This is a genomic window from Binatus soli (SeqCode) (assembly GCF_050015535.1).
In the GTDB taxonomy this organism is placed as follows: Bacteria; Desulfobacterota; Binatia; order Binatales; family Binataceae; genus Binatus; species Binatus soli.
Map to the genome: position 1 here is coordinate 57,672 of NZ_JBEKBF010000011.1, position 57,671 is coordinate 115,342.

The 57,671-nt window shown below is 61.9% G+C and carries 52 protein-coding genes (2 of these 52 cut by a window edge); 26 read left to right on the forward strand and 26 right to left on the reverse strand.

Going from position 1 to position 57,671, the window contains the following annotated elements; genetic code table 11:
• The 3 genes from ABR989_RS10020 to ABR989_RS10030 form a co-directional block, all read left to right on the forward strand.
• Positions 1–308: the end of a class I SAM-dependent methyltransferase gene (locus tag ABR989_RS10020; protein WP_428128042.1), read on the forward strand. Its footprint begins 433 nt before the window's first position; 308 of the gene's 741 nt are visible here — the last part of the coding sequence; its start codon lies off the left edge, out of view; the stop codon is at positions 306–308.
• A gap of 112 nt (positions 309–420) precedes the next feature.
• Positions 421–1,611: an acyl-CoA dehydrogenase family protein gene (locus tag ABR989_RS10025; RefSeq protein WP_428128044.1), complete on the forward strand. Its 1,191-nt coding sequence runs from the start codon at positions 421–423 to the stop codon at positions 1,609–1,611.
• Between the two features lie 48 nt (positions 1,612–1,659).
• A complete protein-coding gene (locus ABR989_RS10030; RefSeq protein ID WP_428128046.1) occupies positions 1,660–2,754 on the forward strand; it encodes a phosphotransferase family protein in 1,095 nt (364 codons plus the stop codon).
• Between the two features lie 194 nt (positions 2,755–2,948).
• On the opposite strand, the gene ABR989_RS10035 is transcribed toward ABR989_RS10030, so the two are convergent.
• Positions 2,949–3,281: an XRE family transcriptional regulator gene (locus ABR989_RS10035; protein ID WP_428128048.1), complete on the reverse strand. Its 333-nt coding sequence runs from the start codon at positions 3,279–3,281 to the stop codon at positions 2,949–2,951.
• Positions 3,282–3,291: 10 nt separating this feature from the next.
• The gene (locus ABR989_RS10040; RefSeq protein ID WP_428128049.1) at positions 3,292–3,642 is read right to left on the reverse strand and encodes a type II toxin-antitoxin system RelE/ParE family toxin; all 351 of its coding nucleotides are present in this window, start codon (positions 3,640–3,642) and stop codon (positions 3,292–3,294) included.
• Between the two features lie 3 nt (positions 3,643–3,645).
• Here ABR989_RS10040 and ABR989_RS10045 point away from each other — a divergent pair, with 3 nt between their 5' ends.
• The 6 genes from ABR989_RS10045 to ABR989_RS10070 all read left to right on the forward strand — a co-directional run bounded on the left by ABR989_RS10045 (position 3,646) and on the right by ABR989_RS10070 (position 8,916).
• Positions 3,646–3,822: a hypothetical protein gene (locus ABR989_RS10045; RefSeq protein ID WP_428128051.1), complete on the forward strand. Its 177-nt coding sequence runs from the start codon at positions 3,646–3,648 to the stop codon at positions 3,820–3,822.
• 55 nt (positions 3,823–3,877) lie between these two features.
• Complete coding sequence (locus ABR989_RS10050) at positions 3,878–4,747, forward strand: FAD binding domain-containing protein (RefSeq protein WP_428128053.1); 870 nt, start codon at positions 3,878–3,880, stop codon at positions 4,745–4,747.
• 32 nt (positions 4,748–4,779) lie between these two features.
• Positions 4,780–5,283 carry a (2Fe-2S)-binding protein gene (locus ABR989_RS10055; RefSeq protein WP_428128055.1) on the forward strand — a complete coding sequence of 168 codons (504 nt, stop codon included), beginning with the start codon at positions 4,780–4,782 and terminating at the stop codon, positions 5,281–5,283.
• A gap of 57 nt (positions 5,284–5,340) precedes the next feature.
• The gene (locus tag ABR989_RS10060; RefSeq protein WP_428128057.1) at positions 5,341–7,629 is read left to right on the forward strand and encodes a xanthine dehydrogenase family protein molybdopterin-binding subunit; all 2,289 of its coding nucleotides are present in this window, start codon (positions 5,341–5,343) and stop codon (positions 7,627–7,629) included.
• Between the two features lie 51 nt (positions 7,630–7,680).
• The gene (locus ABR989_RS10065; RefSeq protein WP_428128059.1) at positions 7,681–7,950 is read left to right on the forward strand and encodes a MoaD/ThiS family protein; all 270 of its coding nucleotides are present in this window, start codon (positions 7,681–7,683) and stop codon (positions 7,948–7,950) included.
• Positions 7,951–8,352: 402 nt separating this feature from the next.
• Positions 8,353–8,916, forward strand: a complete 564-nt coding sequence (locus tag ABR989_RS10070; RefSeq protein WP_428128061.1) for a hypothetical protein — start codon at positions 8,353–8,355, stop codon at positions 8,914–8,916.
• Between the two features lie 248 nt (positions 8,917–9,164).
• Here ABR989_RS10070 and ABR989_RS10075 read toward each other — a convergent pair whose 3' ends face one another.
• Positions 9,165–9,620 carry a universal stress protein gene (locus tag ABR989_RS10075; protein WP_428128063.1) on the reverse strand — a complete coding sequence of 152 codons (456 nt, stop codon included), beginning with the start codon at positions 9,618–9,620 and terminating at the stop codon, positions 9,165–9,167.
• Between the two features lie 117 nt (positions 9,621–9,737).
• On the opposite strand from ABR989_RS10075, the gene ABR989_RS10080 reads away from it, so the two are divergent.
• Positions 9,738–10,793 (forward strand): alcohol dehydrogenase catalytic domain-containing protein, encoded by a 1,056-nt coding sequence (locus ABR989_RS10080; protein WP_428128065.1) that lies wholly within the window; start codon positions 9,738–9,740, stop codon positions 10,791–10,793.
• A gap of 112 nt (positions 10,794–10,905) precedes the next feature.
• Here ABR989_RS10080 and ABR989_RS10085 read toward each other — a convergent pair whose 3' ends face one another.
• Both ABR989_RS10085 and ABR989_RS10090 read right to left on the reverse strand, forming a co-directional pair.
• Positions 10,906–12,420: a choice-of-anchor D domain-containing protein gene (locus tag ABR989_RS10085; protein ID WP_428128067.1), complete on the reverse strand. Its 1,515-nt coding sequence runs from the start codon at positions 12,418–12,420 to the stop codon at positions 10,906–10,908.
• 198 nt (positions 12,421–12,618) lie between these two features.
• Entirely contained in the window at positions 12,619–15,852 is a 3,234-nt protein-coding gene (locus ABR989_RS10090) for a DUF7948 domain-containing protein (RefSeq protein WP_428128069.1), read from the reverse strand.
• Between the two features lie 280 nt (positions 15,853–16,132).
• On the opposite strand from ABR989_RS10090, the gene ABR989_RS10095 reads away from it, so the two are divergent.
• The gene (locus ABR989_RS10095; protein ID WP_428128071.1) at positions 16,133–16,942 is read left to right on the forward strand and encodes an enoyl-CoA hydratase/isomerase family protein; all 810 of its coding nucleotides are present in this window, start codon (positions 16,133–16,135) and stop codon (positions 16,940–16,942) included.
• On the opposite strand, the gene ABR989_RS10100 is transcribed toward ABR989_RS10095, so the two are convergent.
• Positions 16,929–17,879: an aldose 1-epimerase gene (locus ABR989_RS10100; protein WP_428128073.1), complete on the reverse strand. Its 951-nt coding sequence runs from the start codon at positions 17,877–17,879 to the stop codon at positions 16,929–16,931. The genes ABR989_RS10095 and ABR989_RS10100 overlap by 14 nt on opposite strands.
• Positions 17,880–18,030: 151 nt before the next feature.
• A complete protein-coding gene (gene rbp / locus ABR989_RS10105) occupies positions 18,031–18,351 on the reverse strand; it encodes an RNA-binding regulator (protein WP_428128075.1) in 321 nt (106 codons plus the stop codon).
• Positions 18,352–18,954: 603 nt separating this feature from the next.
• Here rbp and ABR989_RS10110 point away from each other — a divergent pair.
• The gene (locus tag ABR989_RS10110) at positions 18,955–19,263 is read left to right on the forward strand and encodes a hypothetical protein (RefSeq protein WP_428128077.1); all 309 of its coding nucleotides are present in this window, start codon (positions 18,955–18,957) and stop codon (positions 19,261–19,263) included.
• A 239-nt stretch (positions 19,264–19,502) separates the two neighbouring features.
• On the forward strand, positions 19,503–20,537 hold the full coding sequence (gene mtnA, locus ABR989_RS10115) for an S-methyl-5-thioribose-1-phosphate isomerase (RefSeq protein WP_428128192.1): 1,035 nt from the start codon (positions 19,503–19,505) through the stop codon (positions 20,535–20,537).
• A 30-nt stretch (positions 20,538–20,567) separates the two neighbouring features.
• Here mtnA and ABR989_RS10120 read toward each other — a convergent pair whose 3' ends face one another.
• From ABR989_RS10120 to ABR989_RS10145, 6 genes are all read right to left on the reverse strand, one after another.
• The gene (locus tag ABR989_RS10120; RefSeq protein WP_428128079.1) at positions 20,568–21,587 is read right to left on the reverse strand and encodes a DUF7064 domain-containing protein; all 1,020 of its coding nucleotides are present in this window, start codon (positions 21,585–21,587) and stop codon (positions 20,568–20,570) included.
• A gap of 4 nt (positions 21,588–21,591) precedes the next feature.
• Positions 21,592–22,026 (reverse strand): DUF6285 domain-containing protein, encoded by a 435-nt coding sequence (locus ABR989_RS10125; RefSeq protein ID WP_428128081.1) that lies wholly within the window; start codon positions 22,024–22,026, stop codon positions 21,592–21,594.
• Positions 22,027–22,077: 51 nt separating this feature from the next.
• Positions 22,078–23,097 carry a phosphotransferase family protein gene (locus ABR989_RS10130; RefSeq protein WP_428128083.1) on the reverse strand — a complete coding sequence of 340 codons (1,020 nt, stop codon included), beginning with the start codon at positions 23,095–23,097 and terminating at the stop codon, positions 22,078–22,080.
• Between the two features lie 81 nt (positions 23,098–23,178).
• The gene (locus tag ABR989_RS10135) at positions 23,179–23,991 is read right to left on the reverse strand and encodes an ABC transporter permease (RefSeq protein ID WP_428128085.1); all 813 of its coding nucleotides are present in this window, start codon (positions 23,989–23,991) and stop codon (positions 23,179–23,181) included.
• On the reverse strand, positions 23,988–24,908 hold the full coding sequence (locus ABR989_RS10140) for an ABC transporter permease (protein ID WP_428128086.1): 921 nt from the start codon (positions 24,906–24,908) through the stop codon (positions 23,988–23,990). Before ABR989_RS10140 ends, ABR989_RS10135 begins: the two co-directional genes overlap by 4 nt.
• A 4-nt stretch (positions 24,909–24,912) precedes the next feature.
• On the reverse strand, positions 24,913–26,556 hold the full coding sequence (locus ABR989_RS10145; protein WP_428128088.1) for an ABC transporter substrate-binding protein: 1,644 nt from the start codon (positions 26,554–26,556) through the stop codon (positions 24,913–24,915).
• Positions 26,557–26,610: 54 nt separating this feature from the next.
• Between ABR989_RS10145 and ABR989_RS10150 the strand changes: the two genes are divergently transcribed.
• Positions 26,611–27,135, forward strand: coding sequence for a macro domain-containing protein (locus ABR989_RS10150; RefSeq protein WP_428128090.1), 525 nt, complete (start codon positions 26,611–26,613; stop codon positions 27,133–27,135).
• On the opposite strand, the gene ABR989_RS10155 is transcribed toward ABR989_RS10150, so the two are convergent.
• Complete coding sequence (locus tag ABR989_RS10155; RefSeq protein WP_428128092.1) at positions 27,132–28,736, reverse strand: DHA2 family efflux MFS transporter permease subunit; 1,605 nt, start codon at positions 28,734–28,736, stop codon at positions 27,132–27,134. The genes ABR989_RS10150 and ABR989_RS10155 overlap by 4 nt on opposite strands.
• Positions 28,737–28,764: 28 nt before the next feature.
• Positions 28,765–28,938 (reverse strand): hypothetical protein, encoded by a 174-nt coding sequence (locus ABR989_RS10160; RefSeq protein WP_428128094.1) that lies wholly within the window; start codon positions 28,936–28,938, stop codon positions 28,765–28,767.
• A gap of 51 nt (positions 28,939–28,989) precedes the next feature.
• Between ABR989_RS10160 and ABR989_RS10165 the strand changes: the two genes are divergently transcribed.
• From ABR989_RS10165 to sixA, 5 genes are read left to right on the forward strand one after another with little or no spacing between them, the layout of a single operon-like run.
• Positions 28,990–30,588 carry a Ppx/GppA phosphatase family protein gene (locus ABR989_RS10165; RefSeq protein ID WP_428128095.1) on the forward strand — a complete coding sequence of 533 codons (1,599 nt, stop codon included), beginning with the start codon at positions 28,990–28,992 and terminating at the stop codon, positions 30,586–30,588.
• On the forward strand, positions 30,585–31,259 hold the full coding sequence (locus ABR989_RS10170) for a dTMP kinase (protein WP_428128097.1): 675 nt from the start codon (positions 30,585–30,587) through the stop codon (positions 31,257–31,259). The genes ABR989_RS10165 and ABR989_RS10170 overlap by 4 nt, the downstream gene beginning before the upstream one ends.
• Complete coding sequence (locus ABR989_RS10175) at positions 31,234–31,992, forward strand: dTMP kinase (RefSeq protein WP_428128098.1); 759 nt, start codon at positions 31,234–31,236, stop codon at positions 31,990–31,992. Before ABR989_RS10170 ends, ABR989_RS10175 begins: the two co-directional genes overlap by 26 nt.
• 4 nt (positions 31,993–31,996) lie before the next feature.
• Entirely contained in the window at positions 31,997–33,088 is a 1,092-nt protein-coding gene (locus tag ABR989_RS10180) for a CHAD domain-containing protein (protein ID WP_428128100.1), read from the forward strand.
• The gene (gene sixA, locus ABR989_RS10185) at positions 33,085–33,585 is read left to right on the forward strand and encodes a phosphohistidine phosphatase SixA (RefSeq protein ID WP_428128102.1); all 501 of its coding nucleotides are present in this window, start codon (positions 33,085–33,087) and stop codon (positions 33,583–33,585) included. Before ABR989_RS10180 ends, sixA begins: the two co-directional genes overlap by 4 nt.
• Before the next feature lie 202 nt (positions 33,586–33,787).
• Here sixA and ABR989_RS10190 read toward each other — a convergent pair whose 3' ends face one another.
• Together ABR989_RS10190 and ABR989_RS10195 are read right to left on the reverse strand one after the other, a co-directional pair.
• The gene (locus tag ABR989_RS10190) at positions 33,788–35,575 is read right to left on the reverse strand and encodes an OPT family oligopeptide transporter (RefSeq protein ID WP_428128104.1); all 1,788 of its coding nucleotides are present in this window, start codon (positions 35,573–35,575) and stop codon (positions 33,788–33,790) included.
• Between the two features lie 7 nt (positions 35,576–35,582).
• Positions 35,583–36,434: an MBL fold metallo-hydrolase gene (locus ABR989_RS10195; RefSeq protein WP_428128106.1), complete on the reverse strand. Its 852-nt coding sequence runs from the start codon at positions 36,432–36,434 to the stop codon at positions 35,583–35,585.
• 177 nt (positions 36,435–36,611) lie between these two features.
• Here ABR989_RS10195 and ABR989_RS10200 point away from each other — a divergent pair, with 177 nt between their 5' ends.
• From ABR989_RS10200 to ABR989_RS10220, 5 genes are all read left to right on the forward strand, one after another.
• A complete protein-coding gene (locus ABR989_RS10200) occupies positions 36,612–36,947 on the forward strand; it encodes a hypothetical protein (protein ID WP_428128108.1) in 336 nt (111 codons plus the stop codon).
• Between the two features lie 178 nt (positions 36,948–37,125).
• Positions 37,126–39,456 (forward strand): TonB-dependent receptor, encoded by a 2,331-nt coding sequence (locus tag ABR989_RS10205; RefSeq protein WP_428128110.1) that lies wholly within the window; start codon positions 37,126–37,128, stop codon positions 39,454–39,456.
• A gap of 46 nt (positions 39,457–39,502) precedes the next feature.
• The gene (locus tag ABR989_RS10210) at positions 39,503–40,177 is read left to right on the forward strand and encodes a MotA/TolQ/ExbB proton channel family protein (protein WP_428128111.1); all 675 of its coding nucleotides are present in this window, start codon (positions 39,503–39,505) and stop codon (positions 40,175–40,177) included.
• A gap of 25 nt (positions 40,178–40,202) precedes the next feature.
• Positions 40,203–40,601: an ExbD/TolR family protein gene (locus ABR989_RS10215; RefSeq protein ID WP_428128113.1), complete on the forward strand. Its 399-nt coding sequence runs from the start codon at positions 40,203–40,205 to the stop codon at positions 40,599–40,601.
• 2 nt (positions 40,602–40,603) lie between these two features.
• Positions 40,604–41,332, forward strand: a complete 729-nt coding sequence (locus ABR989_RS10220) for an energy transducer TonB (RefSeq protein WP_428128115.1) — start codon at positions 40,604–40,606, stop codon at positions 41,330–41,332.
• 1 nt (position 41,333) lies between these two features.
• Here the strand turns inward: ABR989_RS10220 and argE are convergent, their stop codons facing one another.
• The gene (argE, locus tag ABR989_RS10225) at positions 41,334–42,521 is read right to left on the reverse strand and encodes an acetylornithine deacetylase (RefSeq protein WP_428128116.1); all 1,188 of its coding nucleotides are present in this window, start codon (positions 42,519–42,521) and stop codon (positions 41,334–41,336) included.
• A 175-nt stretch (positions 42,522–42,696) separates the two neighbouring features.
• Between argE and ppk1 the strand changes: the two genes are divergently transcribed.
• Positions 42,697–44,994: a polyphosphate kinase 1 gene (gene ppk1, locus ABR989_RS10230; RefSeq protein WP_428128118.1), complete on the forward strand. Its 2,298-nt coding sequence runs from the start codon at positions 42,697–42,699 to the stop codon at positions 44,992–44,994.
• A gap of 96 nt (positions 44,995–45,090) precedes the next feature.
• On the opposite strand, the gene ABR989_RS10235 is transcribed toward ppk1, so the two are convergent.
• The 4 genes from ABR989_RS10235 to ABR989_RS10250 form a co-directional block, all read right to left on the reverse strand.
• On the reverse strand, positions 45,091–45,453 hold the full coding sequence (locus ABR989_RS10235; protein WP_428128120.1) for a hypothetical protein: 363 nt from the start codon (positions 45,451–45,453) through the stop codon (positions 45,091–45,093).
• A gap of 87 nt (positions 45,454–45,540) precedes the next feature.
• Positions 45,541–47,724 (reverse strand): DUF6311 domain-containing protein, encoded by a 2,184-nt coding sequence (locus tag ABR989_RS10240; protein ID WP_428128122.1) that lies wholly within the window; start codon positions 47,722–47,724, stop codon positions 45,541–45,543.
• Between the two features lie 48 nt (positions 47,725–47,772).
• A complete protein-coding gene (locus ABR989_RS10245) occupies positions 47,773–51,225 on the reverse strand; it encodes a carboxyl transferase domain-containing protein (protein ID WP_428128124.1) in 3,453 nt (1,150 codons plus the stop codon).
• Positions 51,226–51,506: 281 nt separating this feature from the next.
• On the reverse strand, positions 51,507–52,166 hold the full coding sequence (locus ABR989_RS10250; protein ID WP_428128126.1) for a hypothetical protein: 660 nt from the start codon (positions 52,164–52,166) through the stop codon (positions 51,507–51,509).
• 28 nt (positions 52,167–52,194) lie between these two features.
• On the opposite strand from ABR989_RS10250, the gene ABR989_RS10255 reads away from it, so the two are divergent.
• Entirely contained in the window at positions 52,195–54,003 is a 1,809-nt protein-coding gene (locus ABR989_RS10255) for a L,D-transpeptidase family protein (protein WP_428128128.1), read from the forward strand.
• A 35-nt stretch (positions 54,004–54,038) separates the two neighbouring features.
• Here ABR989_RS10255 and ABR989_RS10260 read toward each other — a convergent pair whose 3' ends face one another.
• From ABR989_RS10260 to ABR989_RS10275, 4 genes are all read right to left on the reverse strand, one after another.
• Positions 54,039–54,914 carry a dienelactone hydrolase family protein gene (locus ABR989_RS10260; RefSeq protein WP_428128129.1) on the reverse strand — a complete coding sequence of 292 codons (876 nt, stop codon included), beginning with the start codon at positions 54,912–54,914 and terminating at the stop codon, positions 54,039–54,041.
• A 70-nt stretch (positions 54,915–54,984) separates the two neighbouring features.
• Positions 54,985–55,932, reverse strand: coding sequence for a carbohydrate kinase family protein (locus tag ABR989_RS10265; protein WP_428128131.1), 948 nt, complete (start codon positions 55,930–55,932; stop codon positions 54,985–54,987).
• The gene (locus ABR989_RS10270) at positions 55,932–56,663 is read right to left on the reverse strand and encodes a class II aldolase/adducin family protein (RefSeq protein ID WP_428128133.1); all 732 of its coding nucleotides are present in this window, start codon (positions 56,661–56,663) and stop codon (positions 55,932–55,934) included. The genes ABR989_RS10265 and ABR989_RS10270 overlap by 1 nt, the downstream gene beginning before the upstream one ends.
• A gap of 112 nt (positions 56,664–56,775) precedes the next feature.
• Positions 56,776–57,671: the 3' portion of an aldehyde dehydrogenase family protein gene (locus ABR989_RS10275; protein WP_428128135.1), read on the reverse strand. Its footprint extends 511 nt past the window's final position; 896 of the gene's 1,407 nt are visible here — the last part of the coding sequence; its start codon lies beyond the right edge, outside the window; the stop codon is at positions 56,776–56,778.

Genomic DNA, 57,671 nt, shown 5'->3' on the forward strand with positions numbered 1-57,671 from the left:
ATCCGCCCGCCGAAGCGGTTGCATTTTGGGCGCGAAGCTATCCCGGCATGGGATCGATCGAGCGCAACTGCCAGATTGTTGCGGAAGCGGGGTACGTGGACGCCGGCCGGTTCGTGTTTCCAGTGCAGGACTGGCACAACTACTACGGGCCGGGCGAGATGCGGGTTGCGGAGCTGAGGAAAAAGTACGCCGGCGATCGCGAGGTCCTCGCAACCCTCGACGAGGCGGATCGCGAGTACGATCTCTTCCGCGCGTATCACGGCGCCTACGGATACGTCTTTTACGTGATGCGCAAACCCGGCGCGTAGCCTCGCGGCGCCCGTCGTCGCGGGCCATCGGCCCAATTCGCGATCGCTTTCATTTATTGGCGATCTGGGTTACCTGTTGCGATACAAATCACCGGACCTCGCGAGGATCGAAATGGACTTTTCGCTGACCCCCAAAACCGAACAGTTGCGCAAGCGTGTCTCCGACTTCATGGACCAGTACGTCTTTCCCATCGAAAAGGAAGTTCAGCGCGAGATGGGCGAGAGTGGACATGCCGAGCCCCAATGCCTCAAGGATGTCCGCAAAAAAGCCAAGGCCGAGGGTCTTTGGAACCTCTTTCTGCCCGACGAAAAATTCGGCGCCGGTCTCAAGAATTACGAGTACGCTCCCCTGTGCGAGCTGATGGGCCGCAGCCCGATTGGCGCGCGCGCGTTCAACTGCATGGCGCCCGATACCGGCAACATGGAAATCCTGACCGAGTTCGGCACCCCCGAGCAGAAAAAGAAATGGCTCCAGCCGTGTCTCGACGGCGAGATGCGCACCTGCTTCTCGATGACCGAGCCGGATACTGCGGGATCCGATCCGACCCAGCTCAAGACCCGCGCCGTTCGCGACGGCGACGACTACGTGATCAATGGCCACAAGTGGTTCACGTCCAATGGGATTGGCTCGAGCTTCGCGATCGCGATGGTCGTGACGGACCCCGACGCGGCGCCGCATCGCCGCGCCAGCCAGATAATCGTTCCGACCGACACTCCCGGATTCAACCTGATTCGCCCCGTGCCGGTGATGGGCCACTCCGGCGGCGGCGGGCATTGCGAGATAATTTACAAGGACTGCCGCGTGCCGCTGACCAACGTACTCGGCGAGGAAGGCGGCGGCTTCGCAATCGCGCAGGCGCGGCTGGGCCCGGGACGCATCCACCACTGCATGCGAATCATCGGGGTCGCCGAACGAGGGCTCGAACTGATGTGCAAGCGGGCGAACACGCGCTTCACGCACGGCAGCTTCCTCGCCGACAAGGCCAACATCCAGGAGTGGATCGCCAACTCGCGAATCGAGATCGACTCATGCCGCCTGATGGTGATGCATGCGGCGTGGAAGATGGACACCGTGGGCAAGCGCGAAGCGCGCAACGAGATCTCGATGATTAAAGTGATGTGCGCGAACATGGTGATGATCGTGCTCGATCGCGCCATCCAGGTGTTCGGCGCGGCCGGCGTCAGCGACGACATCCCGATTGCGCGGATGTGGCGCGACAGCCGCTCGCTCCGAATCGCGGACGGCCCCGACGAAGTGCATCGCATGACCATCGCTCGCCGCGAACTGCGCAAGTACAAGTGAGCTCGCAAGTGATCCGGCAAGCGATCTGGATGGTCCCGCGTCGCGCACATGGCTGAAGCGGTGGAAATCGTCCCCGAATTTGGCGACGTCCGCGACGAGGAGCAACTCGACTGGGCAAAGCTCGCCGCCTACTTGCGCGGCAAGATTCCCGGCGCCGACGCGCCGCTGACCGTCCAGCAGTTTCGCGGCGGATCGTCGAATCTGACCTACCTGCTGCGCTTCGGCGACCGCGAATGGGTGATGCGCCGGCCGCCATTCGGGCCGCTGCCCGTGGGCGGGCATGACATGGGCCGGGAGTACAAGGTGCTTTCGCGGCTGTGGGAAGTCTTCAAGCCGGCGCCGCGCGCGATGCTCTACAGCGACGACGCGTCGATCGTCGGCGCGCCATTTTTCGTGATGGAACGGCGCACCGGGATCGTCATCAAAAATCGTGAGCCGCTGCCAGTGGAGCTCGGCGCCGATCCGGCGACGTTTCGCGCAATCTCAGAAGGATTTATCGATACGCTGGCCGATTTGCACGACGTCGATTACGCGGCGATTGGACTTGGCTCGCTGGGCAAGCCCGACGGATTCTTAAAGCGCCAGATCACCGGATGGATGGGGCGATGGGAGAAGGCCAAAACGCGCGAAGTGCCGCTGATGGAGAAGCTCGGCGCCTGGTTTCTCGACAACATGCCGGTGTCGCCGCCGCCGGTGCTCGTGCACAACGACTTCTACCTGCACAACATCATGCTCGGCGCCGTCAATCACGGCGAGGTAGTCGGAGTATTCGACTGGGAAATGTCCACCATCGGCGATCCGCTGGTCGATCTCGGCATCGCGATTGGCTATTGGCGCGAGAAGAGCGACCCGGTGGAACTGCTGGTGACCTCCCACGGCGAGCCGCATACGCTGCGGCCCGGCTTCATGAGCCGCGACGAACTGGTGCATCGCTATTCGAGCCGCACCGGCCGCGACGTGAGCGGCATCCCGTTTTACTGGGCGTGGGCGCATTGGAAGACTGCGACCGTCGTCGAGCAAATCTACGTGCGCTACGTGCGCGGGCAGACCACCGATCCGCGCTTTGCGCTGATGGGTCCGATGGCGCCGGCGCTGGCGCTCGCCGCGGCGCAGGTCGCCTCCCGCCTCGGCTTCCAGGGGTAGCGCGCACGCGCTCTCAGAGCCGCCGGGCAGTCGATGGCACTCACGGCGCTTGATGCCGTCCATTGGATGCTTCACATACACTGAAGCTTCGACCGAAATCCGAGAATCGAGCGCGAGGTCCATCCCCGCAAGCGAGCTGCGTGACGCGCGGCTGCTGCGGTCCTCTTTTCAGCCGGCGGCAACTCGGGTCTGCGCTACGCCGCCCGTCGCGGCGTTGGCATCGAGATATAGGAAGCTACGTCTTTTCTGCTCGCGCCCATTCGCAGAAGGGATCGCACCATCAGATCGATGCTGACCGAAGGATCGGCAGCTTCCATTTTCGCCACTCGCGACTGGCTGGAACCCAACAAGCGGCCTAGCTGCGCCTGAGTCATCCGGCGCCGGCTTCTTTGCTTTCTTACCGCGCTTGCCAGGCCGAGCTTAACCTCAACCAGAGCAGCTTCCTCGTCGCTGAGCCCGAGGAAATCGGTGGTGCTCCCGACCACCCATCCCGCGCTTTCCAATCGCTGTCTTTTACGCTTCTCCATCGCTCATTGCCTACCCGGCCAGTTCGTCGTACCGCCGCAACCGTGACCTGCATCGGTCGATCACTTCACGCGGCGTTCGGCGAGTTTTCTTGCTGAGCACGTCAACTATCACGATGGCGTCTGGATCGGTTCGATACACTATCCGCCACGTATCGTATCGGTCGACGACCCTCAGTTCGTGACACCGGGCTCCTATCGCAACCATCGGCCGCGAATGTGGTAAGGAAAGATTCTCGCCCTGTTGCAAACGCCGCAGCAGCACCCCTGTCTCGATTCGGCCTTCTCTGGAAAATGGCGGTGTCTTGATCTCGCCGTGCAGCCAGACCAAGGGTTTGTCTCCGGCCTTGGTCACCGACTGCATCTTATGTCAGATTCGACATCTAGGGCAAGCGCGGAATTCTGGCTGGGATTGCAGAGCGACTACGAACTCGAAAAAGCCAAAGACGAGCTGGCGGCGAGGATCGAGCGCGAGGTCCATCCCCGCAAGCGAGCGGCGGGACGCGCTCCTGCCGCGGTCCCCTTTTCAGCCAGCGGCAACTAGGCTATCCAAGGTACAAGGCGGGTAATAATTGCCCCGGCCCGGAGGTCTCCCAGTCTTGCACGCCATCACCTACGAAGCCCCAACCACGCTCGATCAGGCGGTCAGCATCCTCAAAACCCACGGTGAAAACGCCCGCCCGTTCTGCGGCGGCACCGATATCATCATCCAGTTGCGCGCCGGAGTCCGCCGCACCGAGCATCTGGTTGATGTCAAGAAAATCAAGGAGCTGCAAACTCTCTCCTTCGATGCGAAGAAGGGACTGCGGCTCGGCGCGGCCGTGCCTTGCATCGAGATTAGCGAGAGCGACGTGATGCGGCGTCATTACCCCGGCTTGACCGAGGCGGCTCATCTCATCGGCTCGCTGCAGATTCAGAACCGCGCCTCGGTGGGCGGCAATCTGTGCAATGGATCGCCGGCCGCGGACACTACGCCTGCCCTCATGGCGCTCGGCGCGCGCGCCCGAATCGTCGGCCCGAATGGCGAGCGCGAAGTGCCGGTTGAGGCTTTCGTCGTATCGCCCGGACGCACCGTGCTCAAGCCCGGCGAGTTGCTGGTCGAATTGCTGGTTCCGGCGCCCGCGCCGCATTCGAGCGACGCGTATCTTCGTTTCATCCCGCGCAACGAGATGGATATCGCAGTCGTCGGCGTGGGAGCGGCGCTTACGCTCGACGGCGACAAGGTGAAGGCGGCGCGGATCGCACTTGGCGCCGTTGCGCCGACTCCGATCCTTGCAAGCAAGGCCGCCGACGCGCTCATCGGGATGAAACTCGACGCCGCGGCCCTCGAGGCCGCCGGACGTGCGGCGAGCGAGGCCTGTTCGCCGATCGACGACATGCGCGGGACGGCGGAATTTCGACTCCACATCGCCGCGGTGCTCACGCGGCGGGTGCTCTCAATCGCCGCCGAACGCGCGAAAAAGAACTGAATCACAGCCACGAACAAACGGCATATAGAACAATGTCCAAAAAGACACTGGTAGAAGCGACGATTAACGGCGAAACGGTCGAGTTCCTGTGCGAGCCGCGCCAAAGCCTGCTCGAAACGCTGCGCGACGTGCTCGAGCTCACCGGCTCCAAGGAAGGATGCCTGACCGGCGATTGCGGCGCTTGCACCGTGCTGGTCGACGGCCGCCCGGTCTGCTCGTGCCTGATGCTCGGCGTCGAAGCTCAAGGCAAGAACATCGTGACCGTCGAAGGACTCGCCATCAACGGCGTGCTTCACGTTTTGCAGAACAAGTTTCTCGAGCACGCGGCCTTGCAGTGCGGCATCTGCACGCCCGGATTCCTGATTTCGGCGAAGTCGCTGCTCGATCGCAATCCGAAACCGACCGAGCACGAAGTTCGCTACGCGCTGGCCGGGAATCTGTGCCGATGCACCGGTTATGACAAGATTGTGAAAGCGGTGCTCGACGCGGCTGCGGATATTCGCTCGCAGGGCGAAGGCAAAGCGGCCGCACGATGAGAGCATCGCGGTACTGACAGGACTACCGAGACGACCGGCGATCCGAGAGGTAAGGCCATGGCGGAATCAACCACGACACGCGATTTCAAAGTCATCGGCACGCGTCCGATTCGGCCCGACGGCGTTGACAAAGTGACGGGCCGCGCCAAGTTCGGCGCCGACTACGCATTCCCCGGGATGCTGCACGGCAAAGTGCTGCGCAGCCCGCACGCCCACGCGATTATCAAATCGATCAAAATCGACAAGGCGCTCAAGCTCCCCGGCGTCAAGGCCATCGTTACCTCGAAGGATCTCCCGGCGGCGGAGAACAAGCTCGAGCAGTCCGGCGAGATGACGGTCAATCCGATGCACCTGTCGATGAACATCCTCGCGCACGACAAGGTCCTGTATGACGGCCATGCGATCGCCGCCGTCGCCGCGACCAGCCCGCATATCGCCGAGGAAGCGCTCCGCCTGATCGAAGTCGAATACGAAGTGCTGCCGCCCGTGATGACCGTCGATGCCGCCACCAAGCCGGGCGCCCCGATTCTGCTCAAGGATCTGCGCAACAACGAGGAAGGCGACAAGCCGACCAACGTCGCGCAGCACTACCAGTTCAAACGCGGCGACATCGCCGCCGGATTCAAGGCGGCGGACTATGTGATCGAGCGCGAATTCAACACCGCGATGGTGCACCAGGGATACATCGAGCCTCACAACGCCGTCGGCATCTACAACTCCGACGGACAGGCAACGATTTACTGCTCGACCCAGGGCGCCTTCGACGTGCGCTCGCTGAGCGCACAGGTGTTGGGGATGCCGGTCGGCAAAATCAAAGTCGTGCCGGCCGAAATCGGCGGCGGCTTCGGCGGCAAGACCACCATCTACCTCGAGCCGCTCTCGGTGCTGCTGTCGAAGAAGACCGGCGCCCCCGTCAAGCTCGTCATGTCGCGCTCGGAAGTGCTCCGCGCGAGCGGACCGACCCCGGGCTCGAAAATCAAAGTGAAGATGGGCGCGACCAAGGACGGCAAGCTCGTCGCCGCCGAAATCTGGATGGCATACCAGGCGGGCGCGTTCCCGGGCTCGCCGGTGGCGGCCGGCGCGCTGTGCATCATCGCTCCCTACACCATCGAGAATTTTCTAATCGACGCGTACGACGTGGTGGTCAATCGGCCCAAGACCGCGGCCTATCGGGCGCCGGGCACAACCCAGGCCGCGTTCGCGTCCGAGACTGTGATCGACGAACTGGCCGAGAAGTGCGGAATCGATCCGATCGACTTCCGAATCAAGAACGGGGTCAAAGAAGGCGCGCCGCAGGTCCTCGGCCCTCCGTTCAAGCGCATCGGATTTATCCAGACCTGCGAAGCGATCAAGAACAGCGAGCATTACAAGTCGAAACTGACCGGCAAGTTTCGCGGACGCGGCGTCGCGTCGGGATTCTGGTTCAACGCCGGGATGCAGTCGTCGGCAACGGTGAATATCCACACCGACGGAACCGCCAGCGTCGTGACGGGCTCGCCGGATATCGGCGGCTCGCGCGCGTCGATGGCGATGATCACCGCGGAAGTGCTCGGACTGCCGGTGACCGACGTGCGGCCGATCACCGCCGACACCGATTCGATCGGTCATACCGACGTGACCGCCGGAAGCCGCGTCACTTTCGCAACCGGGATGGCGGTGTACGAGGCGGCCAAGGACGCCGAGCGCCAGTTGATCGAGCGCGCCGCCAAGGTCTGGGAGAAAAAGCCCGACGAAGTCGAATTCCGCGGCGGGATGCTCCATGCGAAAGGCAACGGCGTGCCGCCGATGTCGATCAAGCAGCTCGCACCGCGCTTCGCCCGCACGGGCGGACCGATCACCGGTCGCGCCAGCGTGAATGCGCGCGGCGTGGGGCCTGGATTTGCCACCACCGTCGTCGACGTCGAGGTCGATCCCGACACCGGCAAGGTGCAACTGCTGCGATGCACAGTCGCGCAAGACGCCGGCAAGGCGATTCATCCGAGCTACGTCGAAGGACAAATGCAGGGCGGAACTGCGCAGGGAATCGGGTGGGCGCTCAACGAGGAATACTTCTACGACGACAACGGCACGCTGCGTAACTCCGGATTCCTCGACTACCGGATACCGACCTGCCTCGACTTGCCCATGATCGAAACGATCATCGTCGAGGAAGCTAACCCCGGCCATCCGCTGGGCGTGCGCGGCGTCGGCGAGGTGTCGATCGTGCCGCCGGTAGCAGCGGTCGCCAATGCGATCTATCGCGCGGTAGGCGTCAGGATGACGCAGACGCCGATGTCGCCGCCCAAGTTGCTCAAGGCGATCCTGAAGCATCGCGGCGCCACGCAGCATTCCGCAGCGGCGGATTGATCACGAGTGATCGAAAGGGGCGGGCGAAGTCGCCCCCCTTCTTTTTCTGCAATGCCAACCGTTGTGATTCCCGCACTGCTACGCAAATTCACCGGCGGCGTCGAGCGAGTCGAGGTGCCGGGAAAATCGATTCGCGAACTGGTTCAGCGCCTCGGCGAGCGTTTCCCGGGTATCGACCGCCAACTGCTCCAGGATGGAGACATCCGGCCGTCAATCGCGGTGTCAATCGACGGTGAAATAGCCACCGGCGGCGTGCTCGATACCGTTGGCGAGAACAGCGAAGTGCATTTCATTCCCGCGCTTGGCGGAGGCGAAGTCTGAGCGCCAAGAGAGCGCGGGCGAAAGCCGCTGTTTCTCCGCGGATAGCGGGTTCGTCGGGATCCCGGCCGTTATTGCAACATACCCGCACTTGCGTACAATACGCTTGCTAGCCGGGGTTTGCCCCCCTTTTCCCGGTTGGCTGCGGGCCGGGCGGAGCAATCTGCCTGGCCCTAATTTTTTTGCCCAGAATAATTCCCTGACCGCCTCGCTGGATAACTCCCTTTCAAGCCGCCGGCCGCCTGGCGCGGGGAGTTAAATCACTCGTTAGGAACTAGCGTTGACAAGTCGACAACGACCAGTACTTAATTGAGCATCGCACCGGGGAAGCGGGCCTATTGCTCGACCGAAGCGTTGCGCATATTGAACGATCCCAGGAAAAGCCGGTATACACAAAGGCTAGAGATGGAGGAGACCAAGATGATGATTAGAGGACAACGCGCTTCAGGCATTGAAGGGGGACGGAAGTCTGCGTTGAATACGGCAAGCTCGCGCCTGTGCTGGCGCCTGCGAGCGATGCTTGCCGGGCTTTCCATTCTCGTTCTGGCGCCCGGTGCCTCGCTGGCAAAGGACTACTGTATCAGCTTCACGGCTTTTCCGGGCAGCGAGATTGTGGGAAGGGGATTCACAGTCCCCGGCAAAGGCCAATGCAAGCCGTTTACCGGCTTTTTCTTGCCGGGCGAAAATGATGCAGCCGCAGGCACGGGATGTACCTCTACGGACGGTTCGAATCTCTCCTTTACGATAACCACCTCAGCTCCCGAGAGCGGAGGGGCTGCCTTTATCGATTCAATCAGTTTGTCACTTCCGGCGCACTCTGGCGAATGCAGCCAAACAAATCTCAGCAGCAGTAGTATTTCTTTTGCCAGTTTTGCCGTGACCGGGAAACCCTGCTCGAAGGTAGCTATTCCGGCTGCCGACTCCGAAGCGGTTCCGCAACCGGGAGGCCCGCACAGCCTGGTGCGCTGAGGCTAACAAGGGTGCGGCTTCTGCCCGTCGCTGTATCGTCATCCGCAGATCGGGTTTGGAGTGCGAAGTCAGTATGAAGCGACGGGAGGGGATCTTTATCCCTTCCCGCTGCCGTGAGATTCGTTCAACCGGGCAGGACCTCGGCGCAGACCGCCGATGAAACGAGATCCGCGGTTATAACCCCCGCCATGTGCCTGCCGCCCGCGCGTTAGACGCTCGCAACCGCCGGGAATGACGTGTCTGTTCGGCTACCGCTTGCGCGGCCGGAAGACCAGGACCGAGCACGGCGCGTTGCGCACCAGCTTCTCGGTGACGCTGCCGATCAGAATATACTCGCCGCCGGTCCGTCCATGCGTAGCAATCACGATCAGGTCAATCGCCTGCTCTTTGGCGTATTTGACGAGTTCCTGAACCGGAGGTCCGACCACGGCAAACGTCAAGACCTTCTTTGAATCGCCGAACTCGTCCTTCTTGATGCGCGCGAGTTCCTCTTCCGCCTGCTCGAGCATCGCGGATTCCCGCGCCAGCTCGCGGTTCTGCTCGATGGTGGACGGGATGAAACTTTGCTGCGGCGCGATGACGTGCATCAGGTGAACTTCTTCGGCGCCGAGGTCTTTCGCCAGTTCCATCGCGCCGCGCATCGCTTCCATCGAGTAAACGGAGAAGTCGATTGGCGCGAGAACCTTCTTAATATTCTGAATCATAACAGCCTCCCGAGTACCAAGGTCTCTGGAATTACCACGGCCTTCGCCGCCGGTGCAAACCCGCGCCGGTCTGTGCCATTATCCCGACAGATCGCCGCTGAATAAAAAGGATTGCCTATGAAGGGTACTGTCTTCCACGGACCCCACGATGTGCGCGTCGAGCGGGTCGATGATCCCGCGCTCAAGACGCCCACCGACGCGCTGGTGCGAATCACACGCGCGGGAATTTGCGGCTCCGACCTGCATTTCTATGAAGGCGCTTTGCCCATCGTGCCCGGCTTCGTGCTCGGCCATGAGGGCGTCGGCGTGATCGAGGAAGTGGGCGCCGGTGTCGAACGGCTGACGAAGGGGGATCGGGTCGTCGTGTCGGGGGTGGTTGCCTGCGGCCGATGCTACTTCTGCCGGCGCGGACAGCCGTCGCAATGCGCGGAAAGCGGATCCGCCATATTCGGCTACGGAGCGAATTCCGCGGGCAAGCTCGGATGGCTGGGAGGCGAGCAATCCGAGGCAGTGCGGGTGCCGATGGCGGATTACACGTGCTTTCCGCTGCCCGACGCGATCGACGATGACGCCGCGGTGTTTCTCGCCGATATCCTGCCGACGGCTTTTTTCGGCGCGGTCAACGGCAATATCCGGCCGGGCGACACGGTGGCGATTTTCGGATGCGGCCCGGTGGGATTGTGCGCCGTGATGTGTGCAAAGCTGTTCGGCCCCGCCGAAGTGATCGCCGTCGATAGCATCCCGTACCGGCTTGAGGCGGCGCGCAAGCTCGGTGCGTTTGCGGTAAGCGTGGAACAAGCACACGAGATAATTCTGGAGCGCACTGAAAAACGCGGCGCCGACGTGACTATCGAGGCGGTCGGCAACGAAAGCGCGCTGACGGCCGCGATAATGGCGGCGCGCGGCGGCGGAACAATTTCGGTAATCGGCGTGTTCGGCGCGCCTTCTTTCAATTTCCCGATCGGCTATGCGTTCATGCGCGATCTCACGTTTCGGATCGGCCTTGCGAACATCAACGCGCACATACCGGAACTCGCGCGCCTGATGGAACGCGGCACGATCAACCCGCGCCCGCTGGTAAGCCACGTGATGCCGCTGGACGACGCAGCCAGGGGCTACGAAATTTTCAGCGCCCGCAAAGACAACGTGATGAAGGTATTGCTGAAGCCCTGACCCGCCCCGCGCCGGCATCCAGTTCAATCGGCATTCGCACCATTGCCTGTCCCGCCGTAGTTACCGGTTAAAGGAAAGCCCGTCCCCTACAGCCGGGCGTTTGTCTGCCGTTCTATTTTTTCTTCTTGGCCTTGCCGGTTCCCGACAGCGAAACGGACTGCGGCGAGTCGATCACATTGTCAACAATCTTCAGGCTTCCAGTCTGCCGCGTCGTGTCCGTCGGCGTGAAGGTCACTGATACCTTGCAACTCTTGCCGGGCTCGAGCGTTTTTTCGCATCCCGACTTGACCGCGAACACCGGCGGCGATGCGCTCTCGCTCTCGATGCTCACCGCCAACCCTTTTTTCTTCTTACCCGCGTTCGTGATCGTGACCGTCTTGGGCGCGCTGGTAGTTCCGACTGTCACCGTTTTTCCGAATGCGATCGAACTGGGACTGAACGTCAGCTTCTCCGAGATCGGAGTCGGCGTCGCAGTCGGGGTTTGAGTCGCGGTGGCGGTTGCCGTCGCTGTTGCGGTCGGCGTGGCTGTAGCTGTCGCGGTCGCCGTTGGCGTGGGCGACGGATTGGCTAGTGGCTGGTTGTACTCTAGTGCCCGGTTGTTCTCGGTATCCGCCACGTACAGGTTGCCTGCGCCGTCCAGCGCGACTCCTTCTGGAGAGCAAAGGTCAATAGCGGTGGAGTTGCCGCCGCTGGTGTCGTGATTGCAACCAGCCGTCGTGAAGCTCCCGTCCTGGCCAAAGACCGTATTGGCGGTGGTGTTGGTCAGCGGGGTGTTGTACTCCAGCACCCGGCTGTTGCCTTGATCGGCCACCCAGAGGTTACCCGAGCCGTCCACCGCGACCCCCACTGGATAGCACAGGCTGTTGTCGCTGACTTTATTGCAACCAGCCGTCGTGAAGCTCCCGTCCTGGCCAAAGACCCCATCGGCGGTGGTGTTGGTCAGCGGGGTGTTGTACTCCAGCACCCGGCTGTTGTTGCTATCCACCACGTAGAGGTGACCCGAGCCGTCCACCGCGACCCCCACTGGATCGCACAGGCTGTTGGCGCTGACCCCGCCGTTATTGCAATCAGGCGTCGTGAAGCTTCCGTCCTGCCCCAACACCTCGTTGGCCGCGCCGCCCACACACGGAAATACTCCCTTGCAGGCCGCAAACGGATTCGTGTACTCCAGCACCCGGTTGTTGTTCGTGTCCGCCACGTAGAGGTTGCCCGAGCCGTCCACCGCGACTCCCGCTGGAGCGCACAGGCTGCCAGCGCTGACGGCGCCGCTGGCCCCGTTGCAGAAAGAGGTGAGGAAATCGGGCTGTCCAATCACCAGGTCGGCCGCCTGACCGTTGGTGAACGAGGCGGCGTCTCTCCAGCCCAGCACCCGGTCGTTATCCTGATCGGCGACGTAAATGTGATTTGGCGTGGCGCTGGAATCGATCGCTACCGCGAAAGGTTCGTACAGCCCTTGAGCGTTCACGTGGACGCCATTGTGCGTGAAGTCCACCTGTCCCAGCACCCGGTCGGCGGTAGTGCCGCTCGCAAGCACAATCGCCACATACAATGCGACCGGCAGCATCACGGCCGCAATCCCGAACGTCCGACGGTGCCATCCCGTGGCGCGCACAACTTGGAACTTCATCACTCGGTCCTCCCGAGTTGGAACTGGCAGTTAAACCGGGACTCCCGTTGAGTCTCCGATGCCAGATCCCCAATAGACCCGACGCCCTCCCTGCGCAAGGTGCCGTTGGCACGGGAGGCCAGTATGGCGCGCCCGCGGCAGTGGCCGCGCCCGCCAACGGCGGGCGGCCTTAATACTGGGTGCAGGGCTCAGCCCTGCCTACTTCTTGGCGGCCTTGCCGGTTCCCGATAACGGCACGGACTGTGGCGAGCCGATCACGTTGTCATAAATCTTCAGGCTTCCAGTCTGCCGCGTCGTGTTCGCCGGCGTGAAGGTCACCGATACCTTGCAACTCTTGCCGGGCTCGAGCGTTTTTTCGCATTCCGACTTGACCGCGAACGGCGGCGATGCGCTCTCGCTCTCGATACTCACTGCCAGACCTGTTTTCTTCGTACCCGCGTTCTTGATCGTGACCGTCTTGGGCGCGCTGGTAGTTCCGACTACCACCGTTTTCCCGAATGCCAGCGAACTGGGACTGAACGTCAGCTTCTCCGAGATCGGAGTCGGCGTCGCAGTCGGCGTCGCAGTTGCGGTGGAGGTTGCCGTCGCTGTTGCGGTCGGCGTGGCCGTTGAAGTTGCGGTCGGCGTCGCAGTTCTCGACGGCGTCGCAGTCCCGGTTGGCGTGGCCGTCTTGGTTGCCGTCGCGGTCGCGGTCGGCGTTGACGGGTTCGCCGGACTGAGCTCGGTCACGAAGGCATTAGAGAGGCCGTTGGCGGCGGCATTGTTAACGCTCTGGAAGGCGCTGAGGATGGGAAAGTCAGTCGAGTACGCCTGTCCCGTGACATAGGCGTTGCCTGTGACGGAATCGACCGCGATGCCATAGCCCTCGTCGCTGGTGGTGCCGCCGAGGTAGGTCGAATAGATCAGTGACCCCACTCCCGACACTGAGGGGTTGAGTTTGGCCACGAAGGCGGCATCGCAGCCCGAGGGGCCGGATGCAGAGGGGCAAGTACTCTGGAAGGCGTTCAGGATGGGGAAGTCGGTGGAGTACGTATATCCCGTGACATAGGCGTTGCCTGTGGAATCGACCGCGATGCCGGCGCCTGAGTCGCCGCCACTGCTGCTTCCGCTGCCGCCCAAGTAGGTCGAATAGAGGATCGACGCCGCTCCCGACGCCGCCGGATTGAGCTTGGCTGCGAACGCCGTAGGCTCACCATTGCTGGCGGCATTGTTAACGCTCTGGTAGGCGTTCTTGGTGGGAAAGTCGGTGGAGTACGCCTGTCCCGTGACATAGGCGTTGGCTTCGGAATCGACTGCGATGCCGGAGCCAGAGTCGCCGCCCAAGTAGCTGCCGCCGCTGCCGCCGAGGTAGGTCGAATAGAGCACCGATGCCGTTCCCGACTGCGTCGGGTCCAACTTCGTTACGAAAGCATTGCTTGTTCCAATATGTGCATAGTCAACAGTGATTGCTGTTCCATAATCGGGAGGGCTGGAAAAAGATAAAGAAACTACGCCGCCGGAGTAATGAATACTACCCGTGAGGTGACTTCCGTTGATTGCTCCATCGCCATTATCCGTTCCCAAATAAGTAGTGCCGGCAATTGTATAATTAACCGTCACTGTTCCGGGGCCCACTGGAGGGGCTTTCAATGTCGTTGCGAAAATCTCAGTGCTTCCATCGCCCGTCCATCCGGCGGGTTGAAAGGAGGAAATTAAAACGCTCCCCATCGTGCTCTGGAAGGCGTTCAGGACGGGGAAGTCGGTCGAGTACGTAACTCCCGTGACATAGGCCTTGCCTGTGGAATCGACCGCGATGCTGATGCCTTTGTCGCCGAAGCCGTACTCGCCGCCGCTGCCGCCGAGGTAGGTCGAATAGAGGATCGACGCCACTCCCGACGCTGAGGGGTTGAGTTCGGCCACGAAGGCGGCAGCGCAGCGCTTGGATGCGGAGGGGCAAGTGCTCTGAAAGGCGTTCAGGGTGGGGAAGTCGGTCGAGTACGTATATCCCGTGACATAGGCGTTGCCTGCGGAATCGACCGCGATGCCAGCGCCTACGTCGCCGCCGCTGCCGCCGAGATAGGTCGAATAGAGGATCGACGCCGGTCCCACCGCCGCCGGATTGAGCTCGGCTACGAAAGCGCATTCCCCTGATGAGCAAGTGTCCTGGAAGGCGTTCTTGGTGGGGAAGTCGGTCGAGGACGTATATCCCGTGACATAGGCGTTGCCTGTTACGGAATCGACCGCGATGCCGTAGCCACTCTCGCCGCCGCTACCACCAAAGTAGGTCGAATAGAGCAATGACGCCGCCCCCGATGCCGACGGATTGAACTTGGTCACAAAGGCAGCCGTCCCGCCGCTGGAGCAGGATGAGCAACTGTCATGGAAAGCGTTCAGGGTCGGGAAGTCAGTCGAAGACGTCGTCCCCGTGACATAGGCGTTGCCTGCGGAATCGACCGCGATGCCGGATCCTTGGTCGCCCGTGCCAACGCTGTAGCCGCTGCCGCCGAGGTAGGTCGAATAGAGCAGCACCGGATCGATCACAATCGGCTTGCTCCGGTCGTAGCCCGCCACCCTAAAGCCCGCCTCATGCGCGCCGCGCAGCTTCCATCCGCCCGCGATCGTCCGCCGCCCGCCGCCGTTCTCCTGGTAGATCGCCGGCGCATGCTCGATGAGCTTGCTCTCGCCGACGCTGACGATCAGATCGCCCCGCTCATTCAGGGCCAGTTTGCCTGCACCGCTGAAGCCGAGCCGGATCGCATTCGGGTCGGCGCCCGGCGCAAGGCGGAAATCGTACTCAAGCTGGGCCTGCGCGCTGCCGTGATAGATCAGGTCGATTCCGGGATAGACATTCTTGAGTTCGACTTTGGCGTAATTGGGAACATCGGTATGCCATTTCTTCGGGTCGTTGCCGATGAAATAGTTGCTCCGCCCCGCCATCCGATCGATACCCTCGATTTGCGCCGCGCGCGCCGCCCCCTTGAGCGCAATTCGCACCACGGCGGACCGGCCAGCTTTATCTTTTTTCGCGTCATTCCCGCGCGTGGCTGCCGCGCGAGAAATCCCTGATCCGGGTTCTCTCGACTTCGCTCGGGACGGCGGAAAAGAATTAGGGCGAGAGTTCTTTGAGGGCGAGCGCATCGACAGCACCGCCTCGGACGCAGTCAGGAACAGCGTGTAGCCCGGTCCGCGCGAGAGAAACCTGACCTGCCCATCGCTCTGGCCGAGGTTCGGCTCAAAGCTCATCGGCAGCTTCGCAAAATTGATGCGCGGGGAATGATTGGCCGCGGCGATTACCCGCGATGATGGTTGCTTGGCAGGATCGCTCGCGCGTGGGGATTGCGACGATGCGAGGGTCCGTGGCACGCGCATTGCGACAACCGTGGCGACCGCGGATGCGGCGATGCACGCGATTGCAATCGTACCGATGTGGACTTTCCCGCCAGGGTGTTTCATCGCTCTTTCCTCTCTGCTTAGAGCAGGCTGCCCAGAAGTCTCGCGTCACGCCAAGTCACGCGTCCCTATAACCGAATAACCGAAACAACACAATAAACCGGAATTTCCTTTTGAGTCCCCGATACGCTCCGCCATAGACCCGACGGCCTCCCTGTACAAGGTTCCGGGCCGGTTTTGGTCAAACGGCCTTTCCAGCGGCGGCGCGAGCAGATGGGAAAACCGGTTTCGCGTCTGGCGGACCGCGGCAGCATACGGTTGAATAACAATGAGGGTGTCAGAAATGGAAGAAGAGATAATCAAAGTTCGAGTCGAGGGTGAGATCGCATATATCGCGCTCAACCGTCCCGAGAAGCGCAACGCGATTAACCAGGCAATGCTCCGCGCGATTCCAGAGGCGATCGACGAGGTCGATCGTCCCGAGGTTCGCGCGATTATCATTTACGGCGAGGGCCAGGCGTTCTCGGCGGGCATCGATTTCACCTCGCTCGCCAACGACACCGGCGCGCAGGGCGGCCACGGCGGCGGCCCCGACATGCCGCGCTTTCGGCGCTTTGTGGCGGAGTCGCAGGCATCGCTGAATCGGCTCGAGAGTATCGAGAAGCCGGTGATCGGCGCGCTGCATGGCTTCGTCGGCGGACTCGGGCTCGAACTGGCGCTCGCGTGCGATGCCAGGGTGGCGGCTGCCGGCGCGCGGCTTGGGATGCCGGAAGTGCGCATCGGCCTGGTGCCCGACGTGGGCGGCACCACGCGGCTTACGCGGACGGTCGGTTACGCGCGCTCGAAAGAGCTGATCATGACGGCGCGGATGATCGAGGCGTCGGAGGCGGAACGGATTGGGCTGGTGAACCGCGTCGTCGCCGAAGGTGCGCATATCGCGGCGGCCGAAGAGCTTGCGCGCGAGATGGCGCGCAACGCGCCAATCGCGGTCGGGCTGGCGAAGCGGATCATCGACAAAGGCCACGGCCTGGACAAGATGACATTTCAGGAACTCGAGGTGCTGGCGCAGAGCTCGCTGATCGGCACCGAAGATTTTCGCGAGGGCGCGGCAGCGCTGGCGCAGCGGCGCGAGCCGCGCTTCAAGGGGCGTTGAGGCGAATCTCGAAGCCCTCCTCGAAGGTATCGCCGGGCGCGAGTTCGCGCATTCCGGCCGCGATGCCACGGGCCGCGAGATTGAACGCATCGGGCGCGCAGGTGTACGGCTCGAGCGCGACCACGGGGCTGTCCGCGGGAGCATAGACGACGAAGTCGCCGAACGCGGGACCGGCGCGAATCTCGAGCGCGATATTCAGCGACGGATCGATGAGCCGCGCGCGCGGCGCGGACGGATCTTTCGTCGCGGTTCGCTCCGCGATCGGCGCCATGCGGAAGGCGTCGTCGTAAGTATCAGCTCCAAGAGGAAGTGGCGCGCGAAGGTCGTACTTGCCTGCCAACGGCTCGGCGTCACCGGTGGGTATGAGGCGCGCGTCGAGCGGCCATCGAGCGTTGGCGTCGAGCTGAATCAGCATCGCATCGCGCAAGCCTGCGGGATTGAGAGGGGCGTGAAAGTAAGGATGCGCGCCGAATCCGAACGGCATCACCGAGCGGCCGGTGTTGGTAATGCGGGCCTTCAATCTCAGTCCATTACCAACTTCGTAGTCTATCTCGAGCACGAACGGCCACGGCCAGATCGAATTTAAATCCGAATAGTCCGACGAATCGAGAATCGCCGTGACGAAAGACGGTTCGCGCCGCGTCACGCGAAAGGCGCGTTCGCACGCAAAGCCATGAATCGCGTGCCCGCGTGCGGGCTCATTCACCGGCAGCCGGTATTCGCGGCCCTTGAACGTGAAGCATGCGCGGGAGACGCGGCCCGGCCACGGAAAGAGAATCGGAATGCCGCCGCGATGCGGATGCTCGCGCCATGCGTCGGGATGGGCAGGGCCCGCGATGACCTCGAGCGTGCCGGCGCGGTAGCCCAGGCATTGGCATCCGGCGCCGGGCACAATCACGGCGCGCTCGCTATCCGCTTCAAGCGTTATGAGTTCCACGGTGATGGTTCAATCCGAGGAGAGTTTTTTTTGCAGCCGCAAGGGTTCGGCCCGAGAATCAGGCGTCCCCTCAAGTGGGTCCAGTACATTTTGCGGCGCGACGGGAAGGCGACCCCAATCGCGCGCTATTTTGAAATGCCGGAACTACTGGCTAGTGGTCGCGTCCGCCGCGGCGTTCGCCGCTGCCACCGCCACCGCCACCGGCTCCGCCCCCGGCTCCGGCGCTGCGCGCCTGCGCTTCGTTGACGCGAATCGGACGGCCCTTGATGTCGCGGCCGTTCAATTTCTTGATTGCGCCTTCGGCTGCCTCATCGGTCGCCATCTCGACGAAGCCGAATCCCCGCGAGCGGTTGGTGGCGCGGTCGATGATGACTTGCGAGCTGTCCACCTTTCCGGCTTCTGAAAACGCGTCGAGCAGATCCTGGTCGGTCACAGTCCAAGCCAGATTCCCAACATACAGTCTGCGGCCCATTGCCCTCTCCTCGCGCGCGACCCGGCTGCCCTGCGGCGTAGTCCGTCTGTATCTATAGGCATTCGGAAGCCTGATCGATAGTACAGATAGTCAAGTGGTGGGGCGATACCAACGGCGCGCATCTAATCCGAATTCCGAAATGCTTATAGCATCGCGCCAAGCGCAAACATAGTGCTCTTGCTATCCAATCCCCGGCCTTTATTTCCCGCTTAGGCCCAATGGCTGCCTGCTCGCAAATAGGGCGATAAGCGTCCCAGATCCGTTTGTTTTCCTGGACGCGAACCCTGGTTGGCGGGCAACTGCGTTTCCGGGACTGACTGAAATATCGGCGAGTCGATCTGACTATCTGCCGGATAACTTTTAGCGCTGCGCGGAGTAGTCTGATGGCGTCGTGGGGCATCTGGCGCTATATCCAATTGACTGATGTGGATAATGGACAAAATGACTTTGATACTTGTAGGATCAGGTTTGATTGTGTATATTCAAAGTTGATTTGTACTGACCAATTCCCCGAAAGGAGATTGCTAAATGCCTCGACAGAAGGCCTCTCGCGGAGCCACATCGGCATTCCAACAAGTACAGCGGCAGGCGCGTACTCTGCTCATGAATCTGCGCAAAGACATCCGCTTGAAAGAGTCGCTACTGAGTAAACTCAAAGAAGAGGAAGCGCGGCTGGGATCGTTGATCGGTCGTGGGGGCAGTGGAGCGAAAGCGGTCAGCGGCGGGCCACGCGGCCGGGTCAATTGGCGCAACGTGCTTTCGGCGCTTCCCAAGCAGTTCAAGGCCGCCGACGTGCGCAACGTGCGGGGACTCAAGCAGAAGCGGCCGTCGGAGATATTTGCGGCGATCACGCGATGGATCGATGCCGGAGCTGCAAGGCGAAGGGCACGCGGAGCATACGAAAAAGTCTAACGGAAGCTTCGCGCGTACCGGCCGCAATGGCGGTATCGCGCAATGAGAGCAGCGTTGAGCGGCGCCGCAAAGTATCAGCTGCGCCGTTTTCTATTGCTCAATTCATCTGAAGTATCGCAGCGTCATTCTGCGTTCCAATTGCGCTCCGAATAAACTCCGCGCGGCGAAGAATGACAGCAATGCAAGGTTGCTGATAAGCTTTTTTGAAACCTTATTCGCGTGCGAAAGAGTCAGACTACATGGCCGTGATGACGATTGAATGGCGGGCGGACACGGTTCGTATGATCGATCAGCGCCTGCTTCCCGCGCGCGAGGTAATTCGAACCTATCGCGACTACCGTGGCGTCGCGCGAGCTATCCGCACGATGGTGATTCGCGGCGCACCCGCAATTGGCGTCGCGGCGGCAATGGGTGTCGCGCTCGGCATCAAGGGCACCGCGGGCGCGAAGGCGCGGAAACGCTTCGCGGTGGTCGCGAAAACACTCAAGGCCACGCGGCCAACCGCGGTAAATCTGGCGTGGGCAGTGGATCGAATGGGCCGCGCGCTCGACGACAACATCTCGCTCGACGCGGCAGAATTATTTCGCCGCATGCGCGCGGAGGCGATCGCGATTTACCGGGAAGACCTGGCCGCGAATCGCGCGCTGGGCCGGTTCGGCGCCGAACTCATCGGAGACCCGGCCACAGTGTTGACGCATTGCAACGCCGGCGCGCTGGCGACGGCGGGATACGGGACGGCGCTTGGGGTGGTGCGCGCCGCACGCGACGCGGGCAAAAAGATCCAGGTGTTCGCCGACGAGACGCGGCCATTTTTGCAGGGCTCGCGCCTGACCGCGTGGGAACTCCACAAAGATCGGATACCGGTGACGGTGATCGCTGACAGCATGGCGGCAACGGTGCTCTCGCAGAACAAGATCGATTGCGTGGTGGTGGGAACCGATCGCACAGCGGCCAACGGCGATGTCGCGAACAAAATCGGCACCTACCCGCTGGCGGTGATGGCGCGGCGCCACGGCGTGCCATTTTACGTCGCGGCGCCGCTGTCGTCGATCGACCTGGACTGTCCCGACGGCGCGGCTATCCCGATCGAAGAGCGCTCGGGCCGCGAGCTCACCGAGTACGGCGGCAAGCAGATCGCGCCGAAGGGCGTCAGCACGTTCAACCCCGCGTTCGATGTCACCCCGGCCGAGCTGGTGACCGCGATTATCACCGAACGCGGCGTCGCGTATCCGCCGTACACGGTGAGTCTGCGCGCGCTGAAACTTGGACGATGACCGACTTATCCGACGCGAGCGACGCGCAGCCTACTCATCAAAGTGATCCAGGTACTCGGACAGTCCATAGCCAATTTTGCCGTCCCAGTTCCATTCGGTCATACCTTCTGCGATTCGAGTGACTATACCGGCGCGCCGGTTGCGCAGCGGAATCATCGATAGCACTTTGCCGGTAATGACTATTGGCGCTCCACCGTCGGCGGTTTCACAGTTCACTTTGATCTTGTCGTGTAGCTGCTGCTCGCCGATGAATTCGGTCTGAATATCGACCTTCTCGATATTGAGAATCGGTTGGCCTTTGCGCGCAACGAATCCTCCCGGGCGTTCGCTGCCGTCGCGATTCACCGTAATTGTGGCCATCGCGCCAAGACCCTCATCGAAGTTCATCGTGAGCCATCGGTAGAATTTCGGCGCCTGCCAATAGCGCGGTCCCCAACTATGATCGCGCAGACCAAGCGCGTCGATTTTGAACTCGCGGTCTGCGCCGTCGGCCGTAAGCACCAGTTTTCCCGTTGCGCGGCCGAGCTGTTCCAGGTGCCCCTTTGCGAATTGAGTTTCGGGGTCACCGGATAAGTTCGGCGAAACCCATTGATCTCCAACTTTTTCGCGCACTTCGCCGCCCCATCCGGGAGAAACAGCCGCGTAGTCAATTTCGAGCGCCGCTTGCGAGTATGGATTATTTTTGAATGCCCTGGCTGGATCGGCCATTTCGAGCGGATTCTTCAGAATGCAGAGTTTGCCATGGTAACTAACGCGATGGCGTTCGAACGGTTTGACGACTTCGAACCTTGCACCGCCGGCATCGTGAGCGTTGTTGTCCTTGATCTCGGGCCGCTGAAACATGAAACCGACGGTTCCGTCCGGGAGGTACAGGCACGCGGTCATTTCGGCGTAACCTTCGTTTGCGCGATTACCCAGTCTGATGAAGCCGCCGAGGTGTTGACCACGATCGTAGAAATTATAGTATGCGCTCTCGTTGAAATTAGACTCGCCAGTGTTGGGATGCATCAGGTCGTCTTGTTCAAGTAGTACCACTTTGAGTTCAGACATATAGTCAGATCTCCTTTTGCGGCTTTGCGGCGTTGCGAATGGCTATATCGCCCTCGAGGTAGCGCGGATTCGCGATACGCAGTTTGTCCTCGACGCTCTGACGCACGACTGCGAGTACCTCCCCGCGCCAGGCGCCGTCGTCCGCCTCGCCGGCGCGAATCTTCGCGGTCAACTCTTCGCCCATGCCGGCAGCGGCAGTGCGCAGATCGTCGAGGCTGTGCAGATGCGGCGCGTCGTGCCCGAGCAGCCGCGCCAGAGCCTTCACCTCGCTACGAACCAGCGGATCTTCCAGTTTTATTTCGCGCGCGACGATTCGCATCACGTTGGCCACGACTCGCACCTGGAACTGGCGCGCGCCTTCGATTGCGGGCACGAGTTCGCGATCGACGAAGTCGGCCGCCGCTTCGAGCAATTCAACTGAAGTCGGTCGATCCTGCATATCTATTACTCAGCTCACGTTTAGCTAGTTGGCGGCGGAACTACCATGTTGCTATTCGATGAGATTTAACAATTCGAGCTCGGTTTCGGCAGTCCGGCGTCCGATACTGGCCAGTTCGACGCTTTTTACGAATCCGTCGATATGGGTACGGGCCTGGCTGATGGTGATTATGCCCCAACGCAGGTTGCCGAAGACCTCCCAGAATCGCGCCGCCTCGGGATCGACGGCGGCGCCACTGGCTTTTTCGTAGGCGTGGAAGAAATCCTCACGGGGGCCAAGCCCTCCGACCGGCTTCTGATCATTGCCGAAGCGCCACGCCCGCACGCACATCCATCCGACGTCCTCCATGGGATCGCCGAGATGCGCCAACTCCCAATCGAGGATCGATCGCACGCCTTCGGGGCCAAAAATAACATTGCCGATTCTATAATCGCCGTGTACGAGCGTCTTGCGCGCCGTTTTCGGAACGCGCCCCAGGAGCCATCGGAATGCCAATTCGAAGGCGGGATGCGGTTCGAGCGCGAAGAGTCGAAAGTTTTCCTGGTAGCGTCTGACCTCGGTCAGCGCCGCGTTGTCACCCGGCTCGGCCAGGAAGTCGAGCTTGTGTTTGACGGGATCGATTCGATGAATCTTCGCGAGAATTTCGGCGAGTTGCGCGGGCATCACTTCGCGCGCGCGGGCGTAAGTGTCGTCGCGGAGCAGGCGACGCGCCAAAGTTTCGCCCTCGATCCGCTCCATGATGAAAAACGCGGAACCGAGAACGGCGGGATCTTCCGAAACCCAAAACACCTCGGGAACCGGAATGCGTTCTGCGAAAGCGGCTCGAATCACCATGAACTCGTGACGGCGACTGGTGGAGATATTGTGAGCGCCAGGATCGCGCCGCAGCACCATCGCGCGACGATTCGTTTCGCCGCCGCGCTCCATCGAGCAATCGAACGACCAGATCTCGCGCGACGCCCCGCCGGGCATCTTGCGAAAATTCTCGATCGCGACGCTGTCGAAACGGCCCTCGGTGCGGATGAAGCCGGTCAGCCGCCGGACCATTTCGCCGGGTTCGATTTTGTCCATTGCGCGCGCTCACTTCCCAATCAGAATGAGTATCACGAAATTTCCCCGCTTCGCACGCCGGGCGATGGAAGCGCTCGACCGTCAGGCGCGATGCCCCACTTTCTGCGCAATCCCATCACCGAGCAGGTTGAAGCCGAGAATCGAAAGCCCGATCGCGAGTCCGGGCGCGGTCGTAAGATGCGGGGCGACGAGCAGGAAGGCGCGGCCGGCGTCAAGCATGTTACCCCAACTGGGCGTGGGCGGCAGCGCGCCCAGGCCAAGAAATGAAAGCGCGGCTTCGGCGCCGATGATTCCGCCGATTCCGAAGGTCGCCTGCACGGCAAGCGGTCCAACGACGCCGGGGATCAGATGGCGCATCAGCAGGCGCGACCGGCTGGCGCCCAGGCTCTCGGCAGCGAGAACGTAGTCGCGCTCGCGCAAGGTCAGCACTTCGCCGCGCACGATGCGCGCGTAGCCGGTCCATCCCATCGCAGTTAGCGCGATCGCAAGATCGATTAGACCTGGTCCGAGAATCGCCGCCAGCGCGATCGCCAGCAGGATTCCCGGAAAGGCGAGGACGATATCCACGCCGCGCATTACCAGGTTGTCGATTCGACCGCCCGACAGCGCGGCGGTTGCGCCAATCAGGCTGCCAACGACGAGCGAGATCGCAACGACGACGGTGGAGATCGAGAGCGAGAGCCGCGCGCCAGACAGGACCCGGGCGAGCACGTCGCGGCCAAGCGCGTCGCAACCAAACGGATGCGCGCGGCTGGGCCCGGCGAGCGTGTTCGCAAGATCGATCGACAAAGGATCGGCGCGAAACAGCAGCGGACCCAGGATCGCAGCGACAACGACCGCGGCAACAGTAGTCACCCCAATAGCCAGTGACGGATTGCGGACGCGCACATTCACGAGATTCTCACTCGCGGGTCTACGATCGCATAAACGAAATCGGTCGCCATGTTCACAATGACGTAAGTCATCGCGAACGTGAGTACGCATCCTTCGACCACCGGATAGTCGCGCGCCCCTATCGCACTGATCAGCAAGCGGCCGATACCCGGCCACGAAAAAATTATTTCGGTGATGAGCGTGCCGCTCAGCAGCGCGCCCATCTGAAGTCCGATGATGGTCACGACCGATGTGAGCGCGTTCTTAAGGCCGTGGCGAACAAGGGCGGACCGCGCGCTCAACCCCTTGCTGAGCGCGGTGCGCATATAGTCGCTCTCGCGCACGCGAATCAGGCTCTGGCGCAACATCCGCGCAAGGATCGCGGCCAGCGCGGTGCCAAGAGTGACAGCGGGCAGGACCAGATGCTCGAGACCCCCGCGGCCGGTGAGCGGCAGCCAGCGCAGGTCCAGTGAAAACAAAATCATGAGCAACGGGCCGAGGTAGATGTGGGGAATCGAAATGCCGACAATGGCAAATCCCATCGCGCCGAGGTCGCCGGCGCCGCCGGGATTCGAACCCGCGATTATTCCCAGCGGGAATGCCAACAGCACAGCGACCAACATCCCCGCCGCAGCGAGCTCGATTGTGGCCGGAAAGCGTTCGGCGATTAGACGCGAGACCGGCTTGCGATATGAAATCGATTCACCCAGATCGCCGACGGCGAGTCCACCGAGATATGCCGCGTACTGCTCCAGCAGCGGACGATCGAGGCCCAGCTGATGCCGCATCCCAACAATGTCGGCGGGCGCAGCGGTCTCGCCAAGCATCGCAACTACCGGATCGCCCGGCACAAGGTGGATAATCGCGAACGTCAGTGTCGCCACGCCGAGCGCGACTGGCACGAGCGCGAGCAAGCGCCGGACCAGGTAATTTATCACTGGATCACTGCCACTGCCCTCCGCCGCCGGGGCCACTGAGCGTCACCGTCGCGAGCGAACGGAAGCTGCCATTGGGATATGCATCGAAGCCAACCAGCCGCCGATTCATCACGGCCACATTGTCAACCCACCACAGCGAAACGTACGGCAGTTCCTCGGCGGCGAGTTGCTGCACCTGTCCGTATATTTTTTTCCTCCATTTCGGATCGACCGTACTCATTCCCGCTTCGACCAGCCGATCCATCTCAGGGTTCGAGTAGTAACCCCGATTCTGTCCGTGCGGTGGCGTCTTCTGCGAATCGAATACCATGTAGTAGCTGTTCGGGTCGTTGATTCCGACCCATTGTAGAGAGGTCAGGTCGAAGCTTCCGGCCTGAATGTCCGCGTAATAGGTGGCGAAGTCGAGCGTCCGGATAGTCAGCTCGATACCCACTCGCTGAAGCATCGCCTGAAACACCTCGCCCAGGCGCGCGCCTTCCGGAGTCGTCTTGTATTCGAATCGGAGCCCGCGCATCCCGTTGCTTCCGGCCGTGTAGCCAGCCTGATCCAGCAGTTGACGCGCTTTTGTTGGATCGAAGGAATAGGTAGTGCCATTGGCCTCGTATGCCCAATTCTCGGGTGAGAGCATGCCGGTAGCTACCCGCCCAGTGCCACGCAAGATGGTATTGACTATTGTTTTGCGGTCGATCGCATAGGCGATGGCGCGCCGCACGCGTAAGTCGCGCAGGCGAGCATCACGAAAGTTGAAAGACAGGTACTTGTAGGTAGTACCGGGAGTTCTGCTGACTTCCAGAAACCGGTGCGAGCCGAGCCACGGCAACACGTCGTACTCGATATTGTTTCCCGAGAAATCGCAAACACCTTCTGCCAGTTCGAGCGCGCGCACAGTAGGGTCGGGAACGATCTTGAAGAGGATCGATCGTGGCGCGCCTGACGGATATGGATAATACGGATTGCGCTCGAGCCGCGCGGCTTCATCGCGCGCGTAACCAACCATCTGAAAGGGGCCGCTGCCGATGGGAGCGGCTGCGTTTTCTTTCGAGGGCAGCGAAGTACCCGCGGGCACGATACCCTCCGTCGCCATCTCAAGGGCGGGCGCGTACGGATGCGCGGTAGTCATAACGACGGTGTAGTCGTCGGGCGCATCGATTGACTTCAACTGCTCGATGCCGGCCCGTTTCGGCGACATCGATTCGGGCGCGAGAATCGAATTGTAAGTGAATATTACGTCGCGCGCCGTCAGTTCGCGTCCGTCGCTAAAGCGCACCCCGTGCTTGAGATGAAAAACAATTTCCGTGGGCGAAGGATGCTCGACGCGGTCAGCAAGATGACCGACAAATTGGCCGTTGCGATCGGTCTTTACCAGCGAATCGAAAATAAGTTCGTTGATACGCGATGAAGTCGCGTCGGTGGCAAAGCGCGGGTCGGTCGAGGTCGGCGAGGTTTCGATATCGACCTGGATCGTCCCGGGCGAACGATCGGTGCGATATTGGCCGCATCCCGCGAGCGCGACGAGCGCCGGCGCAATCTGCGCGACGAATCGCAGCCGAGCAGTCCATTCGCTGATCCACACGGTGAGCACGGCGTTTCGGGTTATTCTCGATTGGCGCGATAATAACAGAATCGATGCGAGACGTTCGCATTCCATTTTTCATTTTTCACGGTTTCACGTTTTCACTTTTTGACTGGGTACGAGGTGACAATGAGTAAAGATTGGCGCGCAAAGATCGGGCTCCGTCAGGGCGACCTTACGGAGGCGGATGCGGATGCGATTGTGAATGCGGCGAACAACGATCTGAAGCTGGGCGGCGGCGTCGCGGGCGCGATTCGCGTCAAGGGCGGGCCGGCGATCCAGCAGGAATGCGACCGGATCGGGCCGATTGCAATCGGCGAGGCGGCGATTACGGGCGCGGGACGGCTGCGCGCGCGGCACGTAATTCACGCAGCGAGCATGCGGCTGGGAGAATCGACGTCGGAGCCGAATCTACGCGCGGCCACGCGCAACTCGCTGATGCGCGCCAAAGAGAACTCGCTCAAGTCGATCGCATTTCCGGCGATCGGCACCGGCATCGCGGGTTTTCCAATCGAGCGATGCGCGCGGGTGATGCTCCAGGAAGTGCGCGCGCATCTCGACAGTCCGACGACGCTCGTGCGTGTGGAATTCGTGCTGTTCGATCGCCACTCGCTGGAGGTCTTCGAGCGAGTGCTCGCGGAGATGAAGGACTAGTGGGCGGCCGTAGAGGTGCTGGATTGGGCGCGGCGCAGGAACAGGAAGGTCGGAATCAGAATCACCATTACAATAGCCAATGTGCGGTAGATGTCGTTGAATGACAGCATCATCGCCTGGCGCTGAATCATCCCGTACACCATGCCAAGTCCCTGCTTCTGGCCAGTGAGTATTTGCGGCATGTAGTCAAAGCCGCGCCCGCCGTGAGTGAGCCGCGACGCTGCGCTCATTTTCCACGCGTCGAAGGCGGTGAAATGCTCGACCAGATAAGACTGATGCGTCTGCTCATGATTCACGAGCACGGTTGTCATGTAGGAGATGCCGATCGCAGCGCCGGTGTTGCGCATCATGTTGTAGAGGCTCGCGGCGTAGCCGACGCGCTCGCGGCTGACGCACGAAAGCGTAGTGGCGGACAGCGTAGGGAAAATCATGCCCATCCCGACTCCCATGACGAGGCTGGGCCACGTCACCGTCCACGTGCTGACTTGAGTGTTCCAGCCCGCCATCGTCCATAAGGCGATTGCCATTATGGTGAACCCAACGCCGATCAACGAACGCGTATCGTAGCGGTAGCGCGCAAGCTGTCCGACGATCAGCATCGCTGCCATCGTGCCGAGTCCTCGTGGCGCGAGCACCAGACCCGCCTTCCACGCGCTGTAACCCATCAGCTCCTGAAGAAAAATGGGATTCAACAGTCCGGTGCCGAACAGTGCAAAGCTCATCGCGACCATCAGCATCACGGACATCGAGAAAACGGGAATCCCAAGGATTGAAAGATCCAGAATCGGCTCGGTGGTGCGCAATTCGTTGATCGTGAGTCCCACGAGGCAGATCGCGGAAAAAATTGTACCCCAAACGACCCATGGTGAACTGAACCAATCGGCGCGCTGGCCGCGATCGAGCACGAGTTGCCCCAGGCCGAGCCCGACCACGAGCAGGATGATGCCGGCGTAGTCGGTCTTGCCGCCCTTGGCGCGGCGGGTCCGCAAGTATGCGGGGTCGTGAACGAACGTCCAAACCATCAGGAACGCAGCGATGCCAACCGGCAGGTTGATGTAAAAATTCCAGCGCCAGTTCCAATTGTCGGTGATCCATCCGCCGAGCGTCGGACCCATGATCGGCGCAACCATCAGGCCCACCCCCCACGTCGCCATCGCGAGTTGCTGTTCGTTGGGCGGGAATGTCTCCATCAGGATCGCCTGCGACGACGGAACCATCGCCGCGCCCGCCGCGCCCTGTATCAGTCGAAAGATGACCATCTGATCGAGAGATCGAGCGGCGCCGCACAGGCCCGAGGCGGCGACGAACACGGCGACGGACATCATGAAGTAGCGCTTGCGCCCGAAGCGCGACGAGATCCATCCCGTCATGGGAATCATGATCCCGTTGGCGACCAGGTAACTGGTGAGCACCCACGCGATCTCGTCGACGCTCGCCGAAAAGCTGCCCTGCATGTGCGGCAGCGCGACGTTGACGATCGACGAGTCGAGGACCTCGAGCGTCGTGCCCAGCATCACGGCCAGCGCAATCAGCCACTTGTGGCTGGAGGACCCGTACTCGGGATGGTCGATTCCAATCGCGGATGAGGCTGCGGATGCCAAGCAAATACGTCCGTGCGGCGTGCTCGGTTCAGATTAAACCTGATGGATTTGCGATGATACCGCGAAAACAAATTCGACATTCGGCGTTCATCGCGTCGTAACGCGCATCCTTTCTAATCATCGCAGGTTGAGTGCGCGATATTTTCAGCGCGCCGGTGCGGATTGGGGCAATATGGATGACTTCGAGCGGCAGCGACGCCACCTTCTATCGAAGCGGCTGGGAGCCATCGATGTCGGATCCAACTCCGTCCACATGATCGTGGCGGACGTGAACCGCGAGGGTCACCTCGAGGTCGTTGACCGCGTCAAAGAGATGGTGCGGTTGGGCCGGCGCTCGTTCACGACGGGACGGCTGACCGCAGAATCGATGGACCTCGCGGTGCGCGCACTGCTGAACTTCAAACGGCTGCTGCAAGTGCGCAGGGTGGACCGATTGCGCGCCGTGGCGACCAGCGCGGTGCGCGAAGCACGCAATCGTGCGGAATTCATCCGGCGCATCAAGCGCGAGACGGGACTGACGGTTGAAGTAATCTCCGGACTCGACGAGGCGCGACTGATCTTTCAGGCGGCGCGCCACGCACTGGGACTCGACGGCGGACCTCATTTGCTGATCGACGTCGGCGGCGGCAGCGTGGAATTGGTGCTGGTGCAGGACGGGCGGCCGCTATGGATGCACAGCGTGAAGCTCGGTGCGGCGCGGCTGGCCGAGCGATTTCTCATCGACGACCCGCCATCGGGCACGCAGTTGAGCGGGCTGGAAGCGCATCTCGAGCGCGCGATCGGGCCGCTGATGCGAAAGGCGCGGCGCGCCGGCGTGGCCCGCGCAATCGGAACGTCGGGCACGATCAACACGCTGGTCGCGATGGCGCGATCCTCGCGCGGCGAGGAACTGGGCCGCCTGCATGGCGCGAGCGCCTCGGCCGGCGAAATTTCCGATCTGACCCGCGACTTGGTCGCGGCAAACGCGGCACTGCGCGTCGATCTTCCCGCAATGGACGCGAAGCGGGTGGACCTGATGCCGGCCGCGGCCACGCTGGTAAATTTCATCCTGAAGAAATCCGGTGCGCCGGAGCTGGTCGCATGCACGTGGGCGCTGCGCGAAGGCGTCCTGCTGGGTCTCGCGCACAAGATCGACTCGCGCTCGGCCGCTGACGCGCGGCGCCGCTCGGTCGGCGCTCTGGCGGCGCGATTCGCGGGCAGTAACGATCACGGCAAACAGGTCGTGCGGCTTGCGCTCAAGCTGTTCGACGCGACGGCGCCGGTTTTGGGGCTGCCCAGGTCCTCGCGGGAACTGCTTGAATTCGGGGCGTTATTACACGATATTGGCCACGCGATTGATCATGACCGGCACAATCGCCATTCTTACTACCTGATTAAGAATGCGGAGCTGTTCGGCTTCGACGCTGACGAAATCGAGGTCATCGCACAGGCGGCTCGCGGACATCGCAAGCAAGCCCCCAAGCTCGATTCGCCGGATTTGAGGTCGCTTAGCCCCGCCAAGCGCCGTGTGATCAGAGGCCTTGCCGCGATTCTGCGGGTCGCGGACGCGCTGGATCGAAGCCACTTCGGTGTGGTTAAAAATATCGAGGTCAGGTACTCACCGGGCCGTGTAATCGTCGGAGTCGATTCGAAGCGCGAGAAAGCCGACCTCGAGCTATGGACATGCGAGAGAAGGACCGACCTGTTATCGAGACTGCTGGATCGCCAGGTGGTCCTGCAGCGTCAGAGCTGCTTGCCGCAGTACCTTCCCCCAACGGCGACGTTAGTCCATCCTCTATCGGGCCTAAGTCTGCGGCCGGGACCGCGCCCAAGACCCTGCTCGAAACGCCGCATCCCTATCGCGGACGATTGATCTGCGTCGAGGGAATCGACGGCTCGGGCAAATCGACGCAACTACTGCTGCTCGAGCGATGGCTGCGGTCGCGTGGCTACCCCGTCCATTTCACGGAGTGGAATTCGTCGCGGCTGGTGCGGCGTTCGATGCAGCGCGGCAAGAAAAAAAATCTGCTGACGCCGACCACCTTTTCGCTGCTGCACGCGGTCGATTTCGCCGATCGGCTGACCTATCAGATCCTTCCGCCGCTGAAGGCCGGCATGATCGTGCTCGCCGATCGCTACGTGTACACGGCCTTCGCGCGCGACGTAGCGCGCGGCGTCCATCCCGAGTGGGTCCGCGCGGTTTACAGCCCCGCGCTGCGCCCCGATCTGACGCTCTACTTTCGCGTGCCGATCGACATTTCGCTCGAGCGGCTGCTGGCGGGCCGCGCCAAGCTCAAGTACCACGAGGCCGGGATGGATGTCGGCCTCTCGACCGATCCGGTCGAGAGTTTCCGCATGTTTCAGAGCCGCGTGCTCGAAATTTACGATCAACTGACGCTCGAGTTCGGGATGCGTCCGATTGACGCGACCGCCGAGATCCCCAATCAACAGAGAGTCATACGCACGATGGTCCAGGAAATTCTTCGCAACTACGACCGCAATCGAGCGAACGAAAAAAATGGCGTCACATCCCAGCCGCGCTAAGACCTGGTACGGGCACGGCCTGCCGTACCTCGCGAAAAAGCGGCTGCCCGGCCACTTGATCGCGATCGAAGGAACCGACGGCGTCGGCCGCTCCGCGCAGATTGAACTGCTCCGGCCGTGGCTCGAACTCGAAGGCTACGCCGTCAGCAACACCGGATGGACGCGCTCTCCCCTGCTCTCCGAGACCATCAACGAGGCCAAGGCCGGCCATCGGCTGACGGTCACGACCTTCTCGCTGCTTTACGCCGCCGATTTTGCGGATCGTCTCGAGCACGAAATCCTGCCGGCTTTGCAGGCGGGGTTTATCGTGATCGCCGATCGCTACATGTACACCGCGTTCGCACGCAACTTCGTGATGGGCGCCGATCCCCAATGGACGCGCGAGGTGTTCGGGATGGCGCTGGTCCCGGACCTGGTCCTCTACCTCGACATCGATGTCAAATCTCTCATTCCCCGCGTGATCATGGGCAAGGGGATGGACTACTGGGAATCCGGGATGCATCTCGCGCTCGGCATCGACTTGTTCGATTCATTCGAGCGCTACCAGGGCCGCCTGATAGACGAGTACCGGCGCTTGTCCAGTGAGTTCGGTTTCGTCTCGGTCGATGCGCGTCTTCCGATCGAGGAGCTGCAGGGCGAGCTTAGAAAACACATCGCCGAATATTTGTCGGCCGCATACGGCAAGCCGCGTCCCGATTCGGCCGACAACCGCGCATCGGCGCGCAAGGAATAGCACCGTGGCAGAAGCCTCGCGCTCCGATGCGCCGCCACGCAGGCTGACGCTTTTCCCGAGCGAAACCGTCGCCGACGCCGCGCGCAAAGCGATCGCGTTCGGGGCTGAATCGCTGTTGTGGCATCAGAACGCGGCCGAGGCCGGCGCGGAGGAGCCGCTGCATCAACTTCGCGTCGCGTCGCGGCGCCTGCGCGCGTCGATCGAATTGTTCTCGAGCGTCATCTACGCCCCGCAGCTCAAGATCTACCGGCGCGACATTCCGTGGTTCGGCGCTCAGGCCGGCGCCGTCCGCGAATGTGACGTGACGGCGGCGTTGATCGGCGCTCGCGCCGCCAAAATCGATCCCAATTTGAAAGCCGCGATCGCTCCGATGATCGCGGCGCTCGACGAACGGCGCAAGTCCGAGCACGCGAAGCTGTATCATCTGCTCGCGTCGAAGCGCTATCGGAACTTGATCGCGAAACTGTCGCGGCCGGCGATCAAGAAAATCGGCGGCGACCGGATGCTCGGGCCCGTCGCCGCCCAATTGATCAGGCCGGCTACGCACAGTGCAGCACGTCTTGGCAGAAAACTTGCCGGCGACGCCCCGACGCTGGTTTTCCACAAGCTCCGCGTTCGGGTCAAGCGGCTGCGCTACGAGCTCGAGATGATCGCGCCGCTGGGCGCCAAGCGCCATAAAAAGACCCTGGCGCGGCTCGAGGCGCTCCAGGAATTGCTCGGGCTTTATCACGACGTCACGGTGGCATCCGCCTGGCTGTTGTCGTATGCCGAGACATCCGCCGCGCCGCCCAGGACCCTGCTCGCGGCCGGCGCGTTGATTCAGTCGTTGGCTGGCCGCGAAAGTAAACTGCGCCGGCGATGCATGAGAGCGTGGCGGCGGTTCGAGCGCTCCGACGCGATGCGCGATACGCTCGCGGAAATTCGACGCGCCGGCAGATTGGCGGTGATGCCCGTGAGCGCGCCCGCGCCGGCTGCGGATGCGAGCGAATCTGATCTACTGAATCAATCGCAAATCGCGCGCCGTGAGATCGAGGACGCACCGCAGTCCAATCACAATTCGATAAACTCACAATCTGCCACGGAAACAATCCCATGATGCTCTATATTCTGCGTCACGCGACGGCCGAAGAGGCCGCATCGAGCGGCGACGACGGCGCGCGCAAGCTCACGGAACGTTCGAAGGAAAAAATGCGCGGAGCGGCCGCCGGTCTGCGCGCGATGGGTCTGAAGTTTGATGTGATTCTGACCAGTCCGCTCGCGCGCGCCGCGGAAACCGCCGAGATTGTCTCAGCGGCCTACGAAAATACTCCGCCGCCGCAGGTGCTGCCCGCACTCGCGACCGGTGTGGCGCCCGCCGACGCGGTGGCCGCGCTGCGCGCATTTGCAAAGTATGGCGAGGTGATGATCGTCGGACACGAGCCGCAACTGAGCGCCATCGCGTCGATTCTGCTGACCGGCGCAGGCGATGTCACTCATCTGAAGTTGAAGACCGGGGGATGTATCGCGATGGACCTGGCCCCGCGCTTTGAACGTGGCGGCGGCGAGCTGCGCTGGATGCTAACCCATCGGCAATTGCGCCAGATGCGCAAATAGTTGAACGCTCTCTCCGTGGCGCTTGCAGGAGCGAACATGCGAGATTCGACTCCGTCCGGCCAGCATGCCCGAGCGGGGAGCATGCCCCATCAATTTGACGGCAATGGCAGCGGCAAGTTCGGAGAGGGGGGGCGTGCCGGAGTGCAGCGCTGCCGTGGCCGCGCCGGCGAGGCTTAGATACCAGTCGCTCGGCTAAGTCAGATCAGAAGATCGGCAGCCTGACTCCCGCCGTGACCATCGCGCCGCTCGCAACGCCCATCAGCGCCTCGCCCGCCACCAGACCGGCCGCCAGCAGAATACCAGGACCGCTCTCGGCCGCATCTTCGGGTCCAAAAAGCGAGTGCGCGAGTGCGCCGATAAAAATCGTTACGCTGAGTCCCAACGGAAGGTAGAGACCGATCGCGGCGGGCATGATCGGCGTGCGCCACTTCGATCCGATCCGTTCCAGATAGCGATCGCTGAATCCGAGAATCGCCGCGAGTGCGGCGCCCGCTGCTATGGTTCCCAGCGGCAATCCGCCGTGAAAAACTCCCTGCGTAACTTTCGCCATCAGAAACGCTTGCGGAGCGGCAAGCGCGCCGGCTCGCGCGGTCGCAGTGCCTGCTATTCCGTAGCCGGCGATCAGCAGATTCAGAATCGGCGCCATTACGAATGACGATGCGATCGCGCCGACCAGCACGCCGATTTCGAGCGAGCGCGGCGTTGCGCCGACGTGATAACCGGTCGCTAGGTCGTGAGTGGAATCACCCGCCATCGCAGCCGCCGTGCACACGATCGCGCCCGAAAGAATCGCCAGTTGCGGTCCGACGCTTTGTGACACGCCGGCCAATTTCAGAAACAGCGCCACGGCGAGCAACACAATCACCGTGACGCCCGAGACGGGATTGTTCGACGCGCCGACTATTCCGGTCAGATAGCCGGCGATCGCCGTCGCGAAAAAACAGATCAACGTCAGGATAACTGCCAGCGCCGCGCTGAGCGCGACCTGCCCGCTCAGCCCCAGGCAGATGGCGAAGATAACCGGAACGCAAAGCGCCACCGCGGTCAGCACCGCGCGCGCCGGAAGATCGGTGTCCTCGCGGGCGGTCGCGACGGCTGCCTGCGTCGACCGCACGATCCGGATGCTGTCAACGATCGCGGACGCGATGCGGGTGCGCAACCGCCATAGTGTTACGACTCCACCGGTGAGCATCGCACCGACCCCGAGATAGCGCACCTGGCTGCTCCACAGTTGCGACGCGGTCGCGGCGGCGTCGCCAGTCCCGTGCCCGGGATGAAACGCCGTGAGCACCGGAATCGCGACCAGCCACGCGAATGCTCCGCCGGCGAATACCAGCGCTGCGATCCTGATTCCTACTATATAACCGATGCCGAGCAGCGCCGCCGAAATATCGAGCGACCCGGCCACCGCCGCGCTGCCGACCCATCGCGCGCCCGAGACTGCGCCCGGAATAATTCCGGCGACGTCCTGAAGCGCTTTGAGAGCCGCCGAGATCAAACCGCCTGCTACGAGGGGGCGAACATTTGCCTGTGCATCACCGGCGCGAAGCACCTGCGCGCACGCTACCCCTTCGGGAAACGGCAGCCGCTCCTCGACGATGTACGCGCGGCGCAGGAACACAACCATCAGTGCGCCCATCGTCGCGCCAACGACGCATAGCGCCGTCACCTCGACGTACGGCAGCGCTCTCACGCCGCCCAGAATCACCAGCGCCGGAAACGTGAAGATCGCGCCGGCCGCGACCGCCTCGCCCGCCGATGCGATCGTTTGCACCACGTTGTTCTCGAGGATCGTCGAGCCGCCGAGAATCCGCAGAATTGCCATCGAGATCACGGCGGCCGGGATGCTCGCGGATACGGTCAGGCCCGCGTACAGGCCCAGATAGGCGTTTGCCGCGCCGAGGATCAGCGCCAAGGCGATGCCGAGCGCGATACCGCGACCCGTCAGCTCGCGCGGCGCCGGGGACGGCTCTGGAATGTCGCGCTGCACGCCTGGCTCAGGCCGTGAATCTGAACGAGTCGCCCTTCTTCACGATCTTTCCCGCCGATGGCGTGGCAAAATGCGTCCCGAAAACGACGACGTTGGTGTCTGCGTACTTCTCGCAGAACGCGCGTCGCGTCTTCTTCGCCATCGCGCCGTCGGAATCGAACAAGTCGTCCCATTCGGGATATCGGCATTGAATCGGATGATGCATCAGATCGCCGGTGATCACGGCTTCCCGCCCTTTCGACGAAATCCGCACGCTGTGATGTCCGGGAGTGTGGCCCGGCGTCGGCTCGAGCCATACTTCGTCGGTGACGCGAAAGTTCGAGTCGATCAGATCGGCCATCCCTGTGTCAACAATCGGACGCACCGAATCCTCGACCGGATCGCGCATGTCCTTGCCGTCGAACTTCGACCAGTAATCCCACTCGGTGCCGCCGATCAGGTAGCGGGCGTTGGGGAACGTCGGCACCCACTTGCCGTCCTTGAGCATCGTATTCCACCCCACGTGGTCCACGTGCAGATGCGTACAGATGACGCGATCGATCTGGTCGCGCGTGTGACCCGCTTTTCCCAGGTCGCTCAGAAACGGCAGCTTCAGATTGCTCCACACCGGGTTCGAACGAACCTTGTCGTTGCCGATGCAGGTATCGACGATGATGCGCTTGCCCTGCGATTCAACCACCAACGCGTGGATGCTCATGCGGAGGTTGCCCTTTTCGTCGGAGAAGGTGGGATAGAGCCAGTCGGCTTCTTTCAGGGCATTCTCGCGGGTGGCGTCGGGCATGATGAAGGTGCCCGGCCATGGCGCCTCGCTTTCGATGATCCGGGTTATCTTGACGTCGCCGACGTTGAACTGGTTCATGCCGATCCTCCTGTCTCGCAGCCAACTTAGCCGTATTTTTGGAGTTTCGCCAAACGTGGGATGTTTCAGCAGGGGGAAGGGGGGAGAGCGGGGGGCGCTTGACATATCTGGTTGTCAAACGGCACGCTTGACCCGAGATAGAGTCCGGCGGCAGTCATCCGTGCCGGGCAAGATCCGATGCTATCCAGGTTTCACAAAGGCGGCCGAGCGGCGGCGCGCGCGATCGCGATCTTTGGCGCGGCGCTAATACTCGTGTCGCAGGCGATTGGCGCGGCTCATTTTCATGAGGGCGCCGTTTCGCGCGACAGGGTCGTAACCGCCGCGCTCAGTGCTGACGAGGGACGCTGTCCCGTTTGTCAACTCGCGTTGCATTCGCCGGGCTCGGTTGCATCGGCGGCGACCGTCACGCGCGGACCGGCGATAGCCGGGACGATATTCATCGCCGCGCCAATCCGATCCGAGTCGCCGGTCTTCTCGGCTGCGCGCGTGCGCGCTCCGCCCGTATCGCTCTAAGCCCCTTTTCCACCCATCCGATTGTCAGGGTGCGCGCGATCAGTTCGCGCGGCGCCACTCGCGTCCGGAAAGCGCGGGAGGATCTTGAACGTTATGAGAGGTTGCGATGCGAAGGAATTTATTTTTATGGATCTCGGTTGCCGGGTTCCTGATTCAGCTGGCTATTTGCACGGCCGCGGTGGCGGCTAATTTGAAAACCTCGACGACCACGAAATATCGAATCACGGGCGTGGTGAAAGACGCGCTCGGCAGACCGATCAAGCAAGCGGCGATCCGGCTGCAGGCCTCCAACGGGCGGGTTGTGGCTCATTCTTCGAGCAACGATGCGGGTGAATTTTCGTTAAGCGTGGGGGCGCGCGGCGCCTATGCGGTCGTGGCGACCAAGGAAGGATTCAAGACGGCGACGGAGATCGTGACGGTCTCGACGAAGGGCGCCGCGCCATTGGTGCTCGCGATGGAAGCCGAAAAGGAGGTTAGCCTCAAGGTCGCTGCGACGCGGCTGAACAAGGCGCGCAACTCTTTGTCGCCGGACACGGGCGGCAGCAAATACACGTTCAGCGAGCAGGCGATCCAGCAATTGCCGCAGGGCGCGAACACGCCTCTGAACCAGGTGATACTGCAGGCGCCGGGCGTCGCGCAGGATTCGTACGGACAGATCCACGTGCGCGGAGACCACGCCAATCTTCAGTACCGGATAAATGGGGTCCAGCTTCCCGAAGGCATCACCGGTTTCGGGCAGGTGCTTAGTCCGCGCTTCGCCAACTCGATCAGCCTGCTGACGGGTGTGCTGCCGGCGCAGTTCGGCCTGCGAACGGCAGGAATCGTCGATATCAAGACCAAAGACGGGCTGCTCGACAACCTGGCCGACGTTGATTTCTACGGCGGGCAGCGCGGGACCACGCAGCCGAGTTTCGAGTACGGCGGATCGAAGGGCAACTTCAGCTACTTCGTGACGGGCCAATATCTCGGCACTGATCGCGGAGTCGAGCCGCCGACGCCCGGACCCACGGCGATTCACGACACGAGCAACCAGGGCGCCGGCTTCGGATACTTCTCGTACTTTCTAAATTCCACGATGCGGCTGAGCTTGATCACGGGGACCGCGATCAATCACTTTCAGATTCCCGCGAACCCGAATCAGCCGCAGGTGTTCGTGCTGGCAGGGGTGCCCGTCTATCCGTCGGCGAAAGTCCGCGACAACCAGTTCGAGCAAAACTACTTCAACGTGCTGGCGCTGCAGGGAGTCATTGGATCGGATTTCGATTACCAGATCGCGCCGTTCAGCCGTTACTCGGCGGTTACTTTCAATCCGGACCACACGGGCGACCTGATCTATAACGGCGCCGCGTCGAGGGTTTTTCGCAGCGACTGGGGCAACGGTTTTCAGATCGACACGGCTTACCACGGAGTTGCCGATCACACTTTTCGACTCGGCGGGTATTTCGACGCCGAGCGCGCCGAGATCGACAATCATGAGTCAACATTCAAAATCGTGGGCGGAGTGCCTGAGACCACACCGATCTCGTTCGTTGACGACCTCGCGCTGCAAACCTGGATTTACAGCGGCTACATCCAGGACGAATGGAAGCTGGCGGAAAAATTGACGTTGAATTACGGCGTCCGCTTCGACCTGTACGACGGCCTGGTGCGAGCGGACCAGGCCAGTCCCCGCGTTGCGCTGGTGTACACTCCGTTCAAGGGCACTACTCTGCACGCCGGCTATGCCCGCCAGATGACGCCCCCTGAAACCGAACTGGTGCTGGTCAGCGATATCAAGCAGCTCGAAGGCACTACAGGGGCGCCTCCTTCGAAGGGCAACGGCACGCCGACGGTCGAGCGCGACCATTTGTTTGATGTGGGAGCTACGCAAGAGGTCATTCCCGGACTGAACGTCGGCATCGATTCCTATTACAAGAAGGCCGCCGATCTTATCGACGAGGGACAGTTCGGGCCGGCGCTCATCTTCGAAACATTCAACTACGCAAAGGGGCGCGTTTGGGGAGTCGAGTTCACGAGTTCGTACACTCACGAAAATATCTACGCCTACGAGAACTTCGCCTATAGCGTCGCGCAGGGTACGCAGGTGGAATCGGGGCAATTCAACTTCACGCCCGCCGAGCTTAGCTACATCAATAGTCATTATGTCTTTCTGGATCACGACCAGACGTTCACCAATTCCGCCGGAGTCGTTTACAACTGGCATGGATTCGCGTTCAGCATCGATGGGATTTACGGAAGCGGACTTAGAAGCGGATTCGCGAATACCGGGAACCTGCCGTTCTATGTCCAGGTCGATGCGGGCATCAGCAAGCGCGTACCGCTACCCGACAATCGAGGCGTGCTCGAATTTCGCACCGCGATCGTGAATCTCGCCGACCACACTTACCTGGTTCGAAACGGCACCGGTGTCGGCGTGTTTGCCGATCAATACGGCCCTCGCCGGGCGTTATACGGCGGGATAAAATGGGAACTTCCATTCACAAAACCCGCCGGCGTGCAGGCGCCATGAAACGCAACCCGGGTGCCGGGCGTCAGATCGTAAGGAGAACTGATTAATGCAGGAACTATTTGTAGCGTGGAACGCGATCAAATTCGGCGGCGCGATGGTGTATCCGCTGCTGGCGCTGGGCGTTCTCGCAATCGCGATCATCATCGACCGGGCCGTGCTCTATGCGCGATGCCTGCGGCTGCCGGCGGAACTTGCAGAACTGGTCGAGACGTTCGGATTTTCGTGGGTCGAACTCGAGAAGCAGTTGGGCGTACTCGGCCCGCGCAACGCCTACGGACGCTTCCTTCAAGTGATCGCCGACAATCGCAACAAGCCCGCGTGGTGGGTCGAATCGAGAGCCGGCGATGAGGCCGGCCGGATCGAAAAGACGCTCGCACGCGGACTCTGGGTGCTCGAGACGATCGTGACCGCGGCGCCGCTGCTCGGTCTGCTCGGCACCATCACGGGCATGATGCAGTCGTTCAACGTGATCGGAGCGTCAACGCTGGTCGCGCCGACGCAAGTAACCGCCGGAGTGGCGCAGGCGCTGATTGCCACGGCGCTCGGTCTGCTGATCGCGGTGCTCGCGCTGTTCGCATTCAACCTCTTTTCCCGGATGCAATCGCAATCGCTCGACACGATGGAGCGGCTGGGCTCGCGGCTCGTCGATCATATACGGCTCGACCAGGAAGGAGGCGGCGAGTCCGCGGTTGGCCCGCGCCCGGCGGCGGTGGCGCGATGAGCGCGCGCAGGGCGGCGGAGATGCGATGAAACTGCAAAGAGCGCGCAATTTTCGGCACGGGCGAATCGAAATCATCCCGATGATCGACGTGATGTTCTTTCTGCTGGTGACGTTCATGCTGGCGTCGCTGTCGATGCAGAGTCTCAACTCGATCGCGGTCAATCTGCCCAAGGGTGAGGCCGAATCGCTGCAGAATCGCGAGCCGATCACGCTGACCGTCACGCGCGACAATCATATTTTCATCGACAAGACGCCGGCCACGCTCGAGCAACTGGCGTTCGTGCTCAAACCGCTGCTCAAAACGAATGACCTGGCCGTGCTGGTTAACGCGGACAGCGATGCGGCGGAGGGGACGGTAGTGCAGGCGATGATTCAGGCGCGGCGCGCGGGCGTCGAGAAATTTCTGATTGCCGTGAAGCACTAACCATGACCGATGCAGCCCGCATCGCGATGCGACCGCCCGAGTTGGACGAGCCGGCGCGGCGCCTGCTGTGGATTATCCCGGCCGCGATCGCAGTTTGGGCGATTCTGCTGAGCGGATTTTCGCTCATCCTGATGCGCACGACGGCGCCGCGCGAGGAGTTGACGCCGATCGAGGCGCGCCTGGTCGAGATACCGCGGGAAGTCGGCGGGCTGCAGGGCGGAGGTGGAGCGATTCATCCCGCGGCGCCGGCGATTCCTCATCCAAAGTCCGAACCGATCGTCAAACCCCATCCGGCGACGCACGTGAAGAAGACTGCGCCGATGGCGCCGGTGATTCGCTCTGAGTACGGCACCGAAAAACCGACGAATGCCCCGGGAGTCGAGGAAGCTCCGGGTGCCGGAGCCGCGGGGGAGAGCGGCGGTTCGGAAACGGGCGGAGGATCGGGCGGCGGAATCGGCAGCGATACGGTGGGTGCGCGGGCGGCTTACGCGCCGACGCCGGTGATACCCGACGATCTGCGCGAGGATGCGATCCAGACCGAGGCGGTCGCGCGCTTCAAAGTATCGTTCGACGGCGCCAGCGAGGTGACGCTTGAAAAGCCGACCTCGAGTCCGCGCCTCAACCAGGTGATACTCGACACGCTCAAGCAGTGGAAGTTCTTCCCCGCGGTGCACAACGGCGTCGCGATCGAATCGTCGTTCGAAGTTCGAATACCTATCTCAGTTCAGTGAATCACGCGGCGCAGCACAGGCGTTCGATCACTTTGTGGATCATCGCCGGGCCGCGTTCGAAGGCGTCGCGGCGGATGTGCTCGTTGGGCTGATGCGCCTGCTCGAGATCGCCGGGACCGCAGATGAGCGACGTGATCCCCGAGCCGGTGAACCATCCGCCGTCGGTGGCGTAAACCGCGCCGCCGGAGGTATTTGCCCCGGTGACGTCGAACAGCGCGGCTTCCAGAGCCGTCCCGCGCGGCGAGTCGAGACTCGGCACGACGTTCAAAAGCCCGACTTCAATTTTCGCGCGGTGCTCGCGGCCTGCATAGTCGTGGCCGTCGAGCGCGTCGAGCTGGCGCCCGATCTCACGGTAAACGTCGAGCGGATCGGCGTCAGGCAGCGTGCGATAGCTGATGCGCAGCTTGCATTCCTCGGCGATCATGTTGAGTGCGATTCCGCCCTGCACCGTTCCAAAATTCAGCACGTCGCACGGCGCGTCGGGAAAAATCGCCGCATATTGAGCAGGCCGGCGCGCCGCTAGCTCTTGCTGAAAACGGCCGATCGTGTCGATCACGCGCGCCATCACGGCAATCGCGTTGACGCCCCTGGCCGGTGCGCCGCTATGGCCGCCGATGCCGCGGACGCTTACGCCGAATGCAACGATGCTCTTGTGCGCGTGACACACTGCGTACGAGGTCGGCTCGCCAATCCACGCCAGCCGCGGGACCGGCGTGTCGCCTAAAATTTGTTTGAGCGCCGGCGCGACGCTATGAGCACCGAGACAACCGACTTCCTCGCTCGCGGTGAACACGAATACCAAGGGGCGTTTGAGCCGGGCTGAATCGAGGGTGCGCGCCGCGTCGAGGCATTGCGCGATGAATCCTTTCATGTCGGTGGCGCCGCGGCCATAAATTCGGTCGCCCGCCGGTTCGAGCTTGAGTGGCTCCCGCTCCCATCCTGGCTGTCCGTCGTAGGGGACGGTGTCCACGTGTCCTGAAATTATCAGGCCGTCGGCGCGCGGCGGTCCAACCCATGCGACCAGGTTGGCCTGCGACACTCCGAACAACTCGACCGGTTGAAGCGCGGTTTTGAATCCCCGCGGTCCGAGCTCGGCTGCGATGTATTCCATCGCGTCGAGATCGCTTTTTGCGCTGACCGTGTCGAACGCGACGAGCCGGCGTGCGACTTCATACAAATAATCATTCATGCTGCCACCGGGGCGAAAAACCAGTCAGAAGAATCGCACAATCGACACGTCAACAACAAATCAACATGCTATAACGCCGCGGAAATACTCACGTATTTCTCGGCGGGGACTGGGATAGGCAATAGACCGCGCGGGCGGCTAGAATGTTTGGGGCAGAATGGGACCGGATGAGCATATGGGGAATCAGGCGGATACTCCCGCGGTAGTTGCCGCGACGACCGTTGCGGATGCGCCGGCGTCTCAAAATGGAGGACCGGGCGATCCGTCGGCAGTGGCTACTACAGTGGCTACTATTGTTGACGGGTCGGTTTCGGCGGTCGAGAAGGCGCCGCCGCCGCGAATCGACAAGGAGCTTACCTCGCCCGACCTGTTCCTCAATCGCGAGCTCACCTGGCTCGCGTTCAATCGACGCGTTCTGCATGAAGCGGAAGACGAACGAAATCCGCTGCTCGAACGGCTCAAGTTTCTCGCGATCACCGCATCCAACCTCGACGAGTTCTTCATGAAGCGCATCGGCGGCCTGAAGCAGCAGGTCGTCGCGGGGATGCACGAGCTGACCGTTGACGGGCGCACGCCGCAACAACAGATCGCGGAGTGTTACCTGGTGGTGCGCGAGCTCGAGCAGCGACAGCGCGAGCTTGGTCCGCGAATTCTCAGTCAGCTCGAGAACTACGGCATTCGCGTGCGTCTGTACGCCAGCCTCTCGGCCGACGAGCGCAAGTCGATTCGCGAGTATTACTACAAGAACATTTTCCCGCTGGTGACGCCGCAGGCGATGGATCCTGCGCACCCGTTCCCGTTCGTCTCGAATCTGTCGCTCAACCTGCTGGTCACGGCGCGTTATCAGAACGACTCGGACACTGTGATGGCGCGGGTGAAAGTGCCGATAGGTTTCGGAATCCCGCGCTTTCTGCGGGTCGGCAATCAAAGTGATTTTGTCCGGCTCGAGGACGTCGTCGCGAACAATCTCGATCTGCTGTTTCCCTCGATGCTGATCGACTCGTACGAGCTTTTCCGCGTCACGCGCAACGCCAACACGGAGCGCGACGAGGACGAGGCCGACGACTTGCTGGCTCTGATCGAATCCGAGCTGCGCGACCGCCGTTTCGCGCCGATCGTGCGGCTCGAAGTGCTGACCGGAATTAATCCGGTGCATCGCGGAATGCTGGCCGCTGAACTTGGACTGGACGAACGCGCCGACGTGTTCGAAGTGGACGGGATGCTCTCGATGCGCGACTTGGGAGAGCTTGCGGCGATCGACACGCCTGCGCTGCACGATCCGCCGCATCATCCGGTGGATCATCCGCGCCTCACCGTCGGGCGCAGCATCTTCCACGTCATTCGCGACTCCGGTCCGTTCCTGCTGCTGCATCCGTACGAGTCGTTCTCGACGTCGGTGGAGCGGTTTTTGCGCGAAGCCGCGGACGACCCGAAGGTCCGCGCGATCAAGATGACTCTGTATCGGACCTCGCCTGATTCGAAAATCATCGGCTATCTGTGCGACGCGGCGCGCAACGGCAAGCAGGTGGCGGTGGTGGTCGAGTTGAAGGCGCGCTTCGACGAAGCTGCGAACATCCAGTTTGCGACCAGGCTCGAAGAATTCGGAATTCACGTAACCTATGGCGTCGTGGGTCTGAAGACTCACAGCAAGGTAATCCTGGTTATTCGCCAGGACTACAACGGTCTGCGCCGTTACGCACACATCGGCACCGGCAACTATCATCCCGGGACGGCGAGATTTTATGTCGACTACGGACTACTGACTTGCGATGGTACTATCGGTGAAGACCTGACCGAGTTCTTCAACTACCTGACGACCGGCTATATGCCGGATCGTCGCTATCGCAAGATCCTGCCGGCTCCGACCGTGCTCAAGCGCGCGCTGTTGGCGCGAATCGAGCGCGAAATCAAGCTCAATTCGGCCGCATCACCCGGGCTGATTCAGTTCAAGATAAACGCGCTCGAGGACGTGGACATAACGCGGGCTCTTTATCGCGCCTCGCAGGCGGGCGTGAAGGTCGACCTGATAGTCCGTGACACCTGCAGGCTGCGCCCGGGAATCCCGGGGCTGTCTGAAAACGCGCGCGTGGTGAGCATTGTTGGCCGGTTCCTCGAGCACGGCCGCATCTATTATTTTCGCAATGGCGGAGCGGAGGATTATCTCATCGGCTCTGCCGATTGCATGAAGCGCAATCTGGAAAGTCGCGTCGAAGTTGTCGCGCCGGTCGAGGACCCTCAACTGCGCAAGGAGTTGCGCTTCGTGCTCGACCTCCAGCTGCGGCCCAATCGATGCCAGTGGGAAATGCTGGCCGACGGCGCCTACGTCAGGACCGCTGCCGCGGACGCATCTCCGGCCTGCCAGCAGGCGATGATAGATTTCGCGGAGACGCGACAGACGGAAGCGACCAAGGTCAAGAAGCGCCGCTCCAAAGGCTTCGCCCGCCGCACGGTACGAGAAAGGAACGGCGAGTGACGCGACCTCTGCGTCCAGTGAGTTCGTTTTTCTGATCCGACCCCGCCCCCTCGGCTGCCGGCTGCCCGATCGAATAAGACTACGGAGCGAGCGCGGCTATTCGCCGGGACGCGGCGGAATCGCAACGTAGTTGCCGGGATTCGCCACCATCGCCTGGCGAACATCCGGATGCGCCGAGAAGAACGCGCCGAGTTGCGGATGCTTCTTCGCATAGGCGTCGTCATTGATCAGCGCGGGCTTGCGGGCGAGCTCGCTTGCGACCTTCGGATGCCCGGCCGCGAAAGCGTTCCAGGTCTTGAGCTTTTGCGTGTCGATATCGCGAGTGTCGGCGGCCTTGAACGTGGTCGTGGTATTTCCGTTGACGACGGTGCCCAGCGTTTTTCCTTCCTGCGCGATCGCTGGGGCGGCGAAAGCGACGGGAAGCGCAACTGCGATCAACAGAGTCGATATACGGTTCATATTTTCAGCTTAGTGCTCCTCGCTTGAAATGCAAAAATTGCGAGCGTGCCGTCAGGAACATAAACACGCGATTGGCCGAAGCGGGAATCACGGCGCCGGCAAGCCAACGCGGGCGCTGGCGGCGGCATGCGCGAGCGCCTCGCGCGTAAAGACCATCACCAGTTTACGCTGGAAAAGGTCGCCCGTCGGGTGAGACTCGAGCGGGCGCGGATATGGAAAGTAGGTCTCCGCGGCTCCCGCGCCAAAACGCGCGACCAGTCGCTGAACGCATGCATACGAGGCTCGCACGCCGACGCTGACGCGGCCTTTGTTCCACGGCGCCAGCCACAGACCTTCCGACGAATAGACGCCGTCGTTATTGCTTACCCATCCGGGCGGCAGCAGGCCCAGTTGTTGCGCCCGAAAGGGAGAAAGGGCAGTGGGGGGCCGGCCATTGGCGAGATATCGATCCGTCGCATCGAGCAGCGCCGCGAATCGAGCGTCGTCGAGCCGGCATTCCATCTCGAGGGCGCTTGCGCCGCGCAGCCGCTCGAGTACGGCGGGGTCAGGACGCGCGAGCACCACGTCGTCGATCGCCTGAAGTTTGGCTCCGCTTGATTCAAGCAACGCACGAAACGAGGCGGCTGACGGATCCTGCTGCCGAAAGACCACGGCTGTTACACCGTGCGTCGCCATGAAGGCGTTGAGCTGCGCGGGCGCATCGGGAATCTCGCCGCCGTCAAGAAAAGCGCCGACGATCGGCCACGCAAGAAACGGCTTTGGGTTCGGCCCGGACCATCCTTCAGCGATCCCGAAATACAACCTCGTCGCCGCCTGCCAGTACATCGAGCTGCCCATCTCTCCGTATGGCAACACGAGAATGGTTTCGCCCGGCGCAAGATGATTGCGGTACGACCCTGAGCCGAAAAATTCGGGTGTGTCGAGCTCATGAACCCATTGCGAGCCGTGCGGGTTCGGAAGCATGAATAGCACGATTAACGCAACCGCCGCGGCTTTCACGGCGCGATGCGCGCGCCACTGCGAGATCCACTGCGACGTGATTAGCGCAACGATCAGATAGATGTAGAGTGTGAAGCGGACTGGAAACGCACTGTTGATCAGAGGCATCCGCGACGCCAGCTTCCACGGCATCCCGAACAGCTCGTGACCGGCGATGTGAAGCCTCGAGCCGTACGACGCGGCGTAAACGATCGCGAGCATGATCGCCAGAAAGCGCGTTTGGGGCCGGTTCCATCGCGATTTGAGGAACCACACCACAATGATGACCAGCGGCAGGCCCAGGTATGCGCCGTTGTTAATAGCTCCGTGCGAGTAGCGAGAGGAAATCGCGGCGAGCGGCGGCAGACCTCCCAACGCTAGAGTGGCCGTAGGGATGAACATTTCGAGCAAATCGGTACCGAACGGAGTCGTCTTCCAGACCGGATGCGATGACAGGCCGCTCGCGAGGAGGGCGCGATACAAATATGGCGTCAGCGCGACGGCCGACACAGCGAGCGCGATCGCGGAAAGTATCGCGAGGCTGCGGATGCGATCCGTACCGGCGGGAATCGTCAAGTAAGCCACCAGCAGCGCGGTCGCGCCGAACATCACGATCACCGCAAAAACTTCCAGACTGATCAGGAACTGGCAAACCAGCGTCGCCGCAAGCGCGACAACGAATCCCGCACGGCCGATTTCTTCGTCCAGCCGGAGGATCGCGAGATACACCACGACGGGTACCAGAAATGCCGCGGTCAGCACCAGATGGCCTGCGGCTTGATGGCCGATCATGTAGGGCGAGAAGCCGAACAGGAACCCGCCGAGCATCGCAGGCCAGGTCCGCTTAACGACTCGGCGCGCGAGCACAAAGGCGCTCAGTGCCGTCAACGCCGGCATCAGCAGGTTGGCGAGATTGAAGGAGACCACCGGTCCGAACCGCATCGTGAGCGGCGCGGCGGCGACGCTCAGCAGCGGTACGCTGGTGACCCATGCAAGGTCAATGCCCTCGGGCGCCCAGATAATCCGCGGATGGAACGCGTCAAGGCGATGCGCAATCGCGTACGGCCACCATTGGAAACACCAGATGAAGAATTGCGGATCGAGCCGATTGCCCGCGTTGAGCTGCGTCATTCGGAAAATCAGGTCGCGCCCGTAGAAAAATATTGACGATGCCTGATAGACGACGAACGCGCCCAATGCACCTGCGAGCGGGCGCGACTTGGGGCCCTCGCCGGCGGTGATCGCGGGGATGAGCTCCGCCTCGGTCACACTCATCGCCCGATGATTCAGCATCGATCGCGCTCGCGCAAGCAGCATTCCAATATGCGGTGCGGCGCCCTGTCACCAGGTATCGACGTTGGGTCGCTTCTTGCCGGTGCGCGGCGCCTTTGGCGGCGTCGATCGCAGACCCGCGACGATCCATTTGCGCGAGTCGAGCGGATCGATGACGTCGTCGATCTCGAAGTGCGACGCGGTGTTCACCGCTTTCCCGTGGCGATACATCCGCTCCACCATTTCATCGAACAGTTCTTTGCGCTTCTCCGGCTCCTCGACCGCGGCGAGCTCGTTGCGATAGCCGAGCTTCACCGCTCCCTCCAGCCCCATTCCGCCAAACTCTCCTGTCGGCCACGCGACCGTGAAAAATGGCGCCTTGAAGCTGCCGCCCGCCATCGCCTGCGCACCCAGTCCATAGCCCTTGCGCAGCACGATCGTAAAAAACGGCACACTGATGTTCGCGCCGGTCACGAACATCCGCGCCGCATGCCGCACCAGCGCCGTCTTCTCCACCTCCGGGCCGACCATGATGCCGGGAGTGTCGCACAGGAACACCAGCGGAATGTCGAACGCGTCGCAAAGCTGCATGAACCGCGCGGCCTTGTCGGCGCCGTTGCTGTCAATTGCGCCCGCGAGATGGACCGGGTTGTTGGCGATCAGTCCGACCGGACGTCCTTCGATCCTGATCAGCGCCGTCACCATCCCGGGGCCGAACTGTCGGCGTATCTCGAGCACCGATCCGGTATCGGCCAGAGTCTCGATGACCGATCGGACATCGTAAATGCGAAGTCGATTCTCGGGAATGATTGTGCGCAACAAACGCTGGTCGGCGCATTCCCAGTCGCGAAGCTCTCCCTGGAAGTAGGATAGGTACTTCTTGGCCACTAGTACTGCTTCGGCCTCGTCCGCGACGGCAATGTCTACTACGCCATTAGCCACTTGCACATCCATCGGTCCTACTTCTTCCGGTCGAAAAATACCCAGTCCGCCGCCTTCGATCATCGCGGGTCCGCCCATCCCGATGTTAGATCCCTTGGTCGCGATTACTACATCGCAGCATCCGAGCAATGCTGCATTGCCGGCGAAGCACCGGCCGGAGTTGATACCCACTAGCGGCGCCAAACCGCTCAACTTTCCCCAATAGTTGAACGCCATGCAGTCGAGTCCTGCCACGCCAAGCCCGTCGGTATCGCCGGGACGCCCGCCGCCGCCCTCGGTGAAGAACACCACCGGGATGCGCGACTTCTGCGCGATTTCGAACATCCTGTCTTTCTTGCGATGGTTCTGTGCCCCCTGCGTTCCTGCAAGCACGGTGTAATCGTACGACATGAGGATGCATTGCGCTTTGGATTCCTCGAACAGGTCGCCGTTGACCCGTCCGATTCCGGCGACCATTCCATCGGCCGGCGTGTTCTTGATCAGGTCCTCGATCGTGCGCCGCCGCCGCTGCGCCGCAATCACCAGTGGACCGTACTCGACGAAGGTGCCCGGGTCGCACAGGTCGTCGATATTTTCGCGAGTGGTGCGCTGCCCGGTCTTGCGCCGGCGCGCGACCGCGTCGGGCCGCGCAGCATCGAGTCCAAGCGCATGACGCTCGACCACTTCCGCGAGATCGGGACGCACACGATCCAGGTCCAGGTCCTGAGCCTCGGCGCGATGCGTCGTTTCGACGTCGGCCTCCTCGATAAAAGCAAGTGGATGTCCTTCGAAGATTGCGTCGCCCTTGGCCACCGTGATGCGCCGCACGATTCCGCTCTTATCTGCCGCGATGACGTGCTCCATTTTCATCGCTTCCATGATGAACAGTTGCTGGCCGCGATGTACCCGGTCGCCTTCGCTCACATCGACGGAAACGATCGTGCCCTGCATCGGCGCCTCGATCGCGACCGTGTTCTCAGGCCCCGTGATGTCTTCGTTGTGCGCCGGCGGTGTCACGACCGTGGTGGAAGCCGCCGATGGCGACGGCGCGTTGCTCCCGGATTTGCCATGATGCAGCACTGCCAGCGGATCGTTCGCGTCGATCTTTGCTCCTGCCCGCCGTGCACCGGCACGCTCGGCGCCCGCTCTGGGAGCCGGCGCGGGAGGCTCGAAGAACAGCCGCTCATGCCCGGATTCTGCGCTGCCGACCAGCGCCGCGATATTGTCCTCGACGAACCGCGTGTACACACGATTCGCGATGAACTCGGGATGCCGCAGCAGGCTCTGCAGGAATCCAATGTTGGTCGGCACGCCCTCGATTCTGAATTCGCATAGCGCGCGATATGTTTTCGTCACCACGTCGGCGAAGTCCGCCGAGTGCGAGTGCGCAATGAGCTTGGCGAGCAGCGAATCGAAGTTCGGGCTCGTCGTGTATCCCGCGTAGCCGAACGAATCGGTCCGCACGCGCGGTCCCGACGGCGCCTCGAACGCGGTGATCGTCCCGCCCGCCGGTTTCGCGCTGCCATCGGCGCGCATCGATTCCATGTTGATTCGCACCTGCATCGCGAACCCGCGCGGTTTGGGAATCTCCGCTTGTTGCATCCCGAGCTCCGCGATCGAGTGGCCTGCCGCCAGTTGAATTTGCAGCTTGACGAGGTCGATGCCCGTCACCTCTTCCGTGACGGTGTGCTCGACCTGGAGCCGCGGGTTGGCCTCGATGAACGCAAAGCCCGCCTCGTCGTTCTTCGCGGACCCGTCGCCATTGACCAGAAACTCGAACGTGCCGAGGTTGTCGTAGCGCACCTCCTTCGCCATCCGCACCGCGGCCGCCGTCAGCCGATCGCGAAGCGCCGGCGCCAGTCCCGGGCTCGGCGCTATCTCCACGATCTTCTGATTGCGGCGCTGGATGCTGCATTCGCGCTCCCAGAGGTGGCTCACGTCGCCTGTGCCGTCGCCGATGATCTGCACTTCTATATGACGTGCGCGCGGCATCAACTGCTCGACGTACACGTCGCCGTTGCCGAACGACGCGCGCGCCTCGGACTGACAGCGCTTGTATGCTTTCTCGATTTCCTCGATCCGCGAGACGGCGCGCATGCCGCGGCCGCCGCCGCCTGCCACCGCTTTGATCATCATCGAAGCGCCCTCACCCAACGACGAAAAAAAGCGCCGCGCTTCATCGAGGCTCGTCGGCCCCGAGCTGCCGCGCAGGATCGGCACGCCGCATCGCTCGGCCAGCCGCCGCGTCTGCACCTTGTCGCCGAATAGTTCGAGTATCTCGGCGCGCGGTCCCACGAACGTGATGCCCTCGGTTGCGCATCGCCGCGCAAAGCCGGCGTTCTCGCTGAGAAAGCCGTAGCCGGGATGGATCGCATCGCAGCCCGCCGCTTTGGCGACCGCGATAATCTGTTCTCCGTCGAGGTACGCGGCCGCGCCCACGCCGCTTAGACGACGGGCCTCGTCGGCCCTTCGCGTGTGCAGCGACGTGGAATCGTCGGCCGGGAAAACGGCCACGGTGCGGATGCCCATCTCGGCGGCCGCACGGATGATGCGAATTGCGATCTCACCGCGGTTGGCGATCAGAAGACTGTTCGGAGTCATATTTCTCCCGTCTCTTTTTCGGCACGCTCAATCCTTTGCCTGAATTTGTATCTAAAGCATGATGAGCCGGCCGCGCGAAAGCGACCGCGCAACCGATTGATAGGTTCATCGCCGCGCCCTTGCGGCGAATCGGCGCGCAACCTATGTAATCCCGTGGTAAAGACGGTCTAAAGCGATGCGTTTGATGAATTAGCGGGAAGGCACGGACTACCTATCAGGCTGTTGAGACCAACATAGGAATCATTTTCAAGCTTTCAGGGCTTTTCAACACCCTGCCAGACCTACTCCTCTGTAAGATCGAAGGTTCCCTTGCTATTGCAGTGCTTCCCCTTTTTTTCTTTCAGGAACGTGCCCGACATCGTCGGCGGCGTCGCTTCAGGGTCAACCGTCGCCAGGATCTTGATGGTACAATCGTGCCCCGTCGTTTGGTGAAATGCGAGCGTGAGGTCGTCGTTGGAAATCTTTCCAGTGACTGTTCCCGTCTTAGTATTACCACTAGTAGGGGTCTCACTGAATGTGCCACCGATGTTTTTGCTCTTCTGAGTGAGAACCAGGTCAAGGGAACCTGAACTGCTAGCGCCTGTGTACGTGCCGGTCCAAGTACCCGCGACTTGGGTAATCGGCGGAGTCTTCGCTTCCACTGTGCCGGGTTCGCCGGCATCCTGAGCATGCGCGGCGGTCAGGCAAAGTAACGCCAACAGGATCGTCGATGATGCAGCGAAGGCCGTGACACGTCTGATCGAGAACTTCATATCGTTCCTCTCCATTTTTATTGCGCTCAATGGCGTAAATCTAAGTTTCTTAGCCGGAATTTCCGTTTTTGACTTTGCAAACGCACCAAGCTTAGCCCAATAGCCGCTCCAGCACCAACTCGGCGCCAGTCTTGGCGGTTGTGGCCCGCTCGCGGTGGCGGCAGTGGCCTGCTGCGAGCCGACGTTCATCCGATAGTTCACTTAGTTCACTGAGAAAATGGAAATCCGGGTTGATAGGTTCATCGCCGCGCTCTTGCGGCGAATCGGCGCGCAACCTATGTACTGTGTTCGCGACGGACAGGTGAGCATGAAGATTCTCAAATCAGCGTTGGCGGCATTGATCGGATCGCTGTGCTGCGCCGCCGCGACCAGCGTGGCCTTCGCCGCCAGCTCTCCCGCGGCAACCTCGAGCGCGGCACAAGCCGCCAGCGCCGCGACGCAAGGCCCGGGTGATCTCGGTGCTCTGATCGCCGCGGGCACGCTGCCGGATTTGCGCTGGCCCAATTTTACCGACTATCGCGACGATGTAAAAAAATTCTACGACTCGGGTGGCAATTCGATTGCCTGGATCCAGAACGGCAGGGCCGGCCCGCAAGCCGTCTCGATGATTCTGCTCTTTCAGAATGCCGCGTCGAAGGGCCTCGACCCCGACGACTACGACGCCTCGCGATGGGACGCGCGACTGGACCGGCTGCAATCGTCGGCCCCGAAAGCAGCCGATACCGACCTGGCACATTTCGATCTGGCGCTGACTGTCTGCGCGATGCGCTACATTTCCGCCCTGCATGCTGGAAGGGTCAACCCTCAACACTTCAAGTTCGGCCTGGTCGTCGGACCCGCACGCTATGACTTGGCCGAACTGCTGAGAACGCAGGTGCTTCCCGCGCCGGACATTCCCACGGTCATCGCGAAAGTCGAACCGCCTTATGACGGTTATCGGCGAGCCGAAGATGCGCTCCTCACCTACTCGAAGATGGCGAGCGCGGGTGATGCTCCGCTCATACCTGTGCCGCAAAAGGGCGTGCGCCCCGGAAATTCGTTTGCGTCGATGCCTCAGTTGGTCGCGCGGTTGCGTCAGCTCGGCGACCTTCCATCCAATGCCGACGCGCCCGCTGACTCGACCGTTTACGACGGCGCCTTCGTCGGCGCCGTGAAACATTTCCAGCGGCGCCATGGCCTCGATATCGACGGTGTGTTGGGTAAGGGCACCGTGACCCAATTGAACGTGCCGCTCAAAACCCGCGTGCAACAGCTCCAACTCACGCTGGAACGATATCGCTGGGTGCCGCCGGACTTCCCCGAGCCGCCAATCGTCGTCAACATTCCCGAATTTCGGCTGCGTACGATGCGCCGTCAACCTGCCCACTACCTGACGATGAGAGTAGTCGTCGGCAGGGCGATGCGTACGCAGACGCCCGTGTTCGCGAATAACATGCGCTACTTAATCTTCCGCCCGTATTGGCTTGTTCCGCCGTCGATCCAGCGCGCGGAGCTGGTCCCAAAGACGCGTCGCGATCCCGATTATCTGGCCGATCATGGATTCGAAGTAGTAGATGGAAGCGGCAACGTTGTTCCGTCATCTCCGGCGACGGACGAGGTCATAAGCGGACTCCGTTCCGGCGCACTGAGTATTCGGCAGCTACCCGGACCCAAGAATGCGCTCGGCCTGGTCAAGTTCATGTTCCCCAATCAATACAACGTGTACATGCACGGCACGCCGGAGCAGGAACTGTTCGCGCGGTCCCGCCGCGACTTCAGTCACGGATGCATCCGGGTCGAAGATCCGGTCGCTCTGGCGGCGTGGGTGCTGCGCGACAAGCCTGAGTGGACGGTGGATCGAATTCGCGCCACGATGAACGGCGATACCACCGTACAGGTGAATCTCAACAAGCCTGTTCCGGTACTGATTCTCTATAGTACGGCTGTAGTTGAGCCGGATGGCGAAGTCCGCTTCTTCGATGACATATACGGCTATGATGCGTCGCTGGCCAGGGTGCTGGCGAATGGCTATCCATATCCTGGCTGATTAGCCACTCCAATAGTCACTCGCAATTATATATTTCAGGCTACGCCGTGTTCCTTGAACCAGGCCTGCATCCGCTTCCATCCGTCTTTGGCGGCTTCCGGCTTGTAGCTGGGACGATAGTCGGCATTAAAGCCGTGCGGCGTATCTGGATAGATCACGATTTCTGACGGCTTGCCCGCCGCCTTGAGCGCGGCGCGCATCTGCTCGATCTGCGCAACCGGGATTCCCATGTCGGCGCCGCCGTAGAGACCGAGAATCGGCGCGTTGATCTTATCCACCAAATCGATCGGATTCTTCGGCCTGATGGCAGCCGCCGCGGGCTGCAACGGCCCATACCATGCGACCCCGGCTTTCAGAGAGGGGTTGTGTGCGGCATAGAGCCAGACCTGCCGGCCGCCCCAGCAGAACCCGGTGATGCCGAGTTTCGCGGTATCAGCCTTACCCGTGCTTTTCGCCCATGCCACGGTAGCGTCGAGGTCGGAGGCAACCTGTTTGTCGGGGACTTTGGCGACGACCTCCGCGATGATCTGCTGAACGTCGCTCATAGTCGCGACGTCGCCTTCACGCGAATAGAGCAACGGCGCCACCGCGAAGTAGCCAATTTTGGCCAGGCGCCGACAGATGTCCTTGATATGTTCATGGACGCCAAAAATCTCGTGCACCACCAGCACGGTCGGAAAAGGCCCTCCGCTCGCCGGCATCGCGCGGTACGCGGGAATCTCGCCGCCTTCGACCGGAATCTTGACCTCACCGGCGACCAATCCATTGCTATCGGTCGTAATCGTGTCGGCCGACACCGGCATCACCGCCAGCGCGAAACCGGCCGCGAGACTTCCCACCACGAATGCGCGGCGCGAGAGTTGAGTTTGCAATGCAGGCCGCTTGACGCCTGCGTCGTCCGCTCGATCCATGTTTGGTTCCCCGTCTTGTTCCCAGGATAAAGTCAGGCCGGTTGTCTGCTTCTCAATTTCTGCAAGACCGTTAGCTGGAACGCAAGGGAGTCTCGCGCATGAAGCGGACAGTTTCGGACAAATCGCGGATGCCGGCGTCTGAGCCCAGGCCTTGCGCCACCAACGCTGCCGCGGCATTGCCTAGCTTCATGCATTCCGACGGCGGCCAACCCAGCCGGATCGCGCGAATGAAGCCGGCGCAATACGCGTCGCCGCATCCTGACGTATCAACTACCGCAATATCGTGTGCCGCCAGATGCACCTTCTCGCGCGCAGTCGTTAGAAGGCTGCCATCGCCGCCCATCGTGAGCACAACTCCGCGCACGCCGAGGTCTAGCAGGCGCCGGGCTGCCTCTTCGGGTGCGTGTGATCCCGTGAGCTTGCAAGCTTGATCGGCGTTGGGCATGAACCAATCAACGAATGGCAGACACGGCTTCAGGATGGCGAGGAGCTTGGGCGAGCCTTCGCTCAGGATGTCCATGCTGGTGGTCGCGCCGCTGTCGCGTGCGCGCCGGACTATCTGCGCGGCTCCATCGCGCTCGAGTCCGCGCATCGAATCGCTGCCGCCGAGATGCAGATGCGCCGCGCGCTCGATCAACGGCCAGGGTACGTCGTCGATCGCAAAGAGGGCGTTGGCTCCGATCGCATGAAGCGCAGGTCGCTCGCCGTTTGGCCTAATCGGCAGGATGCTGGCCGAGGTCTGGATGCCGGGCTTGCGAATAACGTGGCTGGTGTCGACGCCGAAGCCGTTCAACGCGCGGATAAGTACGTCTCCCAAGGCGTCGTCGCCGACGGCGCCCACCGTCGCAACCGCGAGTCCCAATTTCGCCAGGCCAACTGCTGTGCCCGCCGCAGACCCAGCCGGCGCGAGCCGAATCTCGTCGAGCAACACGCTGCCTTGCCCCTCGGGGATATGAGTCACGTAGCGGCCGAGGATGTCGAGGACGTGGGCGCCGAGCGTCACCACCGGGCCGCTCATCAGTGACTCGGCTCCGCTTGGGGGGCGGCATTGATCCGCGCGTTGCGGCGTTCTTGCTTGCGCGCGATTTCCCGATCCTGCCGCGCGATCACCGCGGAGTGAAGCTGCGCGACGATCTTGTCGGGAAGTACGGTCACCGGCTTGCCGGTCGCCAGCGCTTGCATATAGATCGTGGCGGACTTCTCGAGCAACTCTACAAAAGTGAAAGTCTCGTCGAAATCGGCGCCGATGCAAAGCGCGCCGTGGTTCTGAATTATGTAGCAATGGCATCGATTGGCGAGCGTGCGCGCGACGTTGTCGTGCAGTTCGCGCGTGCCTGACAGCGCGTACGGCACGACCTCGACGGTATTGCCGATCGCCAGCGTGACTTCGTCGAACAGCGGCGGAATAGGCTGGTTCAGCACGCTGAGTGCGCTCGCGAACGTCTGATGCGTATGAATGATGGCGCTGACGTCGGCGCGCACTTTGTACGTCGCTACGTGCATGGGAGTTTCGATCGACGGTTTGCGCTCTCCCTCGATTCGTGCGAGGTCCAAGTCCACCACGCAGACGTCCTCGATCGTCATCCCGTCGTACCGAAGCCGCGTCGGCGTGACGACGACGACGTCCTCGTCTTCGACCAGCATCGAGACGTTGCCCGCGCTGCCGGACTTCGATCCGAAGTAACCATCGGCGGACAGCCGCTGGCTGATGCGCAGGACTCGCCGCTTGTATTCGTCGTAGCGTCCCATTTTAGAAAAGCACCGCGCTGCGGGCATCGCTTGAATTTCACGATACCGCGCAGGTGATAGCTCTCAATACACTATAGTCAATACACTATAGGATGTCTTCGATGCGCGCGCCTCACAGCTTGACGGAGTTAACCACCTGGATTTTCGTGAAGCCGAGCAGACCCCAGGGGCCGTTCTCCACGCCAATCCCGGACCACTTGGCTCCGCCGAACGGAAGATTCGGCGCGATCGCAACATGCTGATTGACCCAGGCCGAACCGCACTCCAGTTGCGATGCCACCTCAGCGCCGCGCGCCGAATCGTTAGACCATACGGAACCGCTCAGCCCGAAGTGGGTCGCGTTCGCACGGCGGACCGCATCATCGACGTCCTTGTAGGCAATGACTGGAAGCGCGGGGCCGAACTGTTCTTCATCGACGAGCCGCACGCCGTCGGAAATATTTCCGACTATAGTGGGGGCGAAGAAGTAACCTTCCTTGCCCACGCGCGCGCCGCCGGAGACGATCTTGGCGCCGTGCTTCTTCGCGTCCTCGACCAGTTCAGTCACTCGCTCGAATTGGGGCTTGTTGTTGATTGGACCGAGCTGGGTCCCGGCCTCGAGCCCGTCTCCCACCTTGACGCCGCGCGCGAGCTCGCCAAGCTTCTCGAGCAACGCGGCGTACGACTTTTCTGGAACGTACACCCGCTTGATCGCGCTGCAGATCTGCCCGGAGTTCTCGAACGCACCCCAGAAAATCTTCGCCGCGACCGCCGCCGGATCCACGTCCGGCAAAATGATCGCGGCGTCGTTGCCGCCGAGCTCGAGCGTAACCCGCTTCAGATCCGGCGCGGCTGCCGCAGCAACCTTCTTGCCCGTTTCAACCGAGCCGGTGAATGAAATCTTTCTCGGCGCCGGATGACTGGTCATCCACGCACCGAGCTCGTCGCCGCCGGAGACCACGTTGAGGACTCCGGGCGGAACGATGTCGCGCAGAATCTCGCCAAGCATCAGCGTGGTTATCGGCGTGA

Coding starts and splice junctions, on each gene's coding strand:
- ABR989_RS10025 (WP_428128044.1), top strand. CDS start 421: ATGGACTTTTCGCTGACCCCCAAAACCGAACAGTTGCGCAAGCGTGTC.
- ABR989_RS10030 (WP_428128046.1), top strand. CDS start 1,660: ATGGCTGAAGCGGTGGAAATCGTCCCCGAATTTGGCGACGTCCGCGAC.
- ABR989_RS10035 (WP_428128048.1), bottom strand. CDS start 3,281: ATGGAGAAGCGTAAAAGACAGCGATTGGAAAGCGCGGGATGGGTGGTC.
- ABR989_RS10040 (WP_428128049.1), bottom strand. CDS start 3,642: ATGCAGTCGGTGACCAAGGCCGGAGACAAACCCTTGGTCTGGCTGCAC.
- ABR989_RS10045 (WP_428128051.1), top strand. CDS start 3,646: ATGTCAGATTCGACATCTAGGGCAAGCGCGGAATTCTGGCTGGGATTG.
- ABR989_RS10055 (WP_428128055.1), top strand. CDS start 4,780: ATGTCCAAAAAGACACTGGTAGAAGCGACGATTAACGGCGAAACGGTC.
- ABR989_RS10060 (WP_428128057.1), top strand. CDS start 5,341: ATGGCGGAATCAACCACGACACGCGATTTCAAAGTCATCGGCACGCGT.
- ABR989_RS10065 (WP_428128059.1), top strand. CDS start 7,681: ATGCCAACCGTTGTGATTCCCGCACTGCTACGCAAATTCACCGGCGGC.
- ABR989_RS10070 (WP_428128061.1), top strand. CDS start 8,353: ATGGAGGAGACCAAGATGATGATTAGAGGACAACGCGCTTCAGGCATT.
- ABR989_RS10075 (WP_428128063.1), bottom strand. CDS start 9,620: ATGATTCAGAATATTAAGAAGGTTCTCGCGCCAATCGACTTCTCCGTT.
- ABR989_RS10080 (WP_428128065.1), top strand. CDS start 9,738: ATGAAGGGTACTGTCTTCCACGGACCCCACGATGTGCGCGTCGAGCGG.
- ABR989_RS10085 (WP_428128067.1), bottom strand. CDS start 12,420: ATGAAGTTCCAAGTTGTGCGCGCCACGGGATGGCACCGTCGGACGTTC.
- ABR989_RS10090 (WP_428128069.1), bottom strand. CDS start 15,852: ATGAAACACCCTGGCGGGAAAGTCCACATCGGTACGATTGCAATCGCG.
- ABR989_RS10095 (WP_428128071.1), top strand. CDS start 16,133: ATGGAAGAAGAGATAATCAAAGTTCGAGTCGAGGGTGAGATCGCATAT.
- rbp (WP_428128075.1), bottom strand. CDS start 18,351: ATGGGCCGCAGACTGTATGTTGGGAATCTGGCTTGGACTGTGACCGAC.
- ABR989_RS10110 (WP_428128077.1), top strand. CDS start 18,955: ATGAATCTGCGCAAAGACATCCGCTTGAAAGAGTCGCTACTGAGTAAA.
- mtnA (WP_428128192.1), top strand. CDS start 19,503: ATGGCCGTGATGACGATTGAATGGCGGGCGGACACGGTTCGTATGATC.
- ABR989_RS10120 (WP_428128079.1), bottom strand. CDS start 21,587: ATGTCTGAACTCAAAGTGGTACTACTTGAACAAGACGACCTGATGCAT.
- ABR989_RS10125 (WP_428128081.1), bottom strand. CDS start 22,026: ATGCAGGATCGACCGACTTCAGTTGAATTGCTCGAAGCGGCGGCCGAC.
- ABR989_RS10130 (WP_428128083.1), bottom strand. CDS start 23,097: ATGGACAAAATCGAACCCGGCGAAATGGTCCGGCGGCTGACCGGCTTC.
- ABR989_RS10145 (WP_428128088.1), bottom strand. CDS start 26,556: ATGGAATGCGAACGTCTCGCATCGATTCTGTTATTATCGCGCCAATCG.
- ABR989_RS10150 (WP_428128090.1), top strand. CDS start 26,611: ATGAGTAAAGATTGGCGCGCAAAGATCGGGCTCCGTCAGGGCGACCTT.
- ABR989_RS10165 (WP_428128095.1), top strand. CDS start 28,990: ATGATCGTGGCGGACGTGAACCGCGAGGGTCACCTCGAGGTCGTTGAC.
- ABR989_RS10175 (WP_428128098.1), top strand. CDS start 31,234: ATGGCGTCACATCCCAGCCGCGCTAAGACCTGGTACGGGCACGGCCTG.
- sixA (WP_428128102.1), top strand. CDS start 33,085: ATGATGCTCTATATTCTGCGTCACGCGACGGCCGAAGAGGCCGCATCG.
- ABR989_RS10195 (WP_428128106.1), bottom strand. CDS start 36,434: ATGAACCAGTTCAACGTCGGCGACGTCAAGATAACCCGGATCATCGAA.
- ABR989_RS10200 (WP_428128108.1), top strand. CDS start 36,612: ATGCTATCCAGGTTTCACAAAGGCGGCCGAGCGGCGGCGCGCGCGATC.
- ABR989_RS10210 (WP_428128111.1), top strand. CDS start 39,503: ATGCAGGAACTATTTGTAGCGTGGAACGCGATCAAATTCGGCGGCGCG.
- ABR989_RS10215 (WP_428128113.1), top strand. CDS start 40,203: ATGAAACTGCAAAGAGCGCGCAATTTTCGGCACGGGCGAATCGAAATC.
- ABR989_RS10220 (WP_428128115.1), top strand. CDS start 40,604: ATGACCGATGCAGCCCGCATCGCGATGCGACCGCCCGAGTTGGACGAG.
- argE (WP_428128116.1), bottom strand. CDS start 42,521: ATGAATGATTATTTGTATGAAGTCGCACGCCGGCTCGTCGCGTTCGAC.
- ppk1 (WP_428128118.1), top strand. CDS start 42,697: ATGGGGAATCAGGCGGATACTCCCGCGGTAGTTGCCGCGACGACCGTT.
- ABR989_RS10235 (WP_428128120.1), bottom strand. CDS start 45,453: ATGAACCGTATATCGACTCTGTTGATCGCAGTTGCGCTTCCCGTCGCT.
- ABR989_RS10240 (WP_428128122.1), bottom strand. CDS start 47,724: ATGCTGAATCATCGGGCGATGAGTGTGACCGAGGCGGAGCTCATCCCC.
- ABR989_RS10245 (WP_428128124.1), bottom strand. CDS start 51,225: ATGACTCCGAACAGTCTTCTGATCGCCAACCGCGGTGAGATCGCAATT.
- ABR989_RS10250 (WP_428128126.1), bottom strand. CDS start 52,166: ATGAACGTCGGCTCGCAGCAGGCCACTGCCGCCACCGCGAGCGGGCCA.
- ABR989_RS10255 (WP_428128128.1), top strand. CDS start 52,195: ATGGAAATCCGGGTTGATAGGTTCATCGCCGCGCTCTTGCGGCGAATC.
- ABR989_RS10260 (WP_428128129.1), bottom strand. CDS start 54,914: ATGGATCGAGCGGACGACGCAGGCGTCAAGCGGCCTGCATTGCAAACT.
- ABR989_RS10265 (WP_428128131.1), bottom strand. CDS start 55,932: ATGAGCGGCCCGGTGGTGACGCTCGGCGCCCACGTCCTCGACATCCTC.
- ABR989_RS10270 (WP_428128133.1), bottom strand. CDS start 56,663: ATGGGACGCTACGACGAATACAAGCGGCGAGTCCTGCGCATCAGCCAG.